This is a genomic window from Neisseria sp. 83E34 (assembly GCF_001308015.1).
Lineage (GTDB): Bacteria > Pseudomonadota > Gammaproteobacteria > Burkholderiales > Neisseriaceae > Neisseria.
The window spans coordinates 230,685-288,067 of sequence record NZ_LGYH01000002.1 but is presented as its reverse complement, the minus strand read 5'-3'; the positions used below and the strand labels follow the sequence as shown (position 1 = coordinate 288,067).

Genomic DNA, 57,383 nt, shown 5'->3' with positions numbered 1-57,383 from the left:
CTCTGCTATCTGATAAGCCAATTGTTTATTGGATTGCGGATAAATCCTATCTATACCCGTTCCCCATATAGCAACTGTACCGGCATTGCCGGTTAATGCACCCTGGTGCGCCGCCGTATCAATGCCTGATGCCATGCCTGAAATTACCCCGATTCCTTGCATCGACAGATCGCGGGCGAAATCATGCGCAATCCGCATTGCCTGAGGTGTTGCATGACGGCTGCCGACGATTGACACCGACGGTCGAGACAACAACTCTGAATTGCCACGCAAAAACAATAAAGGTGGAGGCGTCAAACCCTCCGCCAACATCATAGGGAAATCTTCATCACCCAGCAGCATCAACCGGCAATTCTCACCCTCAGCCCATTTCAAAGCAGCGTCAGCCGAAGCTTTTGCAATTTCACGCCCAGTATCCCATTCTTTCACCGCCTGCTTATGATGCACTAAATGTATGATTTGTTCTGCCGGCGCAGTTAAAGCTTGTGCTGCAGATCCGAAAAAACGGAGCAGATTTAAAAAACTTTCAGTACCGATGTAAGGCGTGAGTGCCAACTGCACCCAAGCATAATATTCATGATGATTCATTTTTCCGCCTCGTAATGTGTTTTCAGACAGGCATATTAAATAGCATGTACATTTAAAATTATTTTCTTAAATTATAGTTTTGCATGTTGCTTATAGACTGTAAAGAACAATCTAAAAGTAAAAATAAATACTTTGACCTGCACCACTAAATAAAATTTAATAATTACAACATGTTAAATGATTTACAATTCTATCTATATGCAAGTAAGACTTTAAGTTCTCTTGTCACACCAACAAATAACAAAGCACACAAATAATGTGTGCCTTATTTCAAACAGGTATTAATTTCTAATCTAATGAATCAATAAGGATTAATGTTGCTTCTATAATTGTATTCATTATGTTCGGTATCATGCGGCTCTTGGGGTACATTTCTCACATGCACTTTATCACTCTTCATGTTATCCAAATCTTGACCCGGCTCTGAAGCCACATCACCAATATTGATATTGGTCAGGCTTTCCAGAATAATGGCAGAAGATAAATTCTGGCTGGTTTTGTATACCATGGCCAATCCGACTTCCTCTGCAGGAATAGATACATATTTCATCATGCTGCGACGGCCTTTTTTGCCTTCATCAAAGTCCATTTTTACTTGCCGGCTCTTCTTATACAGGCTAACTACAGTGCCAACATCCAAGCCATCAGTCTCGCCTTTGTTCAAAGTAATGGTTTGGAACTGGCCAGCCTCACCAACGCCGTCAAAAATCGATACGACACGGGCATCAATATGCTGGCTGGGCGCATGCGGCTGGATATTGCGATTGAGCGTTTGCAGACTTTCATCCAGCTTCAGCAAATAATCGCCTTTTTTGATTTCTGAAATTGCATCTTCCACCACCATAGGTTGAGCAGTTTGAGTGGGCACTTTTTTCAGCGGGTGCAGACGGGTATAGTATTCGCCTTCTTGCAGATATTGCGCATCTTTTTCACTACGCGCATCTAAAGCACTATTGGTATAAGGTAAAGTGCTAATGATGCCGCTGAATACCACTTCCTGCCCCAGAAATTTATTGGTTTCCGGATCCACAACATCTTTTCGTGCACGATACACCAAATAACGACCTGGCTCTTTTACACCATAAGCATAAACACGATCGCCCCTACTGTACATTACACGGTTATCCGGCCCCTTAATCAAACGAGGAGCATCCTGTGTTTCCATTTGAGGGATAACTTGCGGATGGCGCATAAACATGCGGAAAAAATCCACATTTACAGCTTGAATACCATAGCCGGAAGACACTTCTCGCACACGAGGCGCCAGCTTAACGGTAGGAATCTGTTCACTTTGAGTGTAAGTACGGCTGATTTTTGCTTTGGCTGTTTTTTTCGGCTTGGCTTTCGACTTAGCCAATGCCGGCGCAGAAATAGCCACGCCGAACGCGCAAAGCAAGGTTATAATATGTTTTTGCATGACGAACTCCCCTTGAAGTCACTTCAATACTGTCATCTATAAATTTCATTTAATTAAATAAGCGAGTCAATTAAATTTAACTCATCCCTAAATGCTTAGTGCGGTATTTTAACACCGTTTTCGGTTAATATCCTAGCATTGAAAGAAAACACACACTATTGTTACCGAGAAAATTATGGCTTTATTAAACATCTTAAAATATCCTGACGAGCGTCTGCATATAGTCGCTAAACCTGTTGCCGAAATCGACAGTCGTATCAAAACCTTAGTTACCGACATGTTTGAAACCATGTATGAAGCAAAAGGCATTGGCTTAGCTGCAACACAAGTCAACGTACACGAGCGTGTGGTTGTGATGGATTTAAGCGAAGAGCGTAACGAACCCCGCGTATTTATCAACCCGCAGATTACCCATAAAGACGGGGAAACAACCTATGAAGAAGGCTGTCTTTCCGTTCCAGGCATTTACGATACCGTTACCCGTGCCGAGCGCGTAACAGTCGAGGCGCTTGATGAAAACGGCCAAAAATTCACATTAGAGGCTGACGGCCTGCTCGCTATCTGCATACAGCACGAACTGGATCATCTAATGGGTAAAGTATTTATCGAGCACTTATCCCAGTTGAAACAAAACCGCATCAAAACCAAACTGAAAAAGCGCGCCAAACACGATTTATAATTTTTTCAGACAGGCCTATTTTCTATGAATGTTATCTTCGCCGGCACTCCTGAGTTCGCCGCCACCGCACTCAAAGCCATTGCCGCTGCCGGCTTCCATATTCCTTTGGTTCTTACCCAACCCGACCGACCCAAAGGTCGCGGCATGCAATTGCAGGCCAGCCCGGTTAAACAAGCGGCTTTAGAGCTCGGATTGGATGTCGCCCAACCTCAAACTCTGCGCAATGAAGATGCGCAAACATTGTTGCGGCAGCAAAACGCAGATGTGATGGTGGTGGCCGCTTACGGGCTGATTCTGCCTGAGGCCGTATTAAGCATACCCAAACATGGCTGTCTGAATATTCATGCATCACTACTTCCCCGCTGGCGCGGCGCAGCGCCTATACAGCGGGCCATCGAAGCAGGCGATTCCGAAACCGGTATCTGTATCATGCGAATGGACGCTGGTTTGGATACTGGCGGCATTATCAGCGAACACAAATACACCATTAAATCGACTGATACGGCCAACGAAGTGCACAATGCTTTAGCTGAAATCGGCGCACAAGCAATCGTGGCAGATTTGCAACAACTCGCACAATCCGGCTGCTTAAATGCCACACCGCAAAGCGAAAGCGGTGTCACTTATGCTCAAAAACTAAGCAAAGAAGAAGCCAAAGTCAATTGGCACGAACCTGCAGCTTCAATAGAACGAAAAATCCGTGCATTTAATCCCGTACCTGCTGCATGGACGATCTGGCGGGATGCGCCCTTAAAAATCTGGCAGGCTGATGTGATAAACGAAATCGGCAAACCGGGAGAAGTGCTGCGTTGTGATACTGAAGGTTTGGTCATCGCTTGCGGCGAGAAGGCCTTACGCATTACCTCCTTGCAACCGGCAGGCAGCAAGCGCATGGATATAGCCGCATTTGCCTCGGGCAGAAGCATTGATAAAGGCACTGTATTATGAGCTTGGCACGCATTCAAACTTTAGCCGCACAAAGCGTAACGGAAGTTGCAGAAGGCAGAAACTTACAAGATGTACTGACCAACATCCGCGTTGCCAACCCAAACTTAGGCCTGTCTGAAAAAGGCGCATTGCAAGATATTGCTTACGGCTGCCAGCGTTATGCGGGCAGTTTGCGTTTTATGCTTGCCAAAATGCTCAAAAAGCCGATTACCCATCCACAATTGGAAAGCCTACTGTTAGTTGCACTCTACCAGCTTAACCATACCCGCAATGCACCCCACGCAGTCGTCAACGAAGCGGTGGAGGCAATTGCCCTCATCGACAAAGGCCAATACCGCTCATTTGCCAATGCCATTTTGCGCCGCTTTCTGCGTGAAAAAGACAAACTCAACGCCCAATGCAAAAGTAATATAGTTGCCAAATACAACCACCCCGAATGGTGGGTTAAATATCTGCAAAACCACTATCCCAAATATTGGAACAATATTCTTACCGCATCACAAAGCCACCCGCCGTTGACTCTCCGCATCAACTGCCGCCGTGGTAATGCAGAAAGTTATTTAAACGAATTGCAAGAAGCCAGTATTGAAGCCAAGTTATTGGATACATATGCAGTCAAACTTAAAGAAGCACTGCCTGTAAACCAAATTCCCGGTTTCAGCGAAGGAAGAGTATCTATACAGGATTATGGTGCGCAACAAGCCGCACTCATATTAAAACCACAAAACGGCGAGCGCATTCTGGATGCCTGTGCGGCTCCCGGAGGAAAAACCGGGCATATACTTGAATTAGCAGACTGCCACCTTACCGCATTAGATATCGACGAAACCCGTTTGGCGCGTGTACGCAACAATTTAGAACGTTTGGGCTTTCAGACAGGCATTGTTATCCGCTGCGCCGACGCACAAGACACAGCGTCATGGTATGATGGGCAAATATTCGATGCAATACTTGCCGACGTACCCTGCACCGCCTCCGGCGTAGTAAAACGCAACCCTGACATTAAATGGTTGCGACGCCCTACCGATGCATTTAAAACAGCGCGCCAGCAAGAAACATTACTCGATACCCTTTGGGACCTTCTCAAACCAGGCGGCCGTATGCTTTTGGCAACCTGCTCCATTTTTGAGGAAGAAAACAGCAGCCAATTACAAAAATTCCTAAACCGGCATGCTGACGCCCAATGCAAAGAAACACATGTTTTACTCCCGAATAATAACCAAGATGGCTTTTATTACGCGCTTATTCAAAAGCAGTAGCTCCCTCCTGCTGCTCATGACACTTATCACACTCTTCCCTCTCTCTTCTCGGGCGGAAGGTATTAGCTCACTTCGTGCCCAAGCTTACTTAACCGAAAACGGCCAATTGGCCATCAGCAGCCGTTTTCACAATGAATTACCCGACCAACTCAAGCAAGCCTTAAGGCAAGGCGTTCCATTACATTTCACGCTGCAATACCAATTATCCGCGCCAACTTGGGCCGCCTATAAATTCAAGTTCAACCAAATAGTGGGTAGCGACAACCAAGTTATCTACAAACTCTCATACCACCCGCTGACCAACCGCTATCGAATCAGCGTCGGAACTTTCTCTACAGAATACAACAACTTAGAAACCGCCCTGCGCGGCGTCGGTGCCATTTCCGATTGGCGCGTATTGCCCTCCGGCGCTTTATCCGGAGAATCGGCCAACAATGTCCGCGCGGAAATCCGGCTGGCACTTAGCACATCCAAACTGCCCAAACCTTTCCAAATTAACGCCATCAACTCAAAAAGCTGGCAACTCGATTCCGGCTGGAAATCACTCAATATCAGCTCGGAATAAATGCCATGATTCAACGCCTGCTTCCCCTGATTATCATCGCCGCCATCGCTTTGCTTTATCTGCTGACTTTGTCGACCGGAAACAACAGCAATCTAACTGATTACTTTTGGTGGTTTATTGCGGCGGCTTCACTGCTGATCCTGATTTTGTTCGGCGCCGTCATCCGCTACATCTGGTTCCTAACCCAAGCACACCGCCGCAAAGTATTAGGTTCGCAAATTGCTCGCCGCTTGGCCATTATGTTTACCGTGGTAACCGTTTTACCCGGCTTATTTGTATTCGGTGTATCCGCCCAATTTATTTCCAACAGTATCAATTCATGGTTTGGTGATGAAACCGACCAGGCTTTAGAACGCAGCCTGAGCTTAAGTAAATCGGCACTGAATCTAGCAGTAGATAACTCGTTTGGTAACGCCGTCAACATTCAAGTCGATTTATTCCGTGCTGTTTCACGTGGCCGTAATTTGATTAACTCGCTGGAAACCACACCTTTAGCTAATCAATTCCAGCAGCTGGCGCTCTATAATTTAAGCACCAATCAAACCATCACAGAACGTAACCCAAAAAAATTGCCGGCCCCATCTACCTCACCAGAAATATTGGATCAACTCGTCAAAAACGGGTCTTCACGCTCAATAGAAAATATTAACAGTACTTTATATGCTCAAGGTTGGCTGATTCTGCCTGAATATAACCAGCAACAATACGCCCTCTTCTTTCGTCAACCCATTCCGAATAAAGTGGCACAGGATGCCACGCTAATCGAAAGCGCGCGCGCCAAATATGCCGAGCTGAGTTATGCCAAAAAAGGATTACGCAACTTCTTCCTGATTACCCTTCTGGTTGCTACTTTGATCGCCATCATGCTGGCACTAAGCATGGCGCTGTTTTTCTCCTACCGCTTTATCGAACCGATTCTTTCTTTGGCCGAAGGCGCACGCGCTATTGCACAAGGAGACTTTTCACAAAAACGACCCATATTTCGTAACGACGAATTAGGCAGGCTGACTCATTTGTTCAACCACATGACCGAGCAATTAAGCCTCGCCCAAGAATCAGCCGAACGCAACCGCTTACAAACCGAAGCTGCCCGCGATTACCTGGAAACCGTATTGGAAAGCCTCACTGCCGGCGTTATCACTGTTGACCATACCGGCACACTGAAAACCTTTAACCAAAGCGCAGAGAAAATTCTCGGCATCCCGCTTGGCGATATGCTGGGCAGCAATTGGCACGAATGGAGCCGGCAATCTCCCCAGCAAGCCATGCTGGCTGAAGTGCTGGAAACCATTCTGACCACCTTAGACACCGACAAACCCATACAAATCCCTTACACCGCACCTGATGATGCAAGGATTCTATTGGGTAAGGCCACGCCCTTGCAGGAAGACGGCTTGGTGATCGTGTTTGACGACGTTACAGCGTTAGTACGCGCCCAAAAAGAGGCCGCATGGGGTGAAGTAGCCAAGCGCTTGGCACACGAAATCCGCAATCCGCTTACACCGATTCAACTTTCTGCTGAGCGTATGGCTTGGAAATTACAAGATAAATTAGACGAAAAAGACGCCCAAATCCTCAACCGCTCGACCAACACAATTATCAAACAGGTAGAAGCCTTAAAAGAAATGGTGGAAGCTTTCCGTAATTACGCCCGCTCACCTTCAATGAAGTTTGAAACCATCAATTTAAACGAAATCTGTGAAGAAGTGCTTTTATTATATGAAGGCAGCCCGTGTACATTTACATCCAATTTGAGTAACATACCTATTTATATCCAAGCTGATCATGGCGCGATGCGTCAGGTTTTACACAATATCCTGAAGAATGCGGCAGAAGCCGCGGCTGAAAGCAGCACACCCGAAGTTTCTTTAAGTATTTGCCGCGAAAAAGAATATGCCATCATAACCGTATGTAATAACGGTAAAAGCTTCAGCAGCGAAATGCTTCATCACGCCTTTGAGCCCTATATTACCGACAAGCCAACCGGCACAGGCTTGGGTTTGCCTGTGGTGAAAAAAATCATTGAAGAACACGGCGGCCGTATCAGCATAAACAATCAAACAACAGGCGGGGCATGTGTTAAGATAGCCCTGCCGGAATTGGTGGAAAATAAATAATGAGAAGTAGCGATATCTTAATCGTAGATGACGAAATCGGCATCCGCGACTTACTGTCAGACATTTTACAAGACGAAGGCCACACGGTAGCTTTGGCTGAAAATGCCGAAGAAGCCCGCCGCCTGCGCAATCAAATCCGCCCTGCCATGGTGCTGCTGGATATCTGGATGCCCGATTGTGACGGCATTACCTTACTGAAAGAATGGTCGAAAAACGGCCAACTCAACATGCCGGTAGTAATGATGAGCGGTCATGCCAGCATTGATACCGCTGTAGAAGCCACCAAAATCGGCGCTCTGGATTTTTTAGAAAAACCCATTGCTTTAAAACGCCTTCTCGCCACCGTTGAGCGCGCCTTAAAATACAGCGAAATGCAGGCTGCATCAGGTTTATCATTTGACAAACTCGGCAACAGCCCTGCTATCCAAGAACTAAATCAAACCTTGGAAGCCACTGCCAAGCAGAATATCCCTATTTTATTAAACGGTGAAGCCGGCTCCCCTTTCGGGCTGGTAGCGCGATATTTCCACAAAAATAACACGCCTTGGGTGGAACCCAGCAAAACCGAACATATTGTCGACACCCCTATGGAATTGCTGCAAAAAGCTGCTAACGGCGTATTGTATTTAGGCGATATTTCGCAATACAGCCGCAATATCCAGCAAGGCATAGCGTTTTTAATCAGTAAAACCGACCGTTACAACACCCGTATCATTTGCTCTTGCAGCACCCCGTTTGAAAGCCTGCGGGAAAACAATCCTGACTGCAAATTGGCTGCCGCACTGGAAAAACACGTCATCCATATTCCGCCTTTGCGCGCACAAGCCGATGACATTCCATTTTTGGTTGACACTATCATCACGGAATTGGCAGAAACGCAGAAGATTCCACCGGTTAAATTCAGCGCAGCCGCTCTGAATGCTCTGCGCCAATACGAATGGCCCGGCAATTACGACCAATTGCGCAATATCGTGAAAAACCTTACGCTGACTGCCGATCAAAACGAGGTGGACGAGCCAGCCGTAATGGAAATCTTAGGCCAATTTTCCAGCAACCAATCACCCGAAATCATTGGCGGCTTCAACTTCAATCTGCCGCTAAGGGAATTACGCGAAGAAGTCGAACGCCGCTATTTCGAATACCATATTGCCCAAGAAGGCCAAAATATGAGCCGCGTTGCCCAAAAAGTCGGTTTAGAGCGCACCCACCTCTACCGAAAACTGAAACAGCTGAAAATCAACTTCTCCCGCCGTCAAAACTCCGGTAAAGCAGAAGAAGCCGGAGAGAACGGCGAAGAATAAACCCTCACACAATAAATGCCTGTCTGAAACTTTTTCAGACAGGCATTCACTTTTCCATATTGGAAAAACTTATTTCTGATATAAAGCAGCAAATAGTTGCCATAATAAAAATGCCTGTCTGAAAAATAGTTTTCAGACAGGCACAGATTGTATCCCATTTCAAAAATCCGCTATGGCTGTGAAACTTAACCAGCTTCATATAACGCAAGCGCCTTTTCCCTTTGACCCGCATAGTCCACAATAGGATCAGGATAGTTATTCGTATTGATGCTGCCCTTTGCCAGCCACGGCATATGAATAAAATCTTTCGGCATATGAGCCAATTCAGGAATATAGCGGCGGATTATTTGACCGGCCGGATCCAGCTTCTGCGCCGCAAATACCGGATGCATCATCTGCTCAGGCCGAAACGCCTTAGTACCCACACCCGCTGCATCCTGCCAGCTACCATTATTCACAGCCAAATCAAAATCCAATAATTGGCCGGCAAAATAAGCTTCTCCCAAGCGCCAATCACACAATAAAATCTGAGTTAGAAAAGCAGCGGCATAGCTGCGCAACTCATCCGGCAAATAACCTGTTTGATTAAGGTAGCGCATCGAAGCGTCCAACAAAGGATAACCCGTTTGCCCTTGCTGCCATGCGCCAAAATAGGCAGGATTATTTTCCCAAGCTATATTCCGATATTTCGGATTAAAGCTCTCTCGCAACACATTCGGATAATGATAAATAAGCTGGTGGTAAAACTCCCGCCTTATTAAAGCATCCAGCCGCAAACCAGCTCCAGAATCCCTTTTATTTTTCATCAAATCAACCACATAGCGCACAGACAACACGCCAAAACGCAAATATGGCCAAAGCTGTGATTCATTGCATTTCACAGACAAACCTTGCGCAGGATGGTAATCATCCATTCGCAGCAGAAACTCTGCTAAGAGCTTATCAGCCGCTTGCTCACCACCGGCAAATATCACCGATTGATCCGCCACACCCAGTTGCGCCAAAGACGGTATTTCAGGAGCTATTTTCAAATTTTCAGACAGGCCTGTCTGCAACCGAGCCAATGTCTGCCAATCATCAGCTGCCTGCCAAACCATTCCGACAGACGCCGTCAGCCAAGCTTCCCGATACATCTGAAAATCCGTATAAGGACGGCTTTCCGAATCCACCAGCATAAATTTCGACAGCAACACATGATCATTTACTGTCTTAAACCGGCACCCATCCCCAATCAACCGTGCAGCAATCATATTTTCCTGATTCACAGCTTCCGGTTCGTCTGCACCTGCGCACACTACATAAGCAGCATCAATTTCCCGTGCAAAAGCCGGCACATCCTGCTCTGCCAAACCGATAGTCACAAACAGCGGCACACTTTTTTCAGCAAGCCTGCTTTGCAGTTCCGACAGGCATTGATGCACAAAAACCCGCCTGCGCCTACCACCCTCAGAATGCACGTTCTCTCCTGGCTCAAACACATATAAACCCACCACAGGCAAACCGAGCCGGACAGCTTCCTGCAAAGCAGTATGGTCAAACACCCGTAAATCATTGCGGAACCAAACAAGAGTGGTTTGAAACATCATAAAACCTGCTTCCGGAAAATATTTTCGTAATAAACATTCTACCCGATTGCTCCTAAGATTTATCAAAAACTTCACCCAGCCGGCTACCGCGCTAACTTTTATCCCATATAAAATAATTATTTGTAAAAAAAGCACAACACAGATATTGAACAAATGTAGCAGGTATGGTTTAATACCCCTTCTTCACACAGCGGCCAGATAGCTCAGTTGGTAGAGCAACGGACTGAAAATCCGTGTGTCGGCGGTTCGATCCCGCCTCTGGCCACCAAAAAATAATGACTTCACTTACCTTGTAAAGTTAGTCTTTATAGCATATAGAAAAAATACAAAACCGCCTGAAAATTTTCAGGCGGTTTTCAATTAAAATAGAAAACTTTCTTACGTATCTTGCACATTTAAATTCATCATGAAAACAATACTATTACTAACCCTGGTTTCTTTTGGTCTTACTGCTTGCGCACAAATGCTTCCTGCACGAGCTAAAGAATTGGGAAACGGGCGTTATATGCTCGAATCAAGCGGCAACATATTTGCAAAAGAGCAGACCCTAGAAAATATTATTGACAAGAAAGCCAAGAAACTCTGCGCTAATGGCTATCGTTATGAAACCACCGATGCCTCAAAATTTCATAATCAAACATTTAATTATAATAACCAAAAGCTACCTTCAGGTTATTCAACTATGCAACGCATTATTAAATGTGAACCATAATAATCAACTAATACAAATCTAAGCTTATTCTGAAGCCGCATTATGCGGTTTTTTATTTACCTTATTTTTTCTTTTTTCTGTTCCATTTATTTCGCTATTGAACCCCCACTCTATAAAGAGTATATTTGTCTGATTTTCGGAAATATTAACATCTGCATATTCTTGAGGAGCACATAAATGAAAGTAGGTTTTATCGGCTGGCGCGGCATGGTCGGTTCTGTTTTGATGCAGCGCATGCAAGAAGAAAACGATTTTGCCGATATCAAAGAAGCCTTTTTCTTCACCACCTCCAACGTGGGCGGCCCTGCCCCTGATTTTGGCCAAGCAGCCAAAACACTGTTGGACGCCAACAATATCGAAGAGCTGGCGCGCATGGATATTATCGTTACCTGCCAAGGTGGCGACTATACAAAATCCGTGTATCCGCCTTTGCGCGAAAGCGGTTGGAACGGCTATTGGATTGATGCCGCTTCTGCACTTCGCATGAATGATGATGCCATTATCGTACTCGACCCTGTGAACCGCAATGTAATTGATGCCGGCCTCAAAAACGGCGTGAAAAACTACATTGGCGGCAACTGCACCGTATCGCTGATGCTGATGGCGCTGGGCGGCCTGTTTCAAAACAATTTGGTTGAATGGGCTACCAGCATGACTTATCAAGCCGCTTCCGGCGCGGGAGCAAAAAACATGCGCGAACTTATCAGCGGCATGGGCGCCATCCATCACCAAGTAGCTGACGAATTGGCAAACCCAGCCAGCGCAATTCTGGATATCGACCGCAAAGTTTCCGATTTCCTGCGCAGCGAAGCCTATCCCAAAGCCAACTTCGGCGTACCGCTGGCCGGCAGCCTGATTCCGTGGATCGATGCCGATTTGGGCAACGGCCAGTCTAAAGAAGAATGGAAAGGCGATGTGGAAACCAATAAAATTTTGGGCAATTCCGACAATCCGACGATAATTGACGGCCTATGTATACGTGTCGGAGCAATGCGCTGCCACAGCCAAGCGATTACTTTGAAGCTGAAAAAAGATTTATTGGTAGCCGAAATCGAACAATTATTGGCCGGTGCAAATGATTGGGTAAAAGTAGTGCCGAATGAAAAAGAAGCTTCGATTAACGAGCTGACACCCGCTGCCGTTACCGGCACTTTAACCGTACCGGTCGGTCGTATCCGCAAACTGGCTATGGGCGGCGAATACATCAGCGCCTTTACCGTAGGCGACCAGTTATTGTGGGGCGCAGCGGAGCCTATCCGCCGTATTCTGAATATTGTATTGGGCAAACAGCTGTAAACCGATACCGCAAAAGCCAATGCCTGTCTGAAAACATGTTTACGAATCCAATGCTTTCAGACAGGCATTCTTAATAGCCTAAATCTTTTACCGTATATCAGCCCTGTTGCTCCAACCAATCATCCCGTGTTGCTTTAGCCTCTTCAAAATAGCGATACAGGCTCTCAGAATCGCCCGTTTCCAATAAACGTTGAACCGTATCCAACTGGGCGCGCTGCCCCGCAATCAAGTCGAGCAAACCCTGTCGGTTAGCCAGGCAGATATCCGTCCAGATAGCAGGATGGCTGGATGCGATGCGGGTAAAATCGCGAAAGCCCGATGCGGCAAAATCCAAGTAAAGCTGCCCGTCGGCATGGTCTTTGATTTGGTGCACATACGAAAAAGCCAACACATGAGGCATATGCGAAACCGCTGCGAAAATAGCATCATGCTCTTCTGCCGGCATGATAAAAGTGTGTGCACCCACTGCCTGCCATAAACTTTGCATCAAATCTAATGCAACAGGATTTTGTTGCTCGTGCGGACACAGAATCAGCTTTTTACCCTCATACAAACCAAACTTGGCCGCCAAGGCACCATGCCTGTCTGAACCGGCAATCGGATGCGCAGCCACACAATTGGGCAAATGCTCGGGCAAATAGCGGGCAAATGCCTGAATGGCCGACTGCTTGGTGCTGCCTACATCACTGACTATGGTTTGCGCACTTAACAGGGGCGCCAACTCGGTACAAATCACAGGCAACGTCGCCACCGGCGTTGCAATCAGCACCAAATCCGAACCGGCAATGCTCTGTGGACGGATGCCTTCCGCCATCTCATCAATCACTTTACGCTCAAGCGCACGCTCAAGGTTCTCCCTATTCACGTCCACACCAACCACGCGGCGCACCAAACCTTTGCGCTTGAGATCCAGCGCAAACGAGCCGCCAATCAAGCCGACGCCGATCAGGGTAATTTGATTTATAGGTTGGATAGACATAACAATCTGGTTTTAATTGAAAAACGGCACACACAGAGTTCAGACAGGCATCATCTTTTTTACCGCCATGCGGCCAAAAATTCCCGCCAATGCTCCTTATCTTCCTGTGTTTTCAGATAATTGCGCAGAATACGGATTTCCTGCTCATATTCATCGCCATCCAGTGCGCCGCTCATCAGCCGGAAACGCAGGTACATTAAATAAGTGTTGGCCGCATCGGTTTCGCAATAATCACGGATGGCTTTAACCATGCCTGTCTGAAAGGCTTCCCAAACCTTGCTGCCGTCCATGCCCAATTTACCCGGGAAACCGCAAAGTTTGGCCATATCGTCTAGCGGCACATTGGCGCGCGGCTGGTAAAGCGCCAGCAAGTCCATCAAATCGCAATGGCGGTTATGGTAGCGGCTGATGTAGTTATTCCACTTGAAATCACGGCTGTCGCCAAAGTCGCCCTCTCCCATGTCCCAATAGCGCGCAGCGGTAATACCGTGAATCAAGGCCCGATAGTGCAATACAGGCAAATCAAAGCCGCCGCCGTTCCAGCTTACCAATTGCGGCGTACGCGTTTCAATCAGGTCGAAAAATCTGGCAATAACAGTTTCTTCACTGTCATGCTCATCCCCTATGGTGCCGATATGGATCTTTTCCGCATCCCAGCGCATACAGCAAGAAATCGCCACTACTTGATGCAGATGAAGCTGCATAAAATCATTGCCGGTTTGGGCGCGCCGCTTTTGTTGTGCAAACGCCACCACATCGTTATCAGGAATATCATCCGGCAAATCGTAAAGTAACCGTATGCCGCGCACATCGGGTACGGTTTCGATATCAAAAGCGAGAATCGGGGTCATCATAGCGTTTCCGTAATCAATTACGGCATTGTGCATGAAGTTGCAGCCTTTGACAAACCTGCCTTACCGGCAACCGCCATATGCTAAATTACATAAATTTTCTTGGTGTCTCCCAAGGGTTTAGGCATAATGTTGCACGTTTGAAATAAGATACGATTGAAAGCTTTAACAATATGAACTTATCGAAAATCCTGATCTCGCTGGCACTCCTGCCTCTGATGGCTTGCGGGCAACCCACGGCAGACAGCTCCGCACAGCCTGCTCATAAAGCGGCCAGCAGCCCCCAGAAAAACACCAAAGTTGCTACCAAAGGCAATGTTCCCGAAGCAACGGCAAAAGCCATCAGCAGCAAGCTGGAACAAACTTACGGCAACCAAAAGCTAAAAGTGCAAAGTATCCAAACCACGCCGATGGCAGGTTTGTTTGAAGTGGTGGTTTCCGGGAATCAGATTATTTATACCGATGCCAAAGCCGACTACATGTTTGTAGGCGACTTAATCGATCTTAAAAGCCGCAAAAGCCTCACTGAAGAGCGCATGGCCGACATCAGCCGCGTAGATTTCGCCAGCCTGCCCTTAGAGATGGCAATTAAAGAAGTACGCGGCAACGGCAAACTGAAAGTTGCAGTGTTCTCCGATCCGGATTGCCCATTCTGCAAGCGCTTGGAAAGAGAGTTCGGCCAAATGACCGACATCACAATCTACAATTTCATGATGCCGATTGCCAGCCTGCATCCGCAGGCACATCAAAAATCAGTTCAAATTTGGTGCCAGAAAGACCGCACTGCTGCTTGGACCAACTGGATGCGCAAAGGCGTGATGCCTGATTCAGTGGCAGAATGCGATAATCCGATTGCCGAAACCACCTCTCTCGGCGAACAGCTCGGTTTTACCGGCACTCCGGCCGTGATTTTCCCAAACGGCAAAGTACAAGCCGGTTATTCGCCCAAAGCCCAATTGGAGCAGGCACTTAAAAATAATCAGAAATAAAATACCGATATATAAAGCCAATGCCTGTCTGAATGCGTTCAGACAGGCATTATTCATAAATCCGGTTATCGCTTGTTTATTTCAATTCCTTTGCTTTCTTGGGCAGCACAAACCGGATCCGCAAGCCGTTAGGGCTGATGTTGTTGGCCATAATCTTACCGCAATGCTGCTCGATAATATGTTTGGCCAGCGCAAGACCCAAACCAGTGCCCTGTTTATTGGCGCTGCTGTCGGCACGGTAAAATGCAGTGAAAATATGCGGCAACTGGTTTTCCGACACACCCGGGCCATTATCGGTTATATCCACCATCCAGTTTTTAGAATCCTGATAAATCTTTACCTGAATCGTGCTGCCTTCGGGGCTGTAATTCATAGCGTTGCGGATAACATTATCGAATGCGCGGTACAGATAGCTTTCATTTGCCATAAGTTTCGCATCTTCCGGCACTTTTTCCACCACCAATGCCACGGTTTGTTGGTTTTTTTCCGCAACAGCTTGGCTGTCTTCCACTAAGTGGCGTAAAAACGGCACCAGTGCAAGATTTTCTTTTTCCATAGTGATATTGTCGGTTTCAAGGCGGGAAAGGGTCAACAGCTCACCCACCAACGCATCCATACGCACCAATTCACTTTCCAAACGCTGCAAATATTCGTCCTGCTTTTTCGGCTGCGCCTGAATCAACCCGACAATCGCCTGCATGCGCGCAAGCGGCGAGCGCATTTCGTGTGACACATGGTGTAAGAGATGGCGCTCTTTTTCCACCAGCTTCTGCAATTGCTGCGCCATTTTGTCAAACTGATCTGCCAATTGGGATAATTCGTCATCGCGATCGGTCATTTGCTGTGAAATACGTGTTTCCAAATCACCCGATGCCAGCCTGTTCATACCCCGGCCTAAAATCCGGATAGGTTTGGTAATGTTGTTGGCCAAGATATAAGCCAGCAGCAACCCGACCACAAAAATGAAGCTCAAAATAATAATTTCATGCCATACCGGCTCGAGCGGCAAACCAGGAATAAACAGCGGGCTGGTCGGGCGCTGAAGCTGGCGGGTTTTCCAGTCTCGCACAAAGAATAAATATTCTTCGCCCCATCTGTCGTATTCAATGCGCGCGTGCTCCAAATCTACCTGCTTGATGGCCGTGTTCCGCATGGTTTCGACCACTTTAGGGTCTATCGACCTGCCGAGTACGTCTTTGCGGTTATCCCCGGTAATCATGTATACGTTTTTGGAAATCGGGTGCTCGCTCCACTCTTTTAATGTGTCTTTTGCACCTTGTGCACCACGCGCACGGAAAGCCGAAATCATGCTGTTGAGCAACGTTGTTTCCAACACACGCTGCTGCTTGAAATGGTTTTCCGCAATGGTATTTTGCACCACCCAGAAAGAAAAACTCGCCACGAATATGGCGCAGATAATTACGGCGCAAAACGTGGCGAATATACGTTGAAACAGTTTCATGAATAGTCTGTTTGCAATCAGTTTTTAACGAATAAATAACCCAAGCCGCGTACGGTTTGAATTAAAGAAGCATCACCCAGCTTATGGCGGATGCTGGAAATATGCACATCAATACTGCGGTCAAATTTAGCCAATTTTCGGTCAAGCGCCTCAATTGACAGCGTTTCCTTACTTACTACTTGGCCTGCATGGCGCATCAGCACTTCTAAAAGATTGAATTCGGTGCTGGTCAATTCCAGAGGCTCTTCGCCGATGGTTGCCTGGCGCTTGGCCGGATACAAAGTAACGTTACTTACTGAAATGCTGTTGGGCGCTGTGCTTTGCTCGGCTGCGCTTTGGGCACGACGCAGAATGGCGTTGATGCGAGCCAAAAGTTCACGCGGGGTGCATGGTTTGGGTACATAATCGTCAGCACCCATTTCCAAACCGATGATACGGTCAATGTCGTCACCCTTGGCGGTAAGCATGATCACAGGAATCGTGCTCTGCGCACGCACGGTTTTCAACACTTCCAAACCGTTCATTTTCGGCATCATAGAATCCAATACAACCACATCATAGTTGCCGGACAAAATTTCTTGCACACCTGCTTCACCATCCGGCACGCTATTTACCGACAAACCTTCGGCTGTGAGATATTCAGTCAGCAATTCGGTTAATAAAGCGTCGTCGTCTACCAATAACACATGGCTCATTGCATATTTCCTTATCTGGTTGTCTTTAAAATTTTAAGGATGCCTTCCGTATGAAGGGGCATAACTATCTTAACATGCAAGCCTGTATTTTTGGTAGCATGTCTGTTTGCCCCTTTGCTCTTTTTTGCACGGAATGTCAAGGGCTTTACATAAAAATTAAATCTTAGCCGTCCGATTTTTCAGACAGGCATTATCTCTCATTTCTACAAGGCTTTGCGTTTGGATTTATTTTTGCATACTCCGCACAACCCTGCTCCCATTCCTGACGCAGCCCTGCCAGATATGATGATTTGTCTATCTGGGAAATGTAAAACGGCATCTGCATCGGATAATACTCATACATCATGCGCATCCACTTCCGGCCTGCCGCTTGGTGGCCCGTTCGATAGAGATACATACCCACCACATGCGCATTGGCATAAGGGCGGAACACCATAGCTTCCAAAGCAGCGCCAACTGCCCACGGCTGGAGCTCAGCATCACTAGGCGAAGCGCGACGCATCAAAGAAAGCTGCGCATAATACCGTAACATGGGTTCGGTTCTGGCAATTTTCAACATACCGTTGATTTTTTCCTGTGTCTGCTCAGCAGTTTCCGTTTTCTCGATGGTATTGAATTTTACCAACTCGGTATACACAAAACCCAAACGCACGATACCGACGATAATAAATATCGACAAAACGGCCACACCCCAATTCAACCATTTAACCTGAGGCCTGTCTGAATCGGCAATTTGCTTAGTATCTTGCATGCCCAGCATCAACCCCACCGGCACTAAAAAATAAACGTACCACAAGGGATATTCCAGCAACGAATGGCTAAACGATACAGAAAGCAGAGCCAGCGGCAGAAAATTCTCATTACTTACCGGTTTTTTAAAATAAGGCCACACCACCCAAAGCAAACCGCCGAATACCAATAACGCACCTACCAGCCCCATATCCGCCAAAATCTGCAAAACGATATTGTGCGAATGCGTATAGAGCACACTGGTTTCATCATTGCGCCAGCCGGTAGGAAACACATTGGTTAAAAAACTTTGCAACGAATACGATTCCCAGCCGTGCCCCCATACCGGCGCTGCCAGAAAAATATGCCACGCGCGCACCCACTCAACTTCGCGCGGGGAAGACGCAAAATCCTTGCTGCCCATCCTGTCGAGCGCGCTGAAATAATCAATGCCCATCAGCGCCATCAGCTTATCAAATGAAAGCTGTACCACCACCACCATCAACAAGGCAAACAAAAATACCTTCAATGCATGATTGCCTTCCTTACCTCTGCGCCACCGCCAAAACACCGCCAACAAAGCAATCGCCGCCACATAAGCAAACAGGCTGCGCGAATTCACCATGCCCATAATCAGCGCCAGATATACTGTCATAAAGCAGCCGAACCAATTAGACACCCGCCTCTGCGACCATAGAAACGCCGCTGCAACCACACCCCACATTAAATAATGCCCCAGATGATTGCGCTGCGCCAATTGCCCCATGATATTGTTGATATCGCTGTACAGTACATAACCCTTCAAATGAGAAGCCCAACCGGTAAACTGCAAAATGCAAACCAGCGATTGCAGCAGCGCTCCGGTAACCAACACCGAAGCAAACACCGTGACCACCCGCTCCTGCCCGACCTCCTGCACCCAGCCCCTGCATGCCCAAAGCATCAGCGCAATGACCGCAAACGACCATGCCGCCATATCGCTCATGCCCGGATAAGGCAGCTCCATAACCCTTGCCTGCACCGCCCAATAAGCTGCCAGAGCAAAAAAATACACCCCGCCCCGCGGTATCTGCGTACTTAATTTTCCCGAAAGCGCACTACCCAATGCAAACAACAAAGCAAGCAGCAACGACGCACTTTCCAGATAAAAGCTCGAGAGCGGCCCGGTTCGCCAGATTGACATAAACGGCACGATACAGATAAACGCCAATCCGAACACCAACACAGTCGTATCGGTTTTACGGCTTTCCACATAATCCAAAATCACAAAGCGGCCTTTCTTTTATTTTTTACAAAAGCCAAACAAGCAATAAAAAACACCACGCTCAACACCAACATCAACGCGGCGCACACCCTACTCAGCGGCTGCACATCAAACAAACGCATCACCGCTTCGGCAAAATAAATCAAAATCATCATGCACGACCATTGAAAAGTATACACTTTTCCTTTCAATACACCGGCCAGAGGCAAACACAAGGGCAAAGTTTTTAAAGCCATCCAAGATCCGCCTTCGCGCAAAGGTGCCAGCCACAACTCCCAAACAAGGCTCAGGATAATCATGCCAATCAAGCTGACGACAGCAGCTCTTTGCGGCCATTGTTTTTCATGATAATTCATTTCAAAATATTAAATATAGTTATCAAATACCATAAATAAAAGCTCGCCTGAAACCCCTTAAGACTTCAGACGATTCTTTTCCGATTTAATTCCAAGGCGCTAATGCCTGTCTGAAAATAACAACCATAACCGGCTCAGTTATACACCCATCCAAGCCTACCGTTAATTTTCATATTCTTCAGCCACACGCTCTACCGGCTTGAACATTCGTGCCAGCACCAAACCCAATTCATACAGCACTATCAACGGCACCGCCAACATAAATTGTGAAATCACATCCGGCGGCGTAATCACAGCCGCCACCACAAACGCGCCCACAATCACATAAGGTCTTGCCGCTTTCATTTTTTCCATGGAAACCACACCCATCCGGTGCAGCAAAACCACCACCACCGGCGTTTCAAAAGTTGCACCGAATGCCACAAACATGCCCAATACAAACGACAGATATTTATCAATATCCGTCGCCATATTCACGCCCTCCGGCGTTACACCGGCCAAAAACTTGAAGATCACCGGAAAAACCAAAAAATAGGCAAACGCCATACCGCAGGCAAACAAAATCAAGCTGGAGAGCACCAGTGGAAAAATCAGTTTTTTCTCATGTTTATAAAGCGCGGGGGCCACAAACGCCCAAACTTGATAAAGCGTGTGCGGCAACGTAGCCAAAAACGCCGCCATCAGCGCCACTTTAACCGGCACAAAAAAAGGCGCAATCACTTCCGTAGCAATCATGCTCGTGCCTTTCGGCAGATTCGCCATCAAAGGTTGTGCTACAAATGTGTAGAGTTGTTGCGCAAAAGGCATGGCAGCAAAGAATGCCACCGACATCACTACAACAATCCACACCAAACGGCGGCGCAGCTCAATAAGATGTTCGACCAGAGTCTGAGTTTGCTCAGTCACTTTTTATCCATATAATTTAACAGCCGGATTTCACCGCCGTTACTGCTTTTATAAACTGAATGACGCGTTAGAAAGTTTTCATTAAGCATGCCTGTCTGAAAAGTCAGCACAAAGCAAACAAACTTACCGCCCCTGCCCTTTTCTCACGCTCAAACGCGGGCGGGCACGGTATTTCGGGCGCATATCGCGCCGCTGCATCATAGCGCGCCGCTTAAGCGACACCGGCGGCGGCGCATGTCGCAAGCCATAATCCGAGCCATAATCGTCTGCATCAAAATCATGTAAATCCACCAAAGGCTTGCCCGCTTCATCCAAACGAAAATCGGCAGGCGTGCGCTGCGGCGGCAAACGATCCCAAGCAGGGCGCAAATCCAGCTCATCCCGTATGGTTTGCGAGCTTTCTTTTAGCGAATCGCCTACACTTTGAAAGCTTTCTTTAAAATCCTTTGCTGCGTCTTCCACATCTTTTTTAACGCTGCTCAATTCAGAAGCATCAATCTGCCGGCCCAGCTCGGATTTAACATTGTTCACAAAGTATTGGATTCTGCCGGCCCACTGGCCCGCAGTACGTGCCACTTTAGGCAGGCGCTCCGGCCCCAACACAATCAGGGCCACCACGCCGATCAACAATAACTCGCTGAAACCGAAATCAAACATAATCAGGCTTGTTTGTCTTTATTGCCGCTCTCATCGGCTTGATGCTCAATCACATCGTCTTTTTTCGCCTCATCCGAGCCTTCATTCAAACCTTTTTTAAAATCGTGCACCGCACCACCCAAATCTTTACCGACATTGCGCAGTTTTTTCGTGCCAAACACCAGCACCACAATCACCAATACAATGATCCAGTGCCAAATTGAAAAGCTGCCCATAAGTTTTCCTTTTTAAAGCTTTAATAATCAAAATAATGAAATGCGCCAAACATTTTCAGACAGGCATCAAACAGGCCGCCCCATAATATGGATATGCAGATGAAACACTTCCTGACCGCCGCCTTTACCTGTATTGATTTGGGTTTTGAAACCGTTTGCCAAGCCGTTAGCCTCTGCAATTTGCGGCACTTTCATCATCATTCTGCCCAACAGCGCTTCATGCTCGGGCTTGGCATGCGCCAACGAATCGAAATGCACTTTGGGAATCAACAGCAAATGCACCGGCGCGGCAGGCTGGATGTCTTTAAAACACAGCATCTCATCATCTTCATACACCACACTTGCAGGGATTTGCTTATCCACGATTTTGCAGAAAATACAGTCAGTCATCAAAAATACTCCGAAACCGTAGGGCGGCTCCGCTATTGTATCAGCACGCAGCGCCTGCCCATTGAATAAATACAGATTTTAATACAAATTCAGCTTTCCTGCCGTGCTGCTTTTTCCGCCAGCCCCGACAAACCCTGCCTGCGCGCCAACTCGTTCAACACATCTTCAACGCGCAAACCGTGATGCGTCAGCAACACTTGCGTGTGAAACCACAAATCCGCCACTTCATAAACCAAATGCTCGCCGCCGCCGTCTTTGGAAGCCATCAGCACTTCGCCCGCTTCTTCAATCACTTTTTTCAGGATTTTATCTTCGCCTTTGTGCAGAAGCTGGGCCACATAAGACGTTTCCGGGTCTTGGCCTTTGCGGGAATCAATCACATTTTGGATTTGGATTAAAACTTGGTCGGTCATAGTTATATTCTCTTGATTCAATTTAGCCGCGCTGCGGCATATTTATTTCAGACAGGCATCAACCGTGCGTATGCCCGTAAATTTCTTTTTCGTTTTTTAACACAGCATCCACAATCTGCCACTCGCCATCGCGCCACACACGGTAGAAGCAGCTTTCGCGGCCGGTGTGGCAGGCAATGCCGCCGGCTTGCTCTATCAGCATAATCACCGCATCACCGTCGCAGTCCAAACGCAGCTCGTGTACTTTTTGCGTATGCCCCGATTCTTCGCCTTTCATCCATTGCTTTTGGCGCGAACGGCTGTAATAGTGGGCATAGCCGGTTTCGGCGGTTTTTTGCAGCGCTTCGGCATTCATCCACGCCACCATCAGCACGCGCAGGGTTTTGGCGTCTTGTGCGATGGCGCAAACTAAGCCGTTACTGTCGAATTTCACATCTTTTAATAGGGCTTGGGACATGGCTTTCGTTCCTCTTCCGATTTTTTATTGTCCGTTCAAAAATAAAAAAGTTACAGTTAAATTATTATTTTAATGAAAAAAATTTTCCAACGCCTCCAAGCTGTGCTGTATGCACTGCTCGACCGAAGCATATCTTTTTTCCGGCCAATCGCGGATGCTGTGGCTGTCGGGTACATACACGATTTCATCCGCTATCATCTCTTCCGCTTCAAAACTCGGCTTCAGAGCATAATACTCCTGTCTGAATAATCGGGCGGAAAAAGTGCCGTCTGGATGCTTGAGGATTTCGATTTTAAAGTCCGTGGCACAATCGTGAACTTCGGATAAAGGCACATAAATCGTTTTTACCAGTTCGATATAAGACAACATCATCTTTCCGAGATTTATTCGTTTATGCCAGTGAAACTTTATCCGCTCACTGCCCGGGCACAAAACTGCCGGTTTTAGCCAAACCGCAGATTTTTCCTTGGCTGTTTGGATAGGCTTTGCCGTCGTTGCCGCGCATCTGTAAGCCTTTTTCGTGAACAAAAAACACCATATTGTCGCCCGCCGCATCCAATTGCAGCAGGCCGTCGTCGCGCCAATGGAAAGTGCCGCGGGTTTCGGTAGGCAATAGTCCGGCCACTCTACCGACGTGTCGGGTAGTCAAACTGTAATGCAGATTATCATGCAACACGATGGTAGCTTCGATGTAATCACAGTCGGCGCAAGGCAGTTCGCCCCGATAGATGCCGACCCAAGAAGCCGAATCATTGGCGACAACTGCGGATAACACTTCGCGTTCGGCTTGAGGCTTGCTGCTGCTTTCAGGCGTGCAGGCCGTCTGAAATATGGGTATGGCCAAAGCAAACAACAAAAAGCGGTAAGGTTTAGGCATATTCATGAGTTTATCTTTTCAAACCTATGTCTTCAGACGGCCTCATTCATCTATTTCAAAAACGCGGCAGCCACGGCTACTACCGTCATCACAAATAAAATTTTGCGCAAAGTATTAGGTGAGAGCTTCAACGCAATTTTCACGCCGATCATCGAGCCGAGTGCGTTGCCTGCCGCCAGCACGAGGCCGACATCCCACCAAATCTGCCCCTGCACGATAAACACGGCCAAAGCCACGATGGTAAACGCCAGCGTACACACCAGTTTCAAGGCATTGGCACGCAGCAGGTTGTAATGCAGCACGCCCGCCAACACGGGCAGCAGCAGAAACGCGGTGCTTGCCTGTACAAAACCGCCGTAGATACCGACTGCAAACAGCAAAGCCGCCGCGCCGCGTGTGTCGGACACTTTACGCTCCCGCACGTTTTGCGGCGGCAACAGAAGCTGCGGTTTGAGAAAAGTGAGCGTGGCCACGCCGAGAATGCAGACGAGCAAAGCGGGTTTCAGAATGTGATTAGGCAGCACCGAAGCCAATATCGAACCGGCCAAACCGCCGGCCACCATAGGCAGCAAGATGCCACGCAAATCGTGCGTGGGTAACACGCCGGCGTTTCTAAAACCGCGGATACCGGTTAGCGATTGGAAAAAAATGCCGACGCGGTTGCTGCCGTTGGCAATATCGGGCGGCACGCCGAAGGCCATCAACAAAGGCAGAATCAGGTTGGAACCACCGCCCGCCAAGATATTGATGATGCTTGCCAGAATGCCTAACACGGCAATTGCCAGATAATGCCAAAGCGTGAGATCCATATTATTCCAATCTGTTTTGGTTTCTTTAGCAGCCTACGGCTTTCAGACGGCCTGAAGTTTATAAAATAAACTTTTCATCATAGTCCCGTCATACTTCATCATAGTCCTGTCTGACCCGAGTATCTTAATATTCCAAAAATCTTATAAAGATACTCGGATCAAGCCCGAGTATGACGAACGTACTATTTTAAAGTTTATTTGCTGTTTATTTCTGAGCAAGCGTAACGATGCACGAGCCGTGAATCTGCTGGTTCGGCTGTACACTCACTTTGGCCGCGTCCAGTGGCGCGCCGGTGTAGCAGGAAAAAGCGTCCATCGAATTTTTGGGCGAACCTTGAATCACCTTGTCGCTGTACACCATATATGAAAACACTTTGCGCGCGGGATCGTAATAACGCATCACTTGCAGGGTTTTGAAAATAAAGCTGGAGCCTTTTTTAAAAATCTTCTGCGGTTTGGCTACTTCGGTTTCGTTGAAAGTGATTTGCGGCGCGGTCTGCACGCAGGATACGGAAGCATCGGACGCGTCTTCTTCCAAGTTTACCGTTTCTTTCAGGCCGCCTTTTTTAGCGTAGGAAATATAGCAGGTAACGCCTTTGATTTGCGGATCGTCAAACGCATGGATTTCAATGCGGTCGTTTTTGCCCAGCATATTGAACACCGTGCTGGCTTCGCCGATTTTATCCGTGCCGCCGCCACCGCCACACGCGGCCAATAATGAAGACAATACCAACATCCCAATCGCTTTTTTCATTTTTATATCCATTTCATGTTCAATCGTTTTCAGACAGGCATTAAAACTAAACCGCTGTAATTATACAGAGTTCGGAGATAGGAATATCAATAAACATTTGTCGCCCCGCCTCAACCCGCCTGCGCCAACAACCATGCCTTAACTTGCTGAACCGCCGGCGTGTCCGCATGCCGCCGCGGCTCGCACAACCAATAAAACTTATCATATAAACAAAGTTCTGCCGCTATGCTTAAAAGCTGCAAATCCAATTCTTCCCGCACCAGTTTCAAACTCAGCAAGGCCACGCCCTGCCCCGCAACGGCTGCCTGTATGGCATGGCTGCCGTCTGAATAACGGATTCCGCTTTGCACATCCGCCCGCGGCACTCCCGCCGCATCAGCCCACCTATTCCAATCCACCGCATCATGCGTATCACGGTGCCAATCAAGATGAATCAGCGGCCAATCCCGCACTTGCTTCGATAATCCGGCCAATAAGGCCGGGCTGGCCACTGGCGCAAAACATTCTTGAAACAAAGGCGTCGATTGCACCTCGGGATAGTGCCCGTTACCGTAGCGCACCGCCAAATCCACTGCGCCCGATTTTAAATCGGCAGGCTCATAAGAGGCATGAATATGGAGGTCGATATTCGGAAAGGCCGTCTGAAAAGCAGCCAGCTTGGGCACCAGCCATTTCCCTGCGAATTCGGGTGTTACCGAAATGCTGACAGCTTGGCGCACGGGTTGGCAAATGCGTTCCAGCGCGGCGGTGATAACTGAAAAACCTTCTGCCACAGCATCAAACAACATGCGGCCTTCTGCGGTGAGCGACACCGCGCGTACTTTTCTGACAAACAAAGGTTTGCCCAGCTGCGTTTCCAGCAAACGGATGCGGTGGCTGATGGCAGTGGCGGTTACATTCAACTCGGCCGCCGCCGATTTAAAGCTGCCGGTACGCGCCGCCGCTTCAAACGCATAAAGCGCATCAAGGGAACAATTCGGCTTTCGCATAATAGATGAATTAAATTGATTTATAAATTGAGAATATATCGTTTGTAGCAAGAGTAAACAAGCAAGACAATCAATACACATTTATTTTCTTCATCTGAAAGGAATCCGATTATGACCACCCTCCTTCATATAGACGCCAGCGCCCGCAGCGGCTTGTCCGGCCACGATCCGCATGGTTCGCACACCCGCCGCTTGAGCGCACGCTTTGTCGAACAATGGCGGCAGCACCTCCCAAATACGGAAATGATCTACCGCGATATCGGGCAGCACCCGCCTGCGCCGGTAAGCGGTGCATGGATTCATGCTGCCTTCACGCCCGAACAGCAGCGTGAGCAGTGGATGCGCGATGTTTTGCGCCAAAGCGATGAATTGGTTAATGAGCTGATTAAAGCAGACATCATTGTGGCGGGCGTGCCGATGTATAATTTCGGCCCGCCCGCCCAGTTCAAAGCCTATATCGACAATATCGTGCGCGTCGGCCGAACTTTCGGTTTCGACCGCAACCGTGAAGGCGAACCTTATTGGCCGCTGTTGGCCGATATGGGCAAACGCCTGATTATTCTCTCGTCGCGCGGTGATTATGGTTACGGCGAAGGCGGCAGAATCAGCGGGCGCAACCATGTCGAGCCGGCCATTCAAACCGCTTTCGGCTATCTCGGCATCACACAAAGCCACAATATCGCGGTGGAATACGATGAATTTGCCGACGAGCGTTTAGCCGCGTCCATCCGAAAAGCGGAAAACGAAGTAGATGATTTGGTGAATCAGCTGGCAAAAAGTTGGGCGCTTTAAATCACACGCAAACATGCCTGCCTGAAAGCAATATTCTTACTCTTTTCAGACAGGCATTGATATAATAAGGCTATTTAAATAAAGAATTTGCCGCAGCGCAATGCCGAAAAAACCGCACACCCACTACGATAATCTCAAAGTCCCCCGCGATGCCGATTTAAAAACCATACGCGCGGCCTATCGTGCGCTCTGCAAACAATATCACCCCGACCGCTGCCCCGACAACCCTGATGCACACCGCGTGATGAGCATCATCAACCGCTCTTACAAAGTGTTGACCACACCGGAAAAGCGGCGCAAGCATGATGAATGGATTGCCCGCCAATCTGCCGCCTGCATTCAAGAGCCTTCTTCCCAACGCATTTCCAGCCCGATGCCGAAAGGCTTCCGCCAGCCGGAGCAGCCGGTTCCCCGCGCGAAATATCTGTTGTGGCTGCTTACCGTTGCCTTGATGATTATTGCACTCTTTTTCTACACCGAACACCAGCGCTCAGCCGCCGCCAATGAAAGGCGCGATTTGCCGATTAAAACCCGGCCGCAAAAGGCGAGGGAATGATTCGCAATATAGGCCAAGAGCCTGTTCAACCCGCTTAAAGCCACAATGCCTGTCTGAAACTTTTTCAGACAGGCATTGCCATCAATTACATTCACCACCATATCCAGGCTTTTCTAATGCCTGTCTGAAACCGATTTGTCCGCCTGTTTCTGATAAGCAGCCGCAATTTTTCTTACCTGTTTCAACCAAGCATGCTGCTGCGCTTGTGTCGGCTGCCGGTCTGCCGCATATTGCCAATCCTCATACTGCACCAACACCCGCTCCAGCTGCACGTCTTGCAAACCGTTTTTCCGCATCAAGGCGCGCAATTCGGATGCGGTTACGCCGTAACGCGTTTCGTCTTCCATGCCCAACAATGCCGTTTTGAGCAGAGTAAAACCTTCTTCCAGCGGGTTCTGATCGCTTCTGCGGCCTTTGCGCCACCATAAAAACACGGGAATCAGCGCGAGCGCGCCGCCGATGCCCAGCACCAGTGCAAAAGCGGCAAAGCCGAATCCGCCCAAGCCAAGCTTGGCAAACAGGTTGTTTTGACGGCTCTGGTCGTAATTCACCACCCATTGTTGCCAATAATACTGACCGGTTTCACGCCACTTGGCAAACACGCCGCCGTCGTTTTGCACCAAACCCTGCTCATTTTGCGGCAAAGATTGCTGCAAGCCGCCCGCCGCCCGGTTTGATGACACCGCCGCAGTCGGATCCACCCGCAGCCACACTTTTTCTTCCGGCAACCACACCTCCGCCCAAGCATGCGCATCTTTGGAACGAATCTGCCAGAAATTGCCTTCGGCGATATAGTCCGCACCCAGATAACCGGTTACCACCCTTGCAGGCAAACCGGCGGCACGCATCATCACCACGAAACTTTGCGCATAATGTTCGCAAAATCCTTGCTTGGTCTGAAACATAAACGCATCCACGCTGCTTGCACCCTCCGTGAGCGGCGGCTGCAAAGTGTAGCTGAACGCATTTTTGCGGTAATAAGCCAGCACTTTCTGAATAAATGCCTGCGAATTGGCCGACTGCTGCGCCAAGCTTTGCGCCAGCACGCGCGAACGTGTATTGCCCGGCGGAAGGTAAAGATAATGCTGCAAAACGGCCGGATTGGGCTGATCAGGCAACTTGCCGCCCAATTGGGCTTGCAGATCAAGGCGGCGCAAGCCTTCGTAGCTGCGTTGCGCCCGCAGCATATTGCCCAAACGGCGCGTGATGCTTTTCGGAAAACTGCCGGTCGGCTGGTCAAGCGCGGGAATCACGCCGTTTTGGTCACGCAAAATGATTTGGTAGGAAACGGTCTGCCCCGACATGCCGTCTGCACGTGCATCGTCAACCGTGTTATCGGGTTGCGCCTGCCAGCTCGTGCCGTTGAAATCGGTCATGATAATCGCGCGCCAATACAGTTCCTCAGGTGCAGGCACGGCACCTTTGAACGTTACATTGGCCACCCATTCGTTGCTTTGCACCAGATTGCTGATACTGCCCGGCTGCATGGTGTTGGAAAGCCCGGTTTTGGCCTGATTGCTTTTTTGCGGAATACCCCACAAAGGCTCGCTTTTACGCGGCACCGCCACAAACAGCACCACCATCAGCGGCAGCGTCAACACCAAAGCCAACGCGCCTGTTTTGGCTGCATCTTTCAAATACAAACCGCCCAGCATACCGAAGCACACGCTGGCGGCAAACAGGCACAGCAACGCCCATACGCCGGTGAGCGGGCTTTGGTCGAACAACACTCCGCCGCCCATCAGAAACAACATAGACAGTAACAGCACCTGCCAGTCGCGCCGCGTGCTGCTTTCAAATGCTTTGAGCACCACCATCAAAAGCAACAGCGAAATGCCGCCTTCCCTGCCGATGACCGAACCCACCTGCAGCCACACCAGCAAACCCGCCCCCGCAGCCAACAACAACAGAACCAAAAGCGGCGTTTTGTGCCAACCGGCCTGCATCTGCACAAACCGCCCCGCCAGCAACACGGCAAAAGTGAGCATCACGCCGCCCGGCAGGTTTGCCATTAAAGGCAAAGCCGACATCAGCAGCACGCACAAAATCGCAGCCTGCACGGCAGGGCGCGGCTGCCCGGATAAAAAAGGAGGGTTTTGGATAAACATAATGAATTAAATCGCAATGTGTCGGGCTGTATTTTCAGACAGGCATCATGTAAAAGAATGCCTGTCTGAAAACTTGGTTTAAGCACAGCCTAATTGAATTATTGTTTAAAGCCGGAGTGAAACCACTCACATAGTAACAGTAGCGTCATGCGCGGGCTTAGTCTGAATATCTCCGAAAATTACTGAAATTCAAGATACTTAGTTCAAGCCCGAATACGGCTCATGTAACGTCATTATTTGGATAACCAACTACAACAACGCCAAAGCCGCTAAAGCCATTTCCCGCTGGCCTTTCTGCGGCGGAATAGTACGCTGCGGCAATTCCAAAATATAAGGCAGCTTGGTTTTCTCTGCTTCCAGCACACGGTAGCACAACATCCCTGCCAACCGGTCTTTATCGGCCTGAGCCGGATAATCCCGATAGGAAATCACCATATTGCGCACGGCCGCCTGCGGCTCTTCGAAACGCTTATCCAACATTTCACCTGTTTTGGCATAAGTTTTCCAAGCCACATGTTGAAGCGACATTCCTGGCTGGTGCTCCTGCAAATAAGCCAATTCGTCACCGCCCTGAATGCGCGGGCGTGCAGGGTCTTCTTCTCCGTCGGGCAAAGCCGCTTGTGGCACTTTGTGCTCGATAGGCGCAGGATAAACCAACGATTCGGTCTGCCAGTGCCATGCTGTTTGCAGCATACTCAACCCGAAAGGCGCGATGCTCGCCACTTGTAGCTCAGGCACGTGCAAATAACCGCGCCGCAGCATCACCACCTGCCAAACAAAAGGTTCGGGACGCTTCGCATCAATCCGCCAATCAAGCCAGCGCGGCAGTGTATTTTCGACAGTCTGGTTATCCACCTGCAGCCACAGCCAACGGCTGCGCCCGCGGTGTTCTACCACGTCAAGCGCCAATTGTGCCTCCGTGCCGGCAAACACTTCCTGCGGCACCCTCAAGCCCACTTTCAAAGCCGAAAACTGGCGCATGTTGAGCAACACTGCCACACACACAAAACCCAGCAGCCAAAACGATATGGCATAAGCCAAATTCACTTGATACTGCAAGCCCACCAGCCAAAGCACTACCACCGCCGCCAACATCCCGGCACCAAAGCGCGTAGGCCGCAAGCGGAAACGCCCCACAGCCACCGGTTCCGGCTGCTTTTCAGGGTGAATAGGTTTACGAAACGGCAACATGATTGAGTAAACCTTCCAAAATCTGACGGCTGCTGTGTTGCTGCTGCACAGATTGCAAACGGTGCGCTGCCACAGGCACCCAAACTGCTTTTACATCGTCCGGCAAAATATGCGCCCTACCCTGTATAAACGCCCAAGCCTTAGCCGCCGCAATCACCGCCAAACCCGCTCGCGGGCTTAATCCGGTCACAAATCGCCCCGGCTGGCGGGTTGCCTGTACCAGCCTGAACACATATTCCGCCGCCGCAGGCGAACATTTCACTTCAGCCACCTGCTGCTGCCATTTCACCAAAGTTTCCGCATTGCACACCGCTTTGACAGCCGACAAGGTTTGCCGTTTATCCCCTTCCAAATACAACCTTTTTTCAGCCTCTTCAGATGGATAACCCATGCTCAAGCGCATCATAAAACGGTCGAGCTGGGATTCCGGCAAAGGAAACGTACCAAGCTGTTCAACCGGATTTTGCGTGGCCACCACCAAAAACGGACGCGGCAAACGGTAGGTTTTTCCATCCACCGACACTTGTTTTTCTTCCATCGCTTCCAACAAAGCCGATTGCAGCTTAGGTGAAGCACGGTTAATTTCATCCGCCAGTAAAAACGAATGGAACACCGGCCCGGGATGAAACTCAAATTTACCCTCATCAGGCCGGTAAATATTGATACCGAGCAAATCCGAAGGCAGCATATCATTGGTAAATTGCACACGCCGGTAATTCAAACCCAGCACAGCCGCCACACCATGTGCCAAGGTGGTTTTCCCCACACCGGGCACATCTTCCAGCAAAACATGCCCGCCTGCCAACACGCAGGCCAGCAGCTGTTGCATTACCGTTTCTTTCCCCAGAATCAGCGTATTAAGCTGCTGTAATGCGTTTTGTATTGAAGGATTCATTATTTTCCCTTTTGTCTTTGTTGAATGATTGATGATACGAAATGCCTGTCTGAAAACTTTCAGACAGGCATTGTTTTTAACGATGCTTAAATCAGCTCACGCCAGCTGATACGACGGATGTTTTGTCCGCATTTGGGCCCGTGCACATCATCTGCCGACAAACCACCCTCTGTTTGCGCCGTAATAAAGGTTTGGTTTTGGGTTGAGCGGAAGCAGGCATTTGATTTTCTTTCTTCAACGTCGGTTTTCTCATCAGTAGCAGATTTTCCAACATCTTTATCCACTCCATTACCGCCGCCTTGTCCATCACTATTTATTGGGCTATCCATAAGCGCAGCCGGCACATAAGTTCCGCTGACCAAACTGTTGGAAAACGCACGTGCATTCGCAAAATAAATCTGTGCGCCGTTTCCACCGTTCGGCGGAGTATTATTGACAACCCTTTTGTCAAAGTTGATACGGGCATCCTTAATGGTTAATGCCCCGCCATTCGTACTGTTTATCTGAATTTGGCGGCTGCTTGGTTTAATACCGATTTTTCTCTGCTGCGGAATACACAAATCTGCAGGGGGTGTAATCTCTTCCACTACAGTTTCATATGCCCTAGTTTCAAGCACAGCAGTACGCAGAATCATCTGCGCCTGTGTTACCACCCTTTCACCTTCTTTGAAATCGTTTAACTCAATCTGCCAGCCTTTGTGTATCTGCGGGTCAAACTTATGATTAGTCAATCTGTAGAGAGGTCTTGCTTTACCGTCTACACCATCAGAGATAAAGGTTTGGGTAAGTAAATTACCCGTTGTAGCTGTTTCGGTAGGTTGACTGTCTATATCGTCATAAATACCGTAAATGGCCTGAGTATGTTTATTTTCAGCATCATTGTGATAAATATCGCTGCCTGTGCCAAAAATGACAATATAAGTTTTGCCTTTACCGCTTCTAGCGGGACGGTAAGACACAGTAGGCGCTGCAACAATCGGACGCTCAGGGCTTCCTTTGAAAATACGGGTTACCTTCCATGCCGCTTGTCCGCCACGCAGATCAAAACGATACATATTGCCACCGTAATCACCGGCATAGGCAATATCATAAATGCCATCCAAATTGGCATCAACCAACACAGGTGTAGATAATCCTCCCACACCGTTGGGCACTTCGATTTTTTTAATCAAAGTTCCTGGTTCTTGACCGCTGATTGATGCACCGGTAACCGCATTTTGACCCAACATATCATAAACATATAATGCTGTTTCATGTCCCTGTGGTACATTTCCCTGAGTAGGTTGCCCCATATAACCGTTTGCTAAGAAGCCGGCATAGCTGACATAACGGGAACCGCTGTTATTGGAATCTACCAATATACGTCCTATTTTAGGCGTACTAACGGTATAACCGAGTTTATTTTTTTCTGTGCCTTTTACGGTTTCAAATAAAGGTACTTTGGTATCCCAATCACTCTCATTACTGTTTAAACCAACCGGACGGTTGTTTGAACGGTCATAGCCGCCGACATTCAGGGCATAAGCACCCCTACCGCCTTGTCCCATTGCACCGAACATAAAAAACCTGCGCTTACCGTTCTGATCCACGGGCGTACCCAATACAGTAAATCCCCCGTTTATTAAATAGCGGTGCGGGTGTTCGACATTTTTACCGTATTCTTCATGTGCTAATTCTTTCAAAGTTTTTGCTACATTCTCACCACCCGCATCTAACGTTCCACCACGTTCCATAGTAGCGGGGATATAACTCAATTTCAGACCATAGGGATGATCGGGACTATTTTTGCTTTGAAACAAATGCACCATACCGTCATTTGCCGCTGTTACCAAAAACTCTTGACGACCGTTTGACGGCTCGCCGATTGAAACCGGGCGGCTGTCCATAATATCGCCGATATAACGCTTTTCACCGTCAATTTCTCGATAAACTTGTGAATAACCTTTGCTTTTACCATCTTGATTAACCTCTTTACCGGTTGACAACCGTGCCGTCCATCTTAACAGCGACAACCACTCATCCTCGTTTGTCTCCTTATTTTCAATATCAAAAAAGTCATTATTCAAACCGTGTGCATTATTTAAGCTTAGCCTATCGACAAAATGCACCCCTTTTTCACCGGCATTGATTAATGTTTTACGTCCGTCAAAATCAGGTTGTTTGTAAATAATATTCTGATTGCCTTGGCTATTTTTGACATCATCGATATCATAAAAACGTATCTCACTACTCCATGAACCACTATCCAATTGCACGGCAATAGCCGATTCGGGTTTTTTATTCTTGCCGGAAGAAGCTGCACCAACGACTGACGGTGGAACCGGACTACCTGAACTTTTCACATCATAATTTGAGCTGCTTTGCAAAGCTTTATCAACAATCGCGGCAAATGCATCTTTCAACTTGGTAGGATCTGTTACTTGGAAAAAATTTTTTTTCTCAACAGCTCCGTTTTTCAAATACTTCAAACCTTTCTCTCTTACGCCGGAACTAAAGCCCACTGTAAAGGTTTCTATCGTTTGTTTGCGAAAAGTCGGGTCATCCCAGCTTACTCCTGCTGCATCCAAGCCCCCTTTTCTGAAGTCTTCATTTGCAAGAGTTTCACTAAAATAACTTAAACCTTTCGGCCCGTCCCAGAATTCGTGGTATGCATCAGACACCCCTTTACCCGGCCTTATACAATAGCCGGTACCGGCAGCATTACGGGCTTTAAAATAACGGTCGGGGCTTCGGTTTTGATCAAAATACGCGTTACCGCGATAATTAAAGTCTAACGTTCCTCGTGAATTGCAGCTCACGTTGGCATCACCGTCCGACAGCAAAACAATATAATTTTTCTGGCAGCGGTATTTCGTATGCTCATGCCCCATCATCTCGGTTACGATGTTATAGTAACGGCGTGTGGTAGGTGTTTTCCCTCCCGGATTAATTTTACCAACCCTTTGCTTGATATCCTCAACATCGGGAGTATAGCCGATTAAGTCCTGTTTTCCGTTGTTATGCAGTGTTTTAAGCCCCCAGTTCACGCCCGATTGTTTGTTCTCATCTAATACCGCATAAAGTGCGTTTTGTGTTACGACAAGACGCGATTGTTCTCCATTTCTCGTGTATCTATCGGCAAATGGAGACCAAGACATACTTCCAGAATCGTCAATAAACAGCATAATATTCGGTTTTACTCTGGAACTATTCTCCGAAACGGTTAAGTTATCCAGCAAAAACGGTACTGTTGCAAACTGGTTACTGCGAGGGTTGGCATGAATCTGGGTATTTGCAGACATCAAAACCAAAGCACCCAACACACTTTGGCAGATAGGTTTCATGATTTTTCGAGACATTTTCTTATTCCCCTAGAGTTTAGTCGGTCTATGCTCTTGGTTTAGGTAATTGAGACAATCCGAACGTCATAACAAACGGATATAAATACATTTTTTGCATTTTATCATACAGGTTGCGGCAGGCTGAAAATAAATAAGACCTTTACCCTTTCCAAACAGATTCATGCTGCAATATCTCCACATCTGTTTAAAATGAATGACAAAAGAGTACGCGGAAGCAGAATAGGACGTTTATTTTATTCATTTGTTAATTATTAAAACATCCGAACATAGCAATAAATTTGAGAAATATAGCACATTCCTCATATTGAGGCTTACTCCGATACCTTGTTTCCTGCAAAACTGATAGGAAAGCATATTTCCTACCATTAGTACCGCTTATGTTGTACTTTTATTGATTTAATATACAATTTGTTATTTTATTCCCTGCCTGCACTGTAATTCTGCACTAACATTTTCAGACAGGCCTTTAGGATGGTTACATGTCACCATATCAAAACAGCTGGGGCAAGGCTTTTGCCAGCTATCTGGACAGCCGATCGACTACTTTGTTTTTTCTAGGTTTTTCTGCAGGCATCCCCATTTTGCTTATCTTTTCCAGCCTCTCTTTGTGGCTGCGCGAAGCAGGTGTGGATCGAAGCACGGTAACGATGTTCAGCTGGGCGGCTTTGGCTTATTCGTTCAAATTCGTATGGGCGCCTTTGATTGATTCGCTTCACATTCCATTGTTAAGCAGGCTGTTTGGCAAGCGCCGCTCTTGGTTACTGCTGGCGCAGCTGCTTATTGTGGCGGCAATCTGCTTTATGGCGCTGATTAACCCTTTAGACCAACATGCGCTTACGGTGATGGCGGCAGCGGCTGTATTGCTGGGTTTTTCTTCGGCAACACAAGATGTGGTGATTGACGCTTACCGTATCGAAGTGGCTAAAGGTGATGATGCGATGCAGTCCGTAACCGCAGCGACTTACAATGCCGGCTATCGAATCGGCATGATCGTAGCGGGCGCAGGCGCGTTGTTTTTAGCTTCTTGGCTTGGATCTAAAGAAGGCGCTTATCTGTATGAGGCTTGGCGAAACACTTACCTGATTATGGCTTTAACGATGGGTATAGGCATCCTGACAACCCTGCTCTGCCGCGAACCCGATGTTTCTGACAGGCATTTGGAAGCACCACGCCGCTCGGGCGACAACTTCCGCTTGCTGCTTTTATTTGTGTTTATGGCTGCGGCGTTTGTGGCAGCATTTGCCTTTTCGGGGAAAATATTGCCCGCAACGGAAAGTGTGTTGGGTGCATTTCTAATCGAAGCCGTCCGGCTGATTATTGGTGCTTGTTCGGCCGCCATTACCTGCCTGCTGATTGTTAAAAGCGGCTTGGTGCCTGCCCGCCTGGCAAAGACAACATGGCTGGATCCTGTGATGGATTTTTTCCACCGCTACGGCAAATCCGCTCTGCTGCTGCTTGCTTTGATCGGGGTATACCGTATTTCGGACATTGTGGCCGGCGTGATTTCCAATGTGTTTTATCAGGATTTGGGGTTTTCAAAAGAAGACATTGCTGCTGCTGTTAAAACTTTCGGCTTGATTATGACAATCGCAGGCGGTTTTTTGGGCGGCCTGTTGGCGCAACGTTTTTCTTTGATGAAGATGATGATGCTGGGCTGCATTCTGGCGTCGGCAACGAATTTAATGTTTATTGCTTTGGCTAACCGCGGGCACGATATGGCACTGATGTACACCGCTGTGGCGTTCGACAATTTGGCTGCCGGCTTGGCAGGAGCGGTATTCATCGCGTTTCTCTCTGCTTTAACCAATATCCGCTTTACCGCCGTGCAATATGCGATTTTCAGCTCTTTGATGACTTTATTGCCCAAAGTTTTAGGCGGTTATTCGGGCATGATTGTGGACAAGGTTGGTTATCAGAACTTCTTCCTCTTTACTGCTGTATTGGGGTTGCCTGTTTTGCTTTTGGTTTATTTGGTTGACAAGAAAATCTTCCGCAAGCAAATTCAGGATTGATATTTGAATTGAAATATTGTTCAATCAAATAAGCAATGCCTGTCTGAAATCATCTTTCAGACAGGCATTGCCTTTTGTAGCAATTTATTGGGAATGCCACTATAAACTTTTGCTGCCTTATATCAATGTGCTGATTGACTGTACAACTCACCCTCATCTGCCGAATATTAAAAATGCCCGATCCAAGTCCGGGCATAAAGAATGTATCAGCACAAACAGTTTGATTGGCCAATGCCTGTCTGAAAACTTATTTTGAGTATTTTTCAAAAACTTGCTCAATAAGCATTTCCACCTGCGTCCAATCTACTGCATTGCTTTCCGGCTCCTCTGCTTTTTTACGGGCCGCCGAGGCTATCATCGGGCCGCTGCTGTCTATCGTGCTGACTTTAACTGTCATTGACAATCCCACTCGGAGCGGATTTTCGGCTAGCTCTTTCGGATCCAAGCTGATCCGCACAGGCATCCGCTGAATCACTTTAACCGGGGCATTAGTTGCTTGCTCGTCCACAATATGCTGCTTCCCCAATCCAGCAGAAAGACCCAGCACTTTGCCGTTGTAAACCACTTTTTTACCATACATCTCAGATGTCATGGTTACAGGCTGGCCGATACGCATTTTTCTCAGCTGAGATTCTTTAAAATTAGCCTCCACCCATAAATCATTGAGCGGCACCACCAACATCAAAGACATACCAACTGCAACCTGCTGACCTATTTGCACATGACGCTCTGCCACCTGCCCGTCAACCGGTGCGCGTATTTGCGTGCGTTGAAGGTTCAACCAAGCATCTTTTATGTGGCTTACCGCATTTTGTACAGCCGGTTGCTTGCGTAAAGGAAGATTCTTTCCTAATGAAGCCTGAACAGCTTCTTGCTCGGCTTCCACCGCCCTCAAAGCGGCCTGTGCCTGCACCACTGCCGCCCGCGCATGACTGAGCTCTTCTCCCGAAATCGCGTCGCTGCCTGCTAAAGATTCGCGGCGGCGTAAATCCACTTGTGCTTTTGCCAAGTCGGCCTTGCGCGCCAAAACTGCAGCCTTGCTTTGCGCGCCGGCTGCTACTTGCTGCTTATTTTGCCGGATCGCTTGAATCAATTCATTTTGTGCGCGCTCATAAGCCAACTGGTAATCGCTGTCATCCAAGGTTACCAATACAAAGCCTTTTTTGACAATTTCAGTATCCTCTGCCGAAACTTTGCGCACAGTTCCGGCAATTTGCGGGGCAATCTGCACGGAATGCCCGGCCACATGGGCATTATCGGTTGTTTGTTCATATTGCCAAATTAAAAAATACATCATGGCAAACCCCAAACCGATCGCTATCAGCAGCAAAATCAGCAGCGTGATATTGCGCTTTCTGTGGCGGTTTGTTGTTTGAACTGACTCGTTTTCCGCCGGTAAAGATTGGTTTTCTGTATTATTCATTAGTTTATCTAACCGTTATTCTCTATAGATGTTCAGACAGGCATACTTTACTTATGCCTGTCTGAAATAAGGTTTTATCCCGAATTGAAACCAAGGTTTCTGGTTTACCCCCTGCGCAAACACAAATTTAGGAGGCTATTTATCATTATATTTCCGTTTTAACAAAATGCAGAATGGAATTTTATGAATCGTATTACAAATGCTGCTCTTCCCTAAAGCCGCCTCCCAGCTGCGCATGCAGATTGCTCCATGCCGAAAGCGCTTCCGAATGTTTTGCAAAAACCACCGCTTGCTGCTGCAACACATCATCTTGCTTACGGTAATAATCGGCTTTGTTTTCCAGCCCTGCATTTACCCGACGCAACATACTCGCAGAAATTTTGCGCGCGGTTGCTGCTGTCTGCCCGGCTTGTGCGTGTTGCACCTTATGATTTTGATAGTCGGCAATCGCATCCGCAGCCATCCGCATGGCATCCAAAACCGTTTGATCGTAGATTGCCACCTGCTCATCATATTCGGCATTGCGTTTTGCCAGCTTCGAACGTAAAGCACCTGACGTAAAAATCGGCAGATGAAGTGCTGGCATCACGCCCAGCATTGCTGAATTACCGCGCACCAAATCAAATGCATCAAGATGCGACAGGCCCGCCAGCAATTTCAATTCTATATTCGGATAAAAATCCGCTTTAGCCTCACGAATATTCTGACTGCGCATATTCAACAACTCACGTTGCACCGCAATATCCGGGCGACGACCTAATATGTCGGCCTTTAAACCGCTCACTTTTACATTTGGCACATCAACCATCGCAGCCGGTTTTTGTTTGTCTAAACTATCGGGCCGTTTTCCGGTCAACACCGCCAAAGCATGACGGGCATGCGCGATTTCTTTATCTAACTGCAATTTTTGCTGCATCAACTGCTGCTGCATTTGCTGCGGCTCATACACGGCAGACGGGGCAGCAATATTTGCCTTTACCCGTTCTTGCATCAATTTTTCGATTTGTTTGGCGTTTTCAATGCGCTGGTTCAAAATATCCTGCTGTGCCACCAGATTTTGCCATGTAAAATATTGCGCGGCCACTGAATGTGCCAACAAAACTTCCGCTTGCCTGATTTCATAATAAGCAGCATTCCGCCGCCCCAGCGCAGATGCGATACGCGCTTTATTCTTCCCCCAAAAATCAAACGACCATTTAGCTTGTGCCGAAATGTGTGCCAACCTGAAATTGCGGTCAGGTTCGGCAAATGAAGCAGAAGGCCGTCGATTTAGTAACACACCTTTTCCTTCTGAAACAATGCCTGTCTGAACTTTACTTTCTTGATCTACAATACCCAACTCGGCTTGAAGCTGCTCAAAACGCGCCCGCGCGATTTTCAAAGAAGGCGCGTTTTTTAATGCCGCATCAATATACTTGTTTAATTGCGGGTCTTTTAACGACAACCACCATTTTTCGCTCGCTGCAAAAGTTTGCCCGGATGCAAGCGAATGCTCGGAAGGCATTGTCAATGCTGTTTCTTTAGGCAGCTGCGCACAAGCACCCAACAAACATAAAACCGCAAAGCCTACACTATGCTTAATATATCTAATACCCATCTCAAACCTGATTAAATAAAGGCTGCTGCTACGATACTATCATAACAACAGCCCTATCCAAAGCATCTCAGGATACAGCAATCAAGCACCCAAGCTGGTTAAAACTTTACCTAACAGTGCTTGCAACTGATCAAACTCTTCTTTGCTGAAATCTTTCCACAACGGCGCATAACCTTTGCTCATATGCGGTTGTACTTCTTTGATAAAATCTTCACCCATTTTGGTCAGCTTCAGCACGATTTGACGGCGGTCTTTTTCGTTCATGCTGCGTTCAATCCAGCCGCGACCAACCATTTCATCCGACAAACGTGTTGCGCTTGTGCGGGTTAAATCCATCAGATCACTCAAACGTGAAGGCAGAATTTCATGGTTGGGGCTGATATATACGGATAAAATGGCGAACCACAGATTTTCATTAATACCATATTCTTTTAAAAGTTCATTCTGACGGCTGCTCAATCGATCCGATGTGATACGCAGCAAGCGCATGGTATGCGCTTCACGCTCTGAAAAATCAGGCAATTGTTCGGACAATTGTTTCAGGGCATGTTCCAGCCCGGCTTGTGTAAAACTCATGATGATGTTCTCGTATTGTATCGGTATTATTGGTAATGTATTAAGCGATTTACAAACTTCACGCTCGGCGTTATTGATGTAGCGATACTAACTACTGTATATTATTTTTACCAACAATCGCGACATACGGTTTCTGTTTTCCTACAAACGGTTTTACCGTTTTTTAACAAAACCATTCATCATTTTTATACATCCGTTCATCATCAAAACAGTTATCTTATTCTCATGACAAAGCAATTTTCAGACAGGCATCCCATCTTTATCAAATAGAAAATAATTTCTTGCAAAATCCAGTATTTAATCTAAAATACCGCCCTTTCCCTGTGGTTCGCAAACTCCCACATTAAAAAACTAAGGAATCAAAAATGACCCGAGAAATCGAAGAATTGGGCGGCATTACCCTCTTAGGCAGCCAGAAAACCCAATATCCGTCCACTTATACGCCCGCCATTTTGGAAGCGTTCGACAACAAACATCAAGACAATGATTATTTCGTAAAATTCATCTGCCCGGAATTCACCAGCCTTTGTCCGATGACGGGCCAGCCGGACTTCGCCACCATCCACATCCGCTACATTCCCGATATCAAAATGGTGGAAAGCAAATCATTGAAACTCTATCTTTTCAGCTTCCGCAATCACGGTGATTTTCATGAAGATTGCGTGAATATCATTATGAAAGACCTGATTGCGCTCATGCAGCCGAAATACATTGAGGTATTCGGCGAATTCACACCACGCGGCGGCATCGCCATTCACCCTTTTGCCAATTACGGTCGTCCTAACACGCCGTTTGAAAAATTAGCGCAAGAGCGTTTGTTCAAGCACGACATGCAATAAGGAAAATAAATCATGTATGAATTTTCCCTTGCACAACAGCGCAAAGCCTTGCTGCGTCTTTCTCTTCTGCATATAGCCATTATTGCCATCAGTAATTATCTGGTGCAATTTCCTTTTACCGTAACGCTGCCGAACGGTTACGAAGTCCATTCAACTTGGGGTGCGCTTACTTTTCCATTCATTTTTCTAACCACAGATTTAACCGTGCGCATCTTCGGCCAGCGTCTGGCACGCCGGATTATTTTTTGGGTAATGTTGCCTGCTTTATTGCTCTCTTATATCTTATCGGTCGTTTTCCACAACGGCAGCTGGACAGGCTGGGGCGCATTGGCTGCATTTAATTTATTTGTATTCCGCATTGCTTTGGCAAGCTTTTCCGCTTATGCTGTCGGCCAATTGTTGGACATTTTCGTATTTAACAAACTGCGCCGTTTGAAATCGTGGTGGATTGCGCCGACGGCTTCCACTTTTGTCGGCAATGCAGTTGATACCTTGCTGTTTTTTGCTATCGCTTTTTACGCCAGCAGCGATGAATTTATGGCTGCGAACTGGCCGCACATTGCTTTTGTAGATTATCTGTTCAAACTGGTAATTTGCATGCTGTTTTTCTTACCGGCTTATGGCTTTATCTTAAATAGCTTAACCAAAAAACTCACTGAGTTACGCTTTACCGAACGGCCTGTTTCCATCCAGCCTGAATAAGACAATGCCTGTCTGAAACCTATGTTTTCAGACAGGCATTATCGATTCTGTCAGTTTAACAGCACATTTAGATGTATAAGTCGTCTATAGCAAATAAACTTAAATTGCTGCATGGCTCGCCGCTTTGTATGAAAATTTGAGTTTCACAGCTATAACATTCAACGTTCCTATAAAAATACAGAAAACCCTGCTTAATATCTAAGCAGGGTTTGTCGCAGAAATAATTCTGAAATTACTCGTCCGCGCCGGTATAAGGGCGAACGCTTACAGTTTTACGGTTCAAGCGGCCTTTTACGGCGAATTCCACATAACCATCTACTTTAGCAAACAGAGTGTGGTCTTTGCCCATGCCCACGTTTTCACCGGCATGGAACTTGGTGCCGCGTTGGCGGACAATAATAGAACCCGCAGGAATCAGTTCTTCACCAAAGGCTTTCACGCCTAGGCGTTTGGCTTCTGAATCGCGACCGTTTTTAGAGCTACCGCCAGCTTTTTTAGTTGCCATTTGTGTTTACTCCTAAAAATGTTAAAAAATTAAGCGATTGCCACGATTTCGATTTGGGTGAAATTTTGGCGATGGCCTTGGCGTTTTTGATAGTGTTTGCGGCGGCGCATTTTGAAAATGCGGATTTTCTCGCCACGGCCATGGGCTACCACTTTAGCCGTTACTTTCGCACCTTCGATAAAAGGTGCGCCTACTTTTACAGACTCGCCGTCAGCAATCATCAAAACTTCAGTCAGTTCGATTTGGCTGTCGAGTTCGGCAGGTATCTGTTCTACTTTCAATTTTTCGCCAACGGCAACTTTGTATTGTTTACCGCCGGTTTTTACGACCGCGTACATACTCAACTCCATGAGAATTTGGTTAACAAATACTGCGTTTACACACAGAATCGGCGATTTTATTATGTTTATTGGTTTTTGTCAAAGACTTATCTAAAAACAACCCGGCTTTTTCGATTGCTGCATTTCAAGATGGTTACTGATATAATTGCGCGCTGTATTTTTTATTGCTGATCCGGCCCGCAAGGGCAAACTGCCTGAACCGAAAGTTCATCATGCTCGAAAACCTGCCTTATTTTCAAAAAAATCTTGAAGCTGATTTAGGTCGCGTCAATGTCGTGATAAACCGCGCCGTGCAATCGGAAGTGGCGCTGATTTCGCAAATCGGTACTTACATTATCAGTGCCGGCGGCAAGCGCTTGCGTCCGATTATCACGATTCTGGCAGGAAAATCGCTGGGCTATGATGATGACAAACTCTACTCGCTTGCCGCAATGGTGGAATTCATCCATACCTCTACCTTGCTTCACGATGATGTGGTAGACGAAAGTGAGCTGCGCCGCGGCCGCAAAACGGCCAATAATCTGTTTGGCAATGCTGCTGCCGTGCTGGTGGGCGATTTTCTCTATACACGTGCGTTCCAACTGATGGTTGGCTCCGGCAGCATGAAAATTCTGGAAGTGATGGCGGATGCTACCAACATTATCGCCGAAGGCGAAGTGATGCAGTTGATGAACATCGGCAATACCGACATCACTGAAGCGGAATATGTACAAGTTATCCAATATAAAACAGCCAAACTGTTTGAAGCGGCGGCGCAAGTTGGCGCGATTCTGGCAGGCGCATCACCCGAACACGAGCAGGCGCTGAAAGACTACGGTATGTATGTCGGTACAGCTTTCCAAATGATTGACGATATTCTCGATTATTCTGGCGACACAGTGGAAATCGGTAAAAACGTGGGCGACGATCTGGCCGAAGGCAAGCCAACATTGCCTTTGATTTACCTGATGCGCCAAGGCAGCGCTGAAGCAGCTGAAGACGTGCGTACCGCATTGCAGAATGCGGACCGCAGCTATTTCGAAAAAATCCACCATCACGTTGTCAATTCTGATGCGCTGGCCTATTCCACCGAGCAGGCGCGTATTGCAGTGCAACAGGCGCTGGCTTCTTTGGATAAACTGCCCGATAATGAAGTTACCCAAGCCATGCGCTCTTTGGCCGAACAATCATTGGCCCGCATTTCTTAAACTTGTACAGCCTCGCCGTAGTTCAACGGATAGAACGTATGCCTCCTAAGCGTAAAATACAGGTTCGATTCCTGTCGGCGAGGCCACCGAATTTTCAAGTTTAAAGGCTGTCTGAATCATGTTCAGACAGCCTTTAAACTTATCAAAAAGGATTATGCTTTGAAAGATTTGTTAGCCCACCTTATCGCATTAGAATCCGAGCTTCACCACAACGGGATTTTGTGCTCCGCCGAACGCCTGCAAGTATTACTGCATCCTCGGTTTCACGAGATCGGCCGTTCAGGCAACCCTTACACAAGAGAAACGGTTATCAATTATCTGACAAGCTGCACTGAAGCATCGCCCACCCATTCGTTTTACCACCGCATACACAGCCTCGGCCCGCAACAAGCCCTGCTTACATACCTTTCTGTTTCCACTGATTCTCAAAATACCCGCTTCTACACTTGGCGTTCATCTATTTGGATTCTTGATAATAAACAGTGGCAACTGTTTTACCATCAAGGCACACCGGCTTCAACTGAATCCATGAATACAGGGGCTTAGGAAGCAAAATCACCAAATACAGTGATAAGCTTCTGAAATGGAATTAAAAAAACAAGTATCAAAAGTTCAGCAAAATTACCGAACCCAAATTCCGCCAAACTGACAGGAATCAGTGTCAGAAGCATCAACAGTCTGTACCTGAAGTTGCACCGGCGTTTGGCTGAAGAATGCGAGCGACAGACACCTTTGTGCGGTATCATGGAATTGGACGAATCCTATTTCGGTGCCAAGCGTGTTCGTGGCAAACGCGGTCGCGGTGCGGGCGGTAAAACCATCGTTTTTGGTATTCTGAAACGCGGTGACAAAGTGTATACCGAAATCGTCCCCGATGCCTCTAAAGTCACGCTGCAAAAGGTCATCAGAGGCCATATCCCGGTAGATAGCGTCATCAATACCGAGGGTTGGCGCGGCTATCAAGGATTGGTTGACATGGGCTTTGCGAAGCATTTCAGAGTGCATCACAGTGACAATGAGTTTGTCCGCTGTACGCAGCATATCAACGGTATCGAATCCTTTTGGAGCTATGCCAAGCATCGTTTGGTACACTTTAACGATGTGCCAAAGCATACATTTTACTTACATTTAAAAGAAACCGAATTCCATAAAAGAAACAACTTCCGCTTCAACCATAAGCATGATGATTTGTACAAAGAGCTGTTTAGAATGTTGTACGAGAATCCTTAAAATGAATATTGCTTCCAAAGCCCCTAAATTATCCACCGCCAGCGCTACGCGCCTAAACAATGCTTTACCCACCACCTCTGTAATAGAATCTGCGCTTGAAAGTTTCTACCCAGGCTAACCATATCATTTAGCGACTTGGCCGTATACGCTGGCAAATCAACCATCCAAGCCGACACATCAATGATTTTCTGAATATTTTCCCATTAACACTCCAAAGCATGATCACAAAATGAGATGAAATAGATTAGCCTTCAATATCACACCAAAGCAAATGCCTGTCTGAAAGGTCTTTCAAACAAGCATTCATTATTTATTTGGATTACATATGTCGCTTAAGCCAACCTTCCATAAATCGGCATAAAATTCCAGCGGTCCCAATTACCGCCACCATACGGGAAACGTGAAATGCCGTCACAATAGGTACGCCAAGTTGCAATACTTTTGCAGTAATCGTCATTTCTGCAACCCCTCCCGGCGATAATCCTAAACCTAATGTAGGCAATGGAATTCCACTGATACTTGCCACAATATAAGTCGCTAGAGCGGTGAGTGCCAACGACATGGTTACGCTGACGGCTACAACACTTAATAAGCGTGGTGCGCTTTTAAAAAAACCCTGTGAAAATTTGTTACCCAAAGCCCAGCCGATAAGTAGTTGGCCGATTTTGGAAATCACTGGCGGCATAGCAGATAAATGAATGTCAGAAATTGTTAGCAAAATCGCTATTAAAAGAGGACCGAATGTCCATGGATTCGACCAACTGCGCCATTCAAAAAAACGGGCAAACGCATAAGCCAAACCAAACAACAGCAATAAGCCGCCCCAATGTATCTGTGTGTTTTGCTGCAATACGCTGTTGTCTATATTTTGATAGCCCATATACTGGTAAAAAAACGGCACAATGGTTACGATCATCAACACGCGTAAAGAATGCGCCGATACTACCTTGTCGACTTGTGCGCCTTTCTGATCGGCCATATGTGCCATTTCACTGGCTCCTCCCATAGCAGAAGCAAACCAAGCGGTTACAAAATCCACACCGGCAAAACGGTAAAGCAGCAAGCTCCCGATTACGCCCAAGGTAATGGAAAACACCATGCCCAAAAGCAACCAGAACCAATATTCGAGCAACAGAACAGCCATATCAGGAGTGAAATATAGACCTAAAGAAACCCCGATAATGGTTAAGCCCGCTTTGCGGCACAATCCCGGCGCATTTACAGGTAGGCCGTTCAGGCTCAATACGGCGGTTGCCAGCAAAGAACCAAGCAGCCACGGAATCGGAAGACCTACTGTGTTAGCCACTAATGCGCCGACGAAAGCCCCTGCCAAACCGATAGGATATTTGGTAAATGTTGTATTCATTTGCGCAATTTACCTATACTTTAGAACCATACTGCAACTTCCCGACAATATATAACAAAAAACTGCATACGGTACATATTCTTAATGAAACCATATGCAGTTTGCAATCATATTGCTAACAGTATTAATCCGCTTTACGGCGGCGCAGCCAACGGTATATCGGCAGTAGAACCATAAACGCAGACAGCACCCATAACGCCTGCACAATCACACCATTGAATAGAATACCCACATCGCCTTGCGAAATAGACAACGCACGACGTAGGCTTGATTCCATCAGCTCGCCTAATACATAACCCAAAATCAAGGCCGAAAGCGGAAAATGCAATTTACGCAAGATATAACCGAAAATCCCCAAACACACCATCAAAATCAAGTCGAAAGTCGTACTGTGAATCGCATACACGCCTACAAAGCTTACTGCCGCAATGGCCGGAATCAAAATATAGTTCGGCACATTCAGCAACTTGGCAAAAAAGCCTACCAAGGGAATATTGAGTACCAGCAAAATTACATTACCGATAAACAGAGAGGCAATCAATCCCCACACAATATCAGGCTGCTCGCTGAATAATTGCGGGCCGGGCGTAATATTGTAAAGCGTGAGTGCGCCCATCATTACCGCAGTCGTACCTGAGCCGGGCACGCCCAAAGTCAGCATGGGAATAAACGAACCGCAGGCAGAAGCATTGTTGGCTGCTTCGGGAGCCGCAATGCCGCGCAAATCGCCATTGCCGAAATCGCCTTCTTTACCGGCAATTTTTTTCTCGTTGGTGTACGACATCGCGCTGGCAATGGTTGCTCCGGCACCCGGCAAAATACCGATAAAGAAACCGGCCACACCGCTTCGCACAATCGCACCCAAGCTGAACAAAAATTCTTTCAGGTTAAACAAAGTGCGCTTGCCCTGCTCCAACGCTTTTTGGCCTTTTTCAGTATGCTCCAGCATAATTAAAATTTCACTGATGCTGAAAAAGCCGATAACGATGGTGGTAAACTGAATTCCGTCCGACAAATTAACCGAATCAAAAGTAAAACGGTACACACCGGTTACGGCATCCACACCCACCATAGCCAGACTTAAGCCGATCAGTGCTGCCACGCCGGTTTTTACAGGCTGGTCGCTGACCAAACCGCTCAAGCAGGTAATCGCAAACACCATCAAGACAAAATATTCCGCAGGGCCGAATGCAATGGCCCAATGAGCCAGCAAAGGGGCAAACAGAACGACACCGATGGTTGCAATCAGGCTGCCGACAAACGAACTGGCCGCCGATAAAGACAAGGCAATGCCCGCCTTGCCCTGCTTGGCTAAGGGATAACCGTCAAGCGTGGACATAATCGCCGCAGCATCTCCCGGCACATTGAGCAAAATGGCAGAAATCCTGCCTCCATACTCACAGCCGAGATAAACCGCAGCCAGCAAGATTAAAGCCGAATCCGCAGGTAATCCCAAAGCAAAAGCAAAAGGCAGCAACAAAGCTACGCCGTTAATCGGCCCCAATCCGGGCAACATGCCGACGATGGTGCCGATAAAAGCACCGATCAATGCCAGCAGCAGGTTTTTCGGCATCAAGGCCACCTGAAAACCCGACATTAAATATTCTAAAGTTTCCATTATTTATATACCCCCGCCACTTATCCGAAAAAGCCCAATGGCAGCGGCACATCAAGCAATGAGTTAAACAGTAGATACAAAAGTCCGCCCAGTATAACACCGGTAATAGCACAATAAAGAGTTTTGCCGCCGAACAGTTTTCCTACACCGAAAGCCATCAAGGCGGTAGCGATGGGAAAGCCAAAAATTTCAAACAGAACCGCATAAGCAGCCAAAAATACAATACACAAACCGACTTTTTTCAAAATAGCCGGCGTGTAACCTAAATCAATATGTTCGCCGCGCGGCCGTATAATCAAAAACAGGCAGCATAAAGCAAGTAGGGAAAGAATCAGTACAGGATAAGGCCTCGGTCCTAAAGGGTCATAAGCAATCGGAGCCGTATAACCCCATGCCAAATACAGAAGACCGAGCACCGTCAATAACAATGCTCCAGCAAAAAAGCGTTCGATTATCATACGCTCTAACTCCGTTGAAAAGCCGTTGATAAGTATTGTTTACTCTGATAACGTTAAAAAAAATAATAAAAACCGGCAACCGTGGTTGCCGGTTTTTATTGTCACTTAGTTAACTCAAATTCTTTAGATAATACACGCATTTCTTCAGTGGCCTTCTCCACATATTGCTTCAATTCTTCACCGGTCAGTTCAAACGGCAACAAATCACGTTGCGCGCGCAGTTCTGAGAATTTCGGGTCTTTCAGCATAGTATCGAAGTGTGTTTTCCACCACTGGTAAGATTCCTCATTTACCTTCGGCCCCATGTAATAGCCGCGGATAACCGGCCATTCCACGTCATAACCCTGTTCTTTTGCAGTGGGAATATCTTTCAGACGGCCTTCCAGTCTGTTCGGGGCAAACACGGCCAAAACGCGTACTTTTCCGGATTCGATGTGCGGCCCCATTTCGGCGATACCCGCGCTGACCACGCTGATATGATTTCCCAAAACCGCAGTAACCGCTTCACCGCCGCCTTCCAGCGCCACATAAGTCATGTCTTTCGGCTTGATTCCGGCTGCTTTAGCCACCATCGCCGTTTGCAGCCAGTCTTGGCCGCCTACGCTACCGCCCGCGCCGAAGCTGATCGACTTAGGATCTTTTTTCAAAGCATCAACCAAATCCTGCAAATTTTTCAAAGGAGAATCTGCATTCACGGCGACCATACCGTAATCGGTACCGACGGCAGCCAGCCAGCGTACATCTTTCTCCGAATACTGGCCGAATTTACCTTGCGCCAAATTCAGCAGCGAACCGGTAGAAAACGCTACGATCGCATCATTATTGGCCGGGTCGTTCGCAACGATTTTGTTATAAGCCACGGCACCCACACCGCCCGGCATATACGTTACGCGCATCGGTTTATCCAATTGGCCGGTATCTTTCAAACCGCTTTGTGCCAATTTACAGGTTAAATCAAATCCGCCGCCCGGTTTGGCCGGTGCAATACATTCAGGCTTAGACGGAGCACCTGCTTCCGCCTTATTTTGATTACATGCGCTTAATGACAATGCAGCCGCAACTGCCAAGCTTAAATAAGAATATTTTTTTAATTTCATCTTTGTTTCTCCGGAAGAGGTATGTGTATTAAGATTTGCTAAGCGAATTGCCAACCCTTATTTCAAGTGTAATAAAGCTCTTAACCTAGCCTAATGTAAGACTTAAGGCACAGAAATTAAATGAGAACTGCAGTTTTGTCAACTTTATTCAATTTTTGTGAAATTTTATGTCTCATCTGAATAATTCTTAACATATTAAAGAAATCACTACGGCAAATAAACTTATTTATCGATACACATTTGAAACAACCAATCTATATCTGTGAGCTGTTGTTGGCTCAATGATGCCTTTGACAATGCCTTTAACCCAAGCCCATTTCTTCTTTTATGAAAATCGTATTATCGATCACCGCGCTCTGCTTTGTGATGATTCGAAATTCCATCCAAGTACCAAATATTTGACGTTAATACTGAAATCAAACAGCCCGAGGGCAAGCTGTTTTTCGGAGTATAACCATAATGTTGGTAAGGGATTTTCTGAATCCGCTTTACGTCTAAATAAACAATTCGGAGGCTACGACGGATACGGCGGAACAACAGCTTCAGCAGGTTTTTTCGGAGTTTTATATCTATCTCGGGGTGTCAGTTAATATTTTTCTACAGATGATATGCCGTTTCAATGCATTGTATATGGCAGTAGTTAGGAACAACCGAAGCATTACCACTCTTTCATGACAATAGTTATTAGGATGGTATGTAACATCTTCGAGCAGGGCTTACGGGCTGATTTTGCGCATTTTTTGTTATTCTGGAGGAGATAGTGATGCCGAATTCCTCTTCCATTCCGCAAATAGTCCGCCCTTGATGAAGTTTTTCGAATTACAAATTGTTTGAAGTCTTCTGAATAAACTATGTAGAAAATTTATCGAAAAGTATGCTTTGCTATATATAACACCGTCAGACTCATCAACCTATCCGCTTAAACGGTGGTAGGCAAGCGAGCAGGCGTTTGCCGTAAGCATGGGTTTGGATTCGGGTGTCAAGGATGGTTACGCGGCCGTAGTCGCGCTCTGTGCGGATAAGCCTGCCCACGGCCTGCACCAACTTGATGCTGGCTTCCGGTACGGTAATTTCCATAAACGGTGTGCCGCCGCGCTGCTCAATCCAGCGGCTTTGTGTTTTTTCAATCGGGTTATCGGGCATGGAAAACGGCAATTTGGCGATGATAACCTGCACGCAGGCATCGCCGGGCAAATCCAAGCCTTCGGCGAAGCTGTCCAGCCCGAAAATGATACTGGGGCGGCCTGCTGCAATCGCTTCGTAATGCTTTTGCAACAGAACGGCTTTGGGGATTTCCCCCTGTATCAAAAGATAAGGCAAATGGCTTTCCGGCAAGCGCATGGCCACTTCGTTCATCTGTTTTTTCGAGGTAAACAACACCAGCGTGCCGATAGCTTCTTCGGCTGATACCAGCTTGGGCAGCCATTCGACAATGGCATCGGTGTGCGCATCCGGCGTTTTCGGGCTGGCGGCCAACGGCGGAATATAAAGCTCGCCTTGCCCGGCAAAATTAAACGGGCTTTGCAAAGCCAGCGTGGTGGTATCGGGCAGCCATATCAGGCCTGTTTGGCGCAACAGCAGGTCGAAATTGCCCAGTGAGCGCAAGGTAGCCGAGGTTAATAAGGCACCTGCGGCGCGGCGCCATAAACCGTTGGCCAGATGGCCTGCGCTGCTGATGGGGCTGGCATTGAATATATAGTCGTTTTTGTCGCCGGTTTTTCGCTCTACCCATTTGGCCAGCGGCTCCTGCCCTTCCTCCGGCTCGGTCGCCATCAATTCCCACACAGCGGCAATTTGTTCGACACGCGCCACAAAAAGGCCGAATTCGCCGGTGAGGCGGTCGATTAGCGGGCCGTCTTTGTCTTTATCGCGGCGTGCGGCGGCCAGCGCATCGCTTAAGCTATATATGTTTTTTAACAGGCTTTTGGCCGCGGTGTGCGTGTTGGAGACCAGCAAAGCCAAATCAGGCGGAATTTTGCCGTCTTCCCACAGCCAAACAGGGTCATTATCTTTGCCGCTTAAATCCAATTTCGGTTCGCTGCTAAGATGAAACAACCATTCAGACAGGCTTTCCTGCAAGCTGGCGGCGGCTTCATCGGCCAAGTTTGCCGGCTCGGTTTTGTCGGTCAGCGCGGCCACTTTGTTCACAATGGCGGGCAGTTTTTCCACCGTCCACATCGCCAGGTTTACCGAATGCTCCGCGGCGAAGCGGCTGAGGGCTTTTTTGGGCAGATGGTGTGCTTCGTCAATACAATAGAAACTGTTTTCAGGTGCGGGCAGTATCACGCCGCCGCCCATGCTGATGTCGGAAAGCAGCAAATCATGGTTGGCCACCACCACATCCACGGTTTCCAACGTTTCCCGCGCTAAGAAAAACGGGCACTCCGGGCGGTTGGGGCAGGCGGCTTTCAGACAGCCGTGCCTGTCGTTGGTCACTTGAAACCATAATTTATCGGGGATTTTTTCCGGCCAAGTATCGCGATCGCCATTGAAGCGGCGGGCGGCAAACTCGTCCGCCATTTTGCGCAAAGTATCCAAATCTTCCGAACTCGGTTTATCACTGAACATCACGGAAGGCACATCTTCAAAACCCAAAAGGTTGGTTTGCGCATTGGTTTGGGTGAGCTGGTAGAGCTTATAAGGGCACAGATAACGGCCGCGGCCTTTGGCGAGCGCGAAGCTTAATTCAAGGCCGCTTTTTTCCACCAGAAAAGGCAAATCACGGTTAACCAGTTGCTCCTGCAAAGCCACGGTGGCGCTCGATACAATCAGACGCTTGCCGCGCGTTTGCGCCATAATGCCGCCCGCCAGCAAGTAAGCCAGCGACTTGCCCACACCGGTGGGCCCTTCGATAACGGCGATACTTTCTCCCTCGCGCACGGGCGTTTCTTCGCCCTCTTCCCGCACTTTGCTGCGTGAAAACGCATTGGCCACGGCCGCAATCATTTCGCGCTGCGAAGGACGCGGCGTGAACTGCGGCAGGTTTTCGGAAATGGCGCGGTAATGGTCGCGGATGGCATTTTTTTCTAGATCGGTCAGCATGTTGGCGGCAATGAAAAGCGGGCCGGCAAGTATGCCCGCCCTCTGTGTGTATTTAAGGTGATATTTTAGCATTGAACAGTATGCCTGTCTGAATCCATCTTTTCAGACAGGCATTATTCAGCTACACCACCACATTCTGCGGCTTACCCTCTACAAACCGCTCCACATTTTCACGCAGAATATCAAACAAACGGTTGCGTGCTTCGATGCTGCCCCAAGCCATATGCGGCGTGACAATCAGGTTGGGCAGACGGGTTTTGAGCAGAGGGTTGCCGTTGCGCGGCGGCTCTTCGGTGAGCACGTCGAAACCGGCGCCGCCCAGCGCGCCGTATTTCAGCGCGGCAATCAGGGCGTGTTCGTCGACTAGGCCGCCGCGTCCGCAGTTAATCAGGATAGCGCCGGGTTTCATGTTTTGCAGCTCGGCCTCGCCTATCATATTACGCGTTTGCGGGTTGAGCGGGCAATGCAGGGAAACCACATCGGCGCTGCGGATGGCTTCTTCAAATGGCACATACCCTTCGCGCACGGTTGAAGCATGTTTGTGTTCCCCGAACACCACGTTCATTTTAAACGCCTCCGCATAACCGGCCAGCATCTTGCCGATATTGCCGCGCCCGAAAATCGCCAGTGTTTTGCCATTCAAATCACGCATGGGTGCGCCGAAGTGGCAGAAAAAACGCGCCTGCTCCCATACGCCAGCGGCCACGTCGCGCTGGTATGCGGGCAGGTTGCGCATCAGGGCAATCATCAGCATAAACGCATGTTCGGCCACCGATTCGTTGCCGTAAGCGCGGATGTTGCACACGGTTACGCCCGCTGCTTGGGCGGCTTGAATATCAACATTGTCATAACCGGTGGCGGCAATGGCAATCAGCTTGAGCTGCGGGTTGTCGGCGATATGTTGCGCATTAATCACCACTTTATTGGTAATGATGACATCGGCTCCGGCAATCCGTTCGGCGGTGTTTTCCGGCTCGGTGTAAGGATATTCGGTGAGCGTATGCGGGCATTCGGGTTGGAAAGCTTGGCCGGGCAAGGTATCTCGGTCGAGAATCACGATATTGAACATTTTTTGAGCCTTTTGAATCATTGCGTTTTAATATTTTTAAATAAAAATATTATTATCGATTTATTTTAACTAACAATAGATTAAGAAAATCACATGGGCTTTTTTAATCGCAAGTGATATTGTGTTTCATTATTAAAACACAAACCACTCTAAAATTATGTTGAAAACCATTACTTTTGCTATTTTACACTTCGGCGTTGCCTTCAGCATCGCTTATCTGCTTACCGGCAGCATCGGTATTTCCGGCGCGGTGGCACTGATTGAGCCGCTTGCCAATACCGTGGTGTTTTATTTCCATGAAAAAGCATGGAACCGCTATGAGCGCAAAAAAGGCATTCGTTCGCCCAAGAAAAGCAAAATCCCGCTGCACCAATGCGTAGGCAGCTGAACTGTGTTACGCTTCGGGCATTTCCAACCCGCAACAGTAAGGAGCGTTTATGAGCCTGAAGATTGAAGACATCGAAACCGGCAGCGGCAAAGAAGCCGTAAAAGGTAAAGAAATTACCGTGCATTACACCGGCTGGCTGGAAGACGGTACCAAGTTCGATTCCAGCATCGACCGCAGCCAGCCGCTTACCATCACTTTGGGCGTGGGCCAAGTGATTGTCGGCTGGGACGAAGGCTTCGGCGGCATGAAAGAAGGCGGCAAACGCAAGCTGACCATTCCGCCGGAAATGGGTTATGGTGCGCGTGGTGCCGGCGGCGTGATTCCGCCCAATGCCACGCTGGTATTCGAAGTGGAGCTGCTGAAAGTGCACGATTGACCGGTTTGCACCGTGGATAAGCCAATGCCTGTCCGAAAACGAGCTGTACGAGTTTTCAGACAGGCATTGTTCAATTCTTAATAAAAAATAAAGGCATACAGGCAAAACGATAAGCCGGGTTCTGTCGTTGGGCAATCATTCCTCTAGTCGCACCATTGCTGATGCGCTCCAGCAACCTACCCGAACACTCGGCGAGCAGCGTCATGGTGTTCTGTTTGGTCTTGCTCCGAATGGGGTTTAGCCTGCTGCGCCTTGTTACCAAGTGCACGGTGCGCTCTTACCGCACCTTTTCACCCTTACCTGTGCTGCGCAAAGCAGCCATCGGCGGTATTGCTTTCTGTTCCACTTTCCGTCGCATTGCTGCGCCCGGCCGTTAGCCGGCATTCTGCTCTTCGGAGCCCGGACTTTCCTCCCCGCAAGGCGCGAAGCCTTGCGCGGCGATTGCCTGTTTTACCTGTATGCGGCGGCGATTATAGCATGAAGTTGCAGCGGCATTGGGGTTCAGACAGGCATCATCCGTTTTGCGGCGGCGTTTCTTCTTCGGCCGGCACATAACCCGTTTGGGCTGCCATCAACCGCTCTTGCCGCCTGCTCAAGCGGTACCAACCGGCCAAGCGCAGGATAGCGAGTATGGCAATCCAGGGAAGGCACAGCGCTACAATCAGGTAGCGCGGATTAGAAAACGATACCACCTGCTGCCCGCCCGCCATCTTCACCACGGCCCACGCCCATTCCCATAGCGAACCCAATGAAAATGCCAGCACGGCAAGCAAGCCCAGCGTGGAGAAAAAGCCGATATCCATCACGCGCTTTTGCAACACGGTGCGGTTGAGCCGTAGCAACACCAGCAACCCGAAGCCCACAATCAGCACCATGCCGCCGTTTGCCAGCACTTGCAATCCGTTAAACGCGATTTCGGGCGCAACGGGCAGCCCGTCTTTGGGCAATTCCTGTTGGTTCAGATGCAGGCTTTTGGCCAGGTTGGCGGAAAACCCGTAAAGCATATCCGCCAACACAATCCACACCGGCAGCGATGACAATATTCTTCTCATTTTCAAATGTTTTCACTCTTGGCAACAAGGCGGCAAGTGTACCATTATCCGGCTCGGTATAGTTGATTGGTTGAATGAATGCGGTAACCGTGAACGCCATTTACACATATAAAGACCATGCAGAATCATGCCGTGGAATTCATTAATGTCCCCAACAAGAATGCCTGTCTGAAAGCTTTCAGACAGGCATCAAACCGTTTCCCTCTCCACCCGCCCTCATCCTTTACAAGCCGACACGCGGTTGTAACAATGCACGATACGCTTTTCTGCATCACTTGTACGGGGCATAAGTTGTACTTCTGCGGGATTCGAACCCTGTCGGGCAGCCCTTTGCCTTTACTCCGTATGAATGCTTTAAGCAAGCAGCTTGTGTGCCCGCTCTTAAATCGGATATTGCCTCCGTCCGACAGAATAGCGCAGCAGCGGTGCGTCAGTATTCCGCCAGCAATTCATATCGTGGTCAGATATTGCAGCATGAACCGGCTCATAAATGCCTGTCTGAAATCACTTTTTCAGACAGGCATCAACCGGCCCGACAAGCCGCCTGCGCCCCTGCGCAATCTGGGTTAAAATACCGCCAATCTTTCATTCTTCCAACGAGCAAACCATGGATCAGCACACCGAAACCGAACGTAATGTAGACGATGCCGAAATCGACAAATTCAGCCGCCTCGCCCACAAATGGTGGGATACCACGGGCGAATTCAAACCGCTGCACGACATCAACCCCCTGCGGCTGGGCTATATCGACCGGCACGGGCAGCTGGCCGGAAAATACGTGCTGGATGTCGGCTGCGGCGGCGGTATCCTGTCTGAAAGTATGGCCAAACTGGGTGCAGAAGCCGTAACCGGCATCGATATGGCCGAAAAGTCGCTGAAAATCGCCGAGCTGCACGCGCTCGAATCCGGCGTGGGCAACCTGAAATACCGCTGCATCAGCGTGGAAGATTTGGCCGCCGAAGCCCCGCACAGCTACGACATCGTAACCTGCATGGAAATGATGGAACACGTTCCCGACCCCGCTTCCATCATCCGCGCCTGTGCCAAACTGGTGAAACCCGACGGCATGGTGTTTTTCTCCACCATCAACCGCAACCCGAAATCCTACGTTCACGCCATTCTCGGCGCCGAATACATTTTAAACCTCGTGCCCAAAGGCACGCACGACTGGAAAAAATTCATCACCCCCTCCGAGCTCGCACGCATGTGCCGCCAAGCCGGCCTTGACGTGGTGGACACCAAGGGCATGGGCTACAACCCGCTGACCAAAGTTTATTCTTTAAACGACAACACCGATGTGAACTACATGATTGCCTGCAAACCGGTGTAAGCTTTTCTCCCGCTTCAACGCAACAATGCCTG

56 protein-coding genes, 2 tRNA genes, 1 other RNA gene, 1 pseudogene and 1 riboswitch (1 of these 61 only partly in view) are annotated in these 57,383 nt (G+C 48.0%); of the genes and pseudogenes, 22 read left to right on the top strand and 38 right to left on the bottom strand.

The genetic code is table 11. The features are described from left to right. A protein-coding gene (gene dprA, locus AKG09_RS03630) for a DNA-processing protein DprA (protein WP_054618119.1) crosses the window boundary here: on the bottom strand, positions 1-588 show its beginning. 594 nt of this gene lie to the left of the window's left edge; only the first 588 of its 1,182 coding nucleotides appear in the window; it begins with the start codon at positions 586-588; the stop codon falls past the left edge of the window. A 301-nt stretch (positions 589-889) separates the two neighbouring features. Beyond that, entirely contained in the window at positions 890-2,005 is a 1,116-nt protein-coding gene (locus AKG09_RS03625) for a hypothetical protein (protein WP_054618118.1), read from the bottom strand. Positions 2,006-2,180: 175 nt separating this feature from the next. Between AKG09_RS03625 and def the strand changes: the two genes are divergently transcribed. Genes def through AKG09_RS03595 form a run of 6 tightly spaced genes read left to right on the top strand, consistent with a single transcriptional unit; the run spans position 2,181 to position 8,874 of the window. Continuing rightward, positions 2,181-2,684, top strand: coding sequence for a peptide deformylase (def, locus tag AKG09_RS03620; protein ID WP_054618117.1), 504 nt, complete (start codon positions 2,181-2,183; stop codon positions 2,682-2,684). A 24-nt stretch (positions 2,685-2,708) separates the two neighbouring features. After that, on the top strand, positions 2,709-3,632 hold the full coding sequence (gene fmt, locus AKG09_RS03615; protein WP_054618116.1) for a methionyl-tRNA formyltransferase: 924 nt from the start codon (positions 2,709-2,711) through the stop codon (positions 3,630-3,632). Continuing rightward, complete coding sequence (rsmB, locus tag AKG09_RS03610; protein ID WP_054618115.1) at positions 3,629-4,891, top strand: 16S rRNA (cytosine(967)-C(5))-methyltransferase RsmB; 1,263 nt, start codon at positions 3,629-3,631, stop codon at positions 4,889-4,891. The genes fmt and rsmB overlap by 4 nt, the downstream gene beginning before the upstream one ends. Continuing rightward, a complete protein-coding gene (locus tag AKG09_RS03605; RefSeq protein WP_054618114.1) occupies positions 4,857-5,456 on the top strand; it encodes a DUF4390 domain-containing protein in 600 nt (199 codons plus the stop codon). Before rsmB ends, AKG09_RS03605 begins: the two co-directional genes overlap by 35 nt. A gap of 8 nt (positions 5,457-5,464) precedes the next feature. Continuing rightward, a complete protein-coding gene (locus AKG09_RS03600) occupies positions 5,465-7,573 on the top strand; it encodes a PAS domain-containing sensor histidine kinase (RefSeq protein ID WP_054618138.1) in 2,109 nt (702 codons plus the stop codon). Continuing rightward, a complete protein-coding gene (locus AKG09_RS03595) occupies positions 7,573-8,874 on the top strand; it encodes a sigma-54 dependent transcriptional regulator (protein WP_054618113.1) in 1,302 nt (433 codons plus the stop codon). Before AKG09_RS03600 ends, AKG09_RS03595 begins: the two co-directional genes overlap by 1 nt. Here AKG09_RS03595 and AKG09_RS11865 read toward each other — a convergent pair. Beyond that, positions 8,826-9,032 (bottom strand): hypothetical protein, encoded by a 207-nt coding sequence (locus AKG09_RS11865; RefSeq protein ID WP_156320790.1) that lies wholly within the window; start codon positions 9,030-9,032, stop codon positions 8,826-8,828. The two genes, AKG09_RS03595 and AKG09_RS11865, sit on opposite strands and share 49 nt — an antisense overlap. Before the next feature lie 27 nt (positions 9,033-9,059). Continuing rightward, entirely contained in the window at positions 9,060-10,460 is a 1,401-nt protein-coding gene (locus AKG09_RS03590) for a deoxyribodipyrimidine photo-lyase (protein ID WP_054618112.1), read from the bottom strand. 192 nt (positions 10,461-10,652) lie between these two features. On the opposite strand from AKG09_RS03590, the gene AKG09_RS03585 reads away from it, so the two are divergent. The 3 genes from AKG09_RS03585 (at position 10,653) to asd (ending at position 12,468) form a co-directional block, all read left to right on the top strand. Beyond that, positions 10,653-10,728, top strand: a tRNA-Phe gene (locus AKG09_RS03585). Positions 10,729-10,866: 138 nt separating this feature from the next. Beyond that, positions 10,867-11,172, top strand: coding sequence for a hypothetical protein (locus tag AKG09_RS03580; protein WP_156320789.1), 306 nt, complete (start codon positions 10,867-10,869; stop codon positions 11,170-11,172). A 177-nt stretch (positions 11,173-11,349) separates the two neighbouring features. Continuing rightward, positions 11,350-12,468 carry an aspartate-semialdehyde dehydrogenase gene (asd, locus tag AKG09_RS03575; RefSeq protein WP_054618110.1) on the top strand — a complete coding sequence of 373 codons (1,119 nt, stop codon included), beginning with the start codon at positions 11,350-11,352 and terminating at the stop codon, positions 12,466-12,468. Positions 12,469-12,565: 97 nt separating this feature from the next. On the opposite strand, the gene AKG09_RS03570 is transcribed toward asd, so the two are convergent. Further along, entirely contained in the window at positions 12,566-13,447 is an 882-nt protein-coding gene (locus AKG09_RS03570) for a prephenate dehydrogenase/arogenate dehydrogenase family protein (RefSeq protein ID WP_054618109.1), read from the bottom strand. Positions 13,448-13,506: 59 nt separating this feature from the next. Further along, positions 13,507-14,298: a 3'-5' exonuclease gene (locus tag AKG09_RS03565; protein ID WP_054618137.1), complete on the bottom strand. Its 792-nt coding sequence runs from the start codon at positions 14,296-14,298 to the stop codon at positions 13,507-13,509. Between the two features lie 173 nt (positions 14,299-14,471). Between AKG09_RS03565 and AKG09_RS03560 the strand changes: the two genes are divergently transcribed. Next, positions 14,472-15,287, top strand: coding sequence for a DsbC family protein (locus AKG09_RS03560; protein WP_054618108.1), 816 nt, complete (start codon positions 14,472-14,474; stop codon positions 15,285-15,287). Between the two features lie 76 nt (positions 15,288-15,363). Here AKG09_RS03560 and AKG09_RS03555 read toward each other — a convergent pair whose 3' ends face one another. From AKG09_RS03555 to AKG09_RS03485, 15 genes are all read right to left on the bottom strand, one after another. Next, entirely contained in the window at positions 15,364-16,749 is a 1,386-nt protein-coding gene (locus tag AKG09_RS03555; protein WP_054618107.1) for a cell wall metabolism sensor histidine kinase WalK, read from the bottom strand. Between the two features lie 17 nt (positions 16,750-16,766). Then, positions 16,767-17,444, bottom strand: a complete 678-nt coding sequence (locus AKG09_RS03550; protein WP_009117542.1) for a response regulator transcription factor — start codon at positions 17,442-17,444, stop codon at positions 16,767-16,769. Positions 17,445-17,634: 190 nt separating this feature from the next. Continuing rightward, positions 17,635-19,440 carry a PglL family O-oligosaccharyltransferase gene (locus tag AKG09_RS03545; protein ID WP_054618106.1) on the bottom strand — a complete coding sequence of 602 codons (1,806 nt, stop codon included), beginning with the start codon at positions 19,438-19,440 and terminating at the stop codon, positions 17,635-17,637. Continuing rightward, the gene (locus AKG09_RS03540; protein ID WP_054618105.1) at positions 19,437-19,793 is read right to left on the bottom strand and encodes a DUF2069 domain-containing protein; all 357 of its coding nucleotides are present in this window, start codon (positions 19,791-19,793) and stop codon (positions 19,437-19,439) included. The genes AKG09_RS03545 and AKG09_RS03540 overlap by 4 nt, the downstream gene beginning before the upstream one ends. Before the next feature lie 162 nt (positions 19,794-19,955). Next, positions 19,956-20,699: a twin-arginine translocase subunit TatC gene (gene tatC, locus AKG09_RS03535; protein ID WP_054618104.1), complete on the bottom strand. Its 744-nt coding sequence runs from the start codon at positions 20,697-20,699 to the stop codon at positions 19,956-19,958. Between the two features lie 123 nt (positions 20,700-20,822). Next, positions 20,823-21,356: a Sec-independent protein translocase protein TatB gene (tatB, locus tag AKG09_RS03530; protein WP_054618103.1), complete on the bottom strand. Its 534-nt coding sequence runs from the start codon at positions 21,354-21,356 to the stop codon at positions 20,823-20,825. Positions 21,357-21,358: 2 nt separating this feature from the next. Then, positions 21,359-21,571, bottom strand: a complete 213-nt coding sequence (gene tatA, locus AKG09_RS03525) for a Sec-independent protein translocase subunit TatA (protein WP_054618102.1) — start codon at positions 21,569-21,571, stop codon at positions 21,359-21,361. A gap of 66 nt (positions 21,572-21,637) precedes the next feature. Next, complete coding sequence (locus AKG09_RS03520; RefSeq protein WP_054618101.1) at positions 21,638-21,961, bottom strand: histidine triad nucleotide-binding protein; 324 nt, start codon at positions 21,959-21,961, stop codon at positions 21,638-21,640. 89 nt (positions 21,962-22,050) lie between these two features. Beyond that, positions 22,051-22,374 (bottom strand): phosphoribosyl-ATP diphosphatase, encoded by a 324-nt coding sequence (locus AKG09_RS03515; protein ID WP_054618100.1) that lies wholly within the window; start codon positions 22,372-22,374, stop codon positions 22,051-22,053. A gap of 58 nt (positions 22,375-22,432) precedes the next feature. Continuing rightward, positions 22,433-22,831, bottom strand: a complete 399-nt coding sequence (hisI, locus tag AKG09_RS03510) for a phosphoribosyl-AMP cyclohydrolase (protein WP_054618099.1) — start codon at positions 22,829-22,831, stop codon at positions 22,433-22,435. Positions 22,832-22,900: 69 nt separating this feature from the next. Further along, positions 22,901-23,203, bottom strand: coding sequence for a hypothetical protein (locus AKG09_RS03505; protein WP_156320788.1), 303 nt, complete (start codon positions 23,201-23,203; stop codon positions 22,901-22,903). A gap of 43 nt (positions 23,204-23,246) precedes the next feature. Beyond that, positions 23,247-23,714: a copper resistance protein NlpE gene (locus AKG09_RS03500; protein ID WP_054618097.1), complete on the bottom strand. Its 468-nt coding sequence runs from the start codon at positions 23,712-23,714 to the stop codon at positions 23,247-23,249. A gap of 44 nt (positions 23,715-23,758) precedes the next feature. Further along, positions 23,759-24,517 carry a sulfite exporter TauE/SafE family protein gene (locus tag AKG09_RS03495; RefSeq protein WP_054618096.1) on the bottom strand — a complete coding sequence of 253 codons (759 nt, stop codon included), beginning with the start codon at positions 24,515-24,517 and terminating at the stop codon, positions 23,759-23,761. Between the two features lie 205 nt (positions 24,518-24,722). Further along, the gene (locus AKG09_RS03490) at positions 24,723-25,271 is read right to left on the bottom strand and encodes a CreA family protein (protein WP_054618095.1); all 549 of its coding nucleotides are present in this window, start codon (positions 25,269-25,271) and stop codon (positions 24,723-24,725) included. A gap of 110 nt (positions 25,272-25,381) precedes the next feature. Next, on the bottom strand, positions 25,382-26,260 hold the full coding sequence (locus tag AKG09_RS03485) for a LysR substrate-binding domain-containing protein (RefSeq protein ID WP_054618094.1): 879 nt from the start codon (positions 26,258-26,260) through the stop codon (positions 25,382-25,384). A 111-nt stretch (positions 26,261-26,371) separates the two neighbouring features. Here AKG09_RS03485 and AKG09_RS03480 point away from each other — a divergent pair, with 111 nt between their 5' ends. Continuing rightward, entirely contained in the window at positions 26,372-27,052 is a 681-nt protein-coding gene (locus AKG09_RS03480; protein WP_054618093.1) for an FMN-dependent NADH-azoreductase, read from the top strand. Between the two features lie 100 nt (positions 27,053-27,152). Then, on the top strand, positions 27,153-27,608 hold the full coding sequence (locus AKG09_RS03475; RefSeq protein ID WP_054618092.1) for a J domain-containing protein: 456 nt from the start codon (positions 27,153-27,155) through the stop codon (positions 27,606-27,608). 113 nt (positions 27,609-27,721) lie between these two features. Here AKG09_RS03475 and AKG09_RS03470 read toward each other — a convergent pair whose 3' ends face one another. From AKG09_RS03470 to pilC, 4 genes are all read right to left on the bottom strand, one after another. Then, a complete protein-coding gene (locus AKG09_RS03470; protein ID WP_054618091.1) occupies positions 27,722-29,716 on the bottom strand; it encodes a DUF3488 and transglutaminase-like domain-containing protein in 1,995 nt (664 codons plus the stop codon). A gap of 249 nt (positions 29,717-29,965) precedes the next feature. Next, a complete protein-coding gene (locus AKG09_RS03465) occupies positions 29,966-30,907 on the bottom strand; it encodes a DUF58 domain-containing protein (protein WP_054618090.1) in 942 nt (313 codons plus the stop codon). Continuing rightward, on the bottom strand, positions 30,891-31,802 hold the full coding sequence (locus tag AKG09_RS03460) for a MoxR family ATPase (protein WP_054618089.1): 912 nt from the start codon (positions 31,800-31,802) through the stop codon (positions 30,891-30,893). The genes AKG09_RS03465 and AKG09_RS03460 overlap by 17 nt, the downstream gene beginning before the upstream one ends. Before the next feature lie 86 nt (positions 31,803-31,888). Next, complete coding sequence (gene pilC, locus AKG09_RS03455) at positions 31,889-35,140, bottom strand: PilC family type IV pilus tip adhesin (RefSeq protein WP_082391757.1); 3,252 nt, start codon at positions 35,138-35,140, stop codon at positions 31,889-31,891. A 482-nt stretch (positions 35,141-35,622) separates the two neighbouring features. Here pilC and AKG09_RS03450 point away from each other — a divergent pair, with 482 nt between their 5' ends. Then, positions 35,623-37,155 carry an MFS transporter gene (locus AKG09_RS03450; RefSeq protein WP_054618087.1) on the top strand — a complete coding sequence of 511 codons (1,533 nt, stop codon included), beginning with the start codon at positions 35,623-35,625 and terminating at the stop codon, positions 37,153-37,155. Positions 37,156-37,402: 247 nt separating this feature from the next. Here the strand turns inward: AKG09_RS03450 and AKG09_RS03445 are convergent, their stop codons facing one another. From AKG09_RS03445 to AKG09_RS03435, 3 genes are all read right to left on the bottom strand, one after another. Beyond that, complete coding sequence (locus AKG09_RS03445; protein ID WP_054618086.1) at positions 37,403-38,578, bottom strand: HlyD family efflux transporter periplasmic adaptor subunit; 1,176 nt, start codon at positions 38,576-38,578, stop codon at positions 37,403-37,405. 193 nt (positions 38,579-38,771) lie between these two features. Further along, a complete protein-coding gene (locus AKG09_RS03440; protein WP_054618085.1) occupies positions 38,772-40,175 on the bottom strand; it encodes an efflux transporter outer membrane subunit in 1,404 nt (467 codons plus the stop codon). Between the two features lie 81 nt (positions 40,176-40,256). Then, positions 40,257-40,751: a MarR family transcriptional regulator gene (locus AKG09_RS03435; protein ID WP_054618084.1), complete on the bottom strand. Its 495-nt coding sequence runs from the start codon at positions 40,749-40,751 to the stop codon at positions 40,257-40,259. A gap of 317 nt (positions 40,752-41,068) precedes the next feature. Continuing rightward, positions 41,069-41,112: riboswitch (PreQ1 riboswitch) on the top strand. 4 nt (positions 41,113-41,116) lie between these two features. On the opposite strand from AKG09_RS03435, the gene queF reads away from it, so the two are divergent. Both queF and AKG09_RS03425 read left to right on the top strand, forming a co-directional pair. Beyond that, entirely contained in the window at positions 41,117-41,590 is a 474-nt protein-coding gene (queF, locus tag AKG09_RS03430; RefSeq protein ID WP_054618083.1) for a preQ(1) synthase, read from the top strand. A gap of 12 nt (positions 41,591-41,602) precedes the next feature. Next, positions 41,603-42,292, top strand: coding sequence for a 7-cyano-7-deazaguanine/7-aminomethyl-7-deazaguanine transporter (locus tag AKG09_RS03425; protein ID WP_054618082.1), 690 nt, complete (start codon positions 41,603-41,605; stop codon positions 42,290-42,292). A 232-nt stretch (positions 42,293-42,524) separates the two neighbouring features. Here the strand turns inward: AKG09_RS03425 and rpmA are convergent, their stop codons facing one another. Together rpmA and rplU are read right to left on the bottom strand one after the other, a co-directional pair. Next, a complete protein-coding gene (gene rpmA, locus AKG09_RS03420; RefSeq protein ID WP_009117568.1) occupies positions 42,525-42,797 on the bottom strand; it encodes a 50S ribosomal protein L27 in 273 nt (90 codons plus the stop codon). Between the two features lie 29 nt (positions 42,798-42,826). Then, a complete protein-coding gene (gene rplU, locus AKG09_RS03415; protein WP_009117569.1) occupies positions 42,827-43,135 on the bottom strand; it encodes a 50S ribosomal protein L21 in 309 nt (102 codons plus the stop codon). 215 nt (positions 43,136-43,350) lie between these two features. Here rplU and AKG09_RS03410 point away from each other — a divergent pair, with 215 nt between their 5' ends. From AKG09_RS03410 to AKG09_RS03400, 4 genes and pseudogenes are all read left to right on the top strand, one after another. Continuing rightward, on the top strand, positions 43,351-44,325 hold the full coding sequence (locus AKG09_RS03410) for a polyprenyl synthetase family protein (protein ID WP_054618081.1): 975 nt from the start codon (positions 43,351-43,353) through the stop codon (positions 44,323-44,325). Positions 44,326-44,336: 11 nt separating this feature from the next. Beyond that, positions 44,337-44,411 (top strand) — tRNA-Arg (locus AKG09_RS03405). A gap of 73 nt (positions 44,412-44,484) precedes the next feature. Then, complete coding sequence (locus tag AKG09_RS11605; RefSeq protein ID WP_197272104.1) at positions 44,485-44,871, top strand: DUF4440 domain-containing protein; 387 nt, start codon at positions 44,485-44,487, stop codon at positions 44,869-44,871. Positions 44,872-44,945: 74 nt separating this feature from the next. After that, positions 44,946-45,555 (top strand): annotated as a pseudogene (locus AKG09_RS03400) (IS1595 family transposase). 319 nt (positions 45,556-45,874) lie between these two features. On the opposite strand, the gene AKG09_RS03395 reads toward AKG09_RS03400, so the two are convergent. The 6 genes from AKG09_RS03395 to AKG09_RS03370 all read right to left on the bottom strand — a co-directional run bounded on the left by AKG09_RS03395 (position 45,875) and on the right by AKG09_RS03370 (position 54,205). Further along, positions 45,875-46,921 carry an AbrB family transcriptional regulator gene (locus AKG09_RS03395; RefSeq protein WP_054618079.1) on the bottom strand — a complete coding sequence of 349 codons (1,047 nt, stop codon included), beginning with the start codon at positions 46,919-46,921 and terminating at the stop codon, positions 45,875-45,877. Positions 46,922-47,045: 124 nt separating this feature from the next. Further along, positions 47,046-48,539, bottom strand: a complete 1,494-nt coding sequence (locus tag AKG09_RS03390) for a tripartite tricarboxylate transporter permease (RefSeq protein WP_054618078.1) — start codon at positions 48,537-48,539, stop codon at positions 47,046-47,048. A 20-nt stretch (positions 48,540-48,559) separates the two neighbouring features. Then, on the bottom strand, positions 48,560-48,997 hold the full coding sequence (locus AKG09_RS03385; protein ID WP_054618077.1) for a tripartite tricarboxylate transporter TctB family protein: 438 nt from the start codon (positions 48,995-48,997) through the stop codon (positions 48,560-48,562). Positions 48,998-49,098: 101 nt separating this feature from the next. Further along, complete coding sequence (locus AKG09_RS03380) at positions 49,099-50,094, bottom strand: tripartite tricarboxylate transporter substrate binding protein (RefSeq protein ID WP_054618076.1); 996 nt, start codon at positions 50,092-50,094, stop codon at positions 49,099-49,101. A 906-nt stretch (positions 50,095-51,000) separates the two neighbouring features. Next, entirely contained in the window at positions 51,001-53,136 is a 2,136-nt protein-coding gene (dinG, locus tag AKG09_RS03375; protein WP_054618136.1) for an ATP-dependent DNA helicase DinG, read from the bottom strand. A 121-nt stretch (positions 53,137-53,257) separates the two neighbouring features. Continuing rightward, complete coding sequence (locus AKG09_RS03370; protein WP_054618075.1) at positions 53,258-54,205, bottom strand: D-2-hydroxyacid dehydrogenase; 948 nt, start codon at positions 54,203-54,205, stop codon at positions 53,258-53,260. 157 nt (positions 54,206-54,362) lie between these two features. On the opposite strand from AKG09_RS03370, the gene AKG09_RS03365 reads away from it, so the two are divergent. Beyond that, the gene (locus tag AKG09_RS03365) at positions 54,363-54,593 is read left to right on the top strand and encodes a DUF2061 domain-containing protein (protein WP_054618074.1); all 231 of its coding nucleotides are present in this window, start codon (positions 54,363-54,365) and stop codon (positions 54,591-54,593) included. Positions 54,594-54,642: 49 nt separating this feature from the next. Then, the gene (locus AKG09_RS03360; protein ID WP_054618073.1) at positions 54,643-54,969 is read left to right on the top strand and encodes an FKBP-type peptidyl-prolyl cis-trans isomerase; all 327 of its coding nucleotides are present in this window, start codon (positions 54,643-54,645) and stop codon (positions 54,967-54,969) included. 94 nt (positions 54,970-55,063) lie between these two features. Here the strand turns inward: AKG09_RS03360 and rnpB are convergent. Both rnpB and AKG09_RS03345 read right to left on the bottom strand, forming a co-directional pair. Continuing rightward, an RNA gene (gene rnpB / locus AKG09_RS03675) (RNase P RNA component class A) lies at positions 55,064-55,426 on the bottom strand. Between the two features lie 55 nt (positions 55,427-55,481). Next, entirely contained in the window at positions 55,482-56,021 is a 540-nt protein-coding gene (locus AKG09_RS03345; protein ID WP_054618071.1) for a hypothetical protein, read from the bottom strand. A 607-nt stretch (positions 56,022-56,628) separates the two neighbouring features. Between AKG09_RS03345 and ubiG the strand changes: the two genes are divergently transcribed. Continuing rightward, positions 56,629-57,351, top strand: a complete 723-nt coding sequence (gene ubiG / locus AKG09_RS03340; RefSeq protein ID WP_054618070.1) for a bifunctional 2-polyprenyl-6-hydroxyphenol methylase/3-demethylubiquinol 3-O-methyltransferase UbiG — start codon at positions 56,629-56,631, stop codon at positions 57,349-57,351. Positions 57,352-57,383 lie beyond the last annotated feature (32 nt).

What these genes read in the sequence shown, in the direction of transcription:
- AKG09_RS03500 (WP_054618097.1), bottom strand. Translation starts at nt 23,714, where the DNA reads ATGAATATGCCTAAACCTTACCGCTTTTTGTTGTTTGCTTTGGCCATA.
- pilC (WP_082391757.1), bottom strand. Translation starts at nt 35,140, where the DNA reads ATGTCTCGAAAAATCATGAAACCTATCTGCCAAAGTGTGTTGGGTGCT.
- rsmB (WP_054618115.1), top strand. Translation starts at nt 3,629, where the DNA reads ATGAGCTTGGCACGCATTCAAACTTTAGCCGCACAAAGCGTAACGGAA.
- queF (WP_054618083.1), top strand. Translation starts at nt 41,117, where the DNA reads ATGACCCGAGAAATCGAAGAATTGGGCGGCATTACCCTCTTAGGCAGC.
- rpmA (WP_009117568.1), bottom strand. Translation starts at nt 42,797, where the DNA reads ATGGCAACTAAAAAAGCTGGCGGTAGCTCTAAAAACGGTCGCGATTCA.
- AKG09_RS03385 (WP_054618077.1), bottom strand. Translation starts at nt 48,997, where the DNA reads ATGATAATCGAACGCTTTTTTGCTGGAGCATTGTTATTGACGGTGCTC.
- AKG09_RS03540 (WP_054618105.1), bottom strand. Translation starts at nt 19,793, where the DNA reads ATGAATTATCATGAAAAACAATGGCCGCAAAGAGCTGCTGTCGTCAGC.
- AKG09_RS03445 (WP_054618086.1), bottom strand. Translation starts at nt 38,578, where the DNA reads ATGAATAATACAGAAAACCAATCTTTACCGGCGGAAAACGAGTCAGTT.
- AKG09_RS11865 (WP_156320790.1), bottom strand. Translation starts at nt 9,032, where the DNA reads ATGGGATACAATCTGTGCCTGTCTGAAAACTATTTTTCAGACAGGCAT.
- AKG09_RS03595 (WP_054618113.1), top strand. Translation starts at nt 7,573, where the DNA reads ATGAGAAGTAGCGATATCTTAATCGTAGATGACGAAATCGGCATCCGC.
- AKG09_RS03550 (WP_009117542.1), bottom strand. Translation starts at nt 17,444, where the DNA reads ATGAGCCATGTGTTATTGGTAGACGACGACGCTTTATTAACCGAATTG.
- ubiG (WP_054618070.1), top strand. Translation starts at nt 56,629, where the DNA reads ATGGATCAGCACACCGAAACCGAACGTAATGTAGACGATGCCGAAATC.
- AKG09_RS03365 (WP_054618074.1), top strand. Translation starts at nt 54,363, where the DNA reads ATGTTGAAAACCATTACTTTTGCTATTTTACACTTCGGCGTTGCCTTC.
- rplU (WP_009117569.1), bottom strand. Translation starts at nt 43,135, where the DNA reads ATGTACGCGGTCGTAAAAACCGGCGGTAAACAATACAAAGTTGCCGTT.
- AKG09_RS03560 (WP_054618108.1), top strand. Translation starts at nt 14,472, where the DNA reads ATGAACTTATCGAAAATCCTGATCTCGCTGGCACTCCTGCCTCTGATG.
- AKG09_RS03360 (WP_054618073.1), top strand. Translation starts at nt 54,643, where the DNA reads ATGAGCCTGAAGATTGAAGACATCGAAACCGGCAGCGGCAAAGAAGCC.
- AKG09_RS03395 (WP_054618079.1), bottom strand. Translation starts at nt 46,921, where the DNA reads ATGAATACAACATTTACCAAATATCCTATCGGTTTGGCAGGGGCTTTC.
- fmt (WP_054618116.1), top strand. Translation starts at nt 2,709, where the DNA reads ATGAATGTTATCTTCGCCGGCACTCCTGAGTTCGCCGCCACCGCACTC.
- AKG09_RS03495 (WP_054618096.1), bottom strand. Translation starts at nt 24,517, where the DNA reads ATGGATCTCACGCTTTGGCATTATCTGGCAATTGCCGTGTTAGGCATT.
- AKG09_RS03520 (WP_054618101.1), bottom strand. Translation starts at nt 21,961, where the DNA reads ATGACTGACTGTATTTTCTGCAAAATCGTGGATAAGCAAATCCCTGCA.
- AKG09_RS03470 (WP_054618091.1), bottom strand. Translation starts at nt 29,716, where the DNA reads ATGTTTATCCAAAACCCTCCTTTTTTATCCGGGCAGCCGCGCCCTGCC.
- AKG09_RS03435 (WP_054618084.1), bottom strand. Translation starts at nt 40,751, where the DNA reads ATGAGTTTTACACAAGCCGGGCTGGAACATGCCCTGAAACAATTGTCC.
- hisI (WP_054618099.1), bottom strand. Translation starts at nt 22,831, where the DNA reads ATGTCCCAAGCCCTATTAAAAGATGTGAAATTCGACAGTAACGGCTTA.
- AKG09_RS03505 (WP_156320788.1), bottom strand. Translation starts at nt 23,203, where the DNA reads ATGATGTTGTCTTATATCGAACTGGTAAAAACGATTTATGTGCCTTTA.
- AKG09_RS03345 (WP_054618071.1), bottom strand. Translation starts at nt 56,021, where the DNA reads ATGAGAAGAATATTGTCATCGCTGCCGGTGTGGATTGTGTTGGCGGAT.
- AKG09_RS03590 (WP_054618112.1), bottom strand. Translation starts at nt 10,460, where the DNA reads ATGATGTTTCAAACCACTCTTGTTTGGTTCCGCAATGATTTACGGGTG.
- AKG09_RS03450 (WP_054618087.1), top strand. Translation starts at nt 35,623, where the DNA reads ATGTCACCATATCAAAACAGCTGGGGCAAGGCTTTTGCCAGCTATCTG.
- tatA (WP_054618102.1), bottom strand. Translation starts at nt 21,571, where the DNA reads ATGGGCAGCTTTTCAATTTGGCACTGGATCATTGTATTGGTGATTGTG.
- AKG09_RS03440 (WP_054618085.1), bottom strand. Translation starts at nt 40,175, where the DNA reads ATGGGTATTAGATATATTAAGCATAGTGTAGGCTTTGCGGTTTTATGT.
- AKG09_RS03605 (WP_054618114.1), top strand. Translation starts at nt 4,857, where the DNA reads ATGGCTTTTATTACGCGCTTATTCAAAAGCAGTAGCTCCCTCCTGCTG.
- AKG09_RS03380 (WP_054618076.1), bottom strand. Translation starts at nt 50,094, where the DNA reads ATGAAATTAAAAAAATATTCTTATTTAAGCTTGGCAGTTGCGGCTGCA.
- def (WP_054618117.1), top strand. Translation starts at nt 2,181, where the DNA reads ATGGCTTTATTAAACATCTTAAAATATCCTGACGAGCGTCTGCATATA.
- AKG09_RS03555 (WP_054618107.1), bottom strand. Translation starts at nt 16,749, where the DNA reads ATGAAACTGTTTCAACGTATATTCGCCACGTTTTGCGCCGTAATTATC.
- AKG09_RS03480 (WP_054618093.1), top strand. Translation starts at nt 26,372, where the DNA reads ATGACCACCCTCCTTCATATAGACGCCAGCGCCCGCAGCGGCTTGTCC.
- AKG09_RS03565 (WP_054618137.1), bottom strand. Translation starts at nt 14,298, where the DNA reads ATGACCCCGATTCTCGCTTTTGATATCGAAACCGTACCCGATGTGCGC.
- AKG09_RS03410 (WP_054618081.1), top strand. Translation starts at nt 43,351, where the DNA reads ATGCTCGAAAACCTGCCTTATTTTCAAAAAAATCTTGAAGCTGATTTA.
- AKG09_RS03475 (WP_054618092.1), top strand. Translation starts at nt 27,153, where the DNA reads ATGCCGAAAAAACCGCACACCCACTACGATAATCTCAAAGTCCCCCGC.
- dinG (WP_054618136.1), bottom strand. Translation starts at nt 53,136, where the DNA reads ATGCTGACCGATCTAGAAAAAAATGCCATCCGCGACCATTACCGCGCC.
- AKG09_RS03390 (WP_054618078.1), bottom strand. Translation starts at nt 48,539, where the DNA reads ATGGAAACTTTAGAATATTTAATGTCGGGTTTTCAGGTGGCCTTGATG.
- AKG09_RS03425 (WP_054618082.1), top strand. Translation starts at nt 41,603, where the DNA reads ATGTATGAATTTTCCCTTGCACAACAGCGCAAAGCCTTGCTGCGTCTT.
- asd (WP_054618110.1), top strand. Translation starts at nt 11,350, where the DNA reads ATGAAAGTAGGTTTTATCGGCTGGCGCGGCATGGTCGGTTCTGTTTTG.
- AKG09_RS03460 (WP_054618089.1), bottom strand. Translation starts at nt 31,802, where the DNA reads ATGAATCCTTCAATACAAAACGCATTACAGCAGCTTAATACGCTGATT.
- AKG09_RS03570 (WP_054618109.1), bottom strand. Translation starts at nt 13,447, where the DNA reads ATGTCTATCCAACCTATAAATCAAATTACCCTGATCGGCGTCGGCTTG.
- AKG09_RS03490 (WP_054618095.1), bottom strand. Translation starts at nt 25,271, where the DNA reads ATGAAAAAAGCGATTGGGATGTTGGTATTGTCTTCATTATTGGCCGCG.
- tatB (WP_054618103.1), bottom strand. Translation starts at nt 21,356, where the DNA reads ATGTTTGATTTCGGTTTCAGCGAGTTATTGTTGATCGGCGTGGTGGCC.
- AKG09_RS03580 (WP_156320789.1), top strand. Translation starts at nt 10,867, where the DNA reads ATGAAAACAATACTATTACTAACCCTGGTTTCTTTTGGTCTTACTGCT.
- AKG09_RS03370 (WP_054618075.1), bottom strand. Translation starts at nt 54,205, where the DNA reads ATGTTCAATATCGTGATTCTCGACCGAGATACCTTGCCCGGCCAAGCT.
- AKG09_RS03625 (WP_054618118.1), bottom strand. Translation starts at nt 2,005, where the DNA reads ATGCAAAAACATATTATAACCTTGCTTTGCGCGTTCGGCGTGGCTATT.
- AKG09_RS03485 (WP_054618094.1), bottom strand. Translation starts at nt 26,260, where the DNA reads ATGCGAAAGCCGAATTGTTCCCTTGATGCGCTTTATGCGTTTGAAGCG.
- AKG09_RS03515 (WP_054618100.1), bottom strand. Translation starts at nt 22,374, where the DNA reads ATGACCGACCAAGTTTTAATCCAAATCCAAAATGTGATTGATTCCCGC.
- AKG09_RS03465 (WP_054618090.1), bottom strand. Translation starts at nt 30,907, where the DNA reads ATGTTGCCGTTTCGTAAACCTATTCACCCTGAAAAGCAGCCGGAACCG.